Source organism: Ruegeria sp. O5, assembly GCF_056535105.1.
Genome location: NZ_JBQERN010000002.1, coordinates 282957 through 325322 on the forward strand (window position 1 = coordinate 282957; position 42366 = coordinate 325322).

Here is a 42366-nt window from a genome sequence, read left to right on the forward strand (position 1 = left end):
TGTTTCCTGTGTTCGGACGAGGCCAGCATGATCACCGGCACCGCGCTCGAGGTTGATGGCGGCCGATGCATCTGATCCGCTCTTCATCTGGCCAAAAATATCCCCGCCGGAGGCAGCGCGCGCCCGCGCGCTTCCCCGCACCAATCCCGAGCTCTAGATGATCCCTGGACCAAGAAACCTGATTACCGATGTCCCCGGCCTGAAGGTTGGAAACGCCCAGGACGATGTGCTGAAGTCCGGGACCACGGTTCTTACGGCAGATAAACCGTTTGTTGCGTCGGTCCATGTGATGGGCGGGGCACCGGGTACGCGCGAATCCGATCTGCTTGCGCCTGATAAAACCGTCACAGGGGTGGACGCGCTGGTTCTGTCCGGCGGATCGGCCTTTGGACTCGACGCCTGCTCGGGTGTTTCAGATGCGATGCGGGTCGAGGGGCGCGGATTTCCCGTCGGGTCCGCTAAGGTTCCGATCATTCCCGGCGCGATCCTGTTTGATCTGCTCAATGGCGGTGCAAAGGATTGGGTGGAAAACCCCTATCGTGCGCTGGGGCGGGCTGCTTATCTGGGCGCTTCAAAAGAATTTGATTTGGGGTCCGTCGGGGCAGGCACCGGGGCGTTGGCCGCAATGCAGAAGGGCGGGCTTGGCTCTGCCTCGTCCATTCTGCCTGATGGGGTCACGGTCGGGGCCCTCGTTGCGACGAACCCGCTGGGCAGTGTCACAACACCGGGTGACCGGCACTTTTGGGCGGCACCCTTTGAACAAGGTGCAGAATTTGGCGGGCTGGGTCCCGATATGTCGCCGGATCAAAGCCGGATCCGCCCCAGCCGCAAAGCGATGGCCATGAGGCCAGCGCAACCGGAACAAACAAACACGACCATCGCCATCGTTGCCACGGATGCCGCATTGACCAAACCCCAATGCCAAAGATTGGCCGTTGCCGCCCACGACGGAATTGCCCGGGCGATCCTTCCCGCACACACACCCGGCGACGGTGATCTGGTTTTTGGCATCAGTACCGGCGCCCGCCCCATCGCATCCGAAGCCGATCTTGCTCTGATCGGGCACGCGGCTTCGCTGTGCCTGTCCCGCGCCATCGCGCGGGCGGTTTATCTGGCGACCCCGGCGGAAGGAGACCTGTTGCCCTGCTGGACCGCTGTACATGACTTAAGTTAAGGACACACCATGTGTCGCAGTGGCACTGTAGATGCGCGCGGCAATCCGCGCGTTGACACTTTTATGCGCCGGGGGTCCATTCGGTGCAGCCAATTTGTATCGGAGCACAAGCTATGAATCGTATCCTCACTATCGCAATCGCTGGCCTGCTGGCGCTGCCCGCCCATGCCGAAGGCGATGCCGAAGCCGGTGAGAAAGCTTTCAACAAATGCAAGTCCTGCCACATGATCGCTGACCCGGCCGGAGAAGTCATTGTCAAAGGCGGAAAAACCGGTCCCAACCTCTTTGGTGTCCCCGGCCGCACTGCCGGAACCTACGAAGACTTCAAATATGGCGACAGCATCGTCGCAGCCGGTGAGAAGGGTTTGGTCTGGGATGAGGCCTCCTTTGCGGAATACACGCAGGACCCTAAGGGCTTCCTGAAATCGTATCTGGACGACACCGCTGCCAAGTCGAAAATGACCTTCAAGTTGAAAAGCGGCGGTGAAGACGTCTACGCCTATATCGTCAGTGTATCAGGCGAATAAACGCTAGCATTGTGCACCCATGCACAAGGACCAAAGGCCGCAGCCCCTGCGGCCTTTGGTGCGATTGATACCAGTGTAGAACAGCGCCACTTTGGTATCTGACGGCAAACCGCAGAGTGTGCCGCAACGCCAAGCCGACCCGGCAACAGCTAAACCCAACATCAGCGCCCGTCAGGCGGATTGGCAACAGGAGAGGACAGATGGGCATTATGATCCCGGCTTGGGTCAATGGTGAATTGACCCCGGTAGACAAACTTGAAGCTCACGAAAAGGGCCTCAAGCACAAGGCCGTGTCGGTGTTTGTCGTTAGGGGCACCGAGATTTTGTTGCAGCGTCGGGCGCTGGGCAAGTACCACACGCCCGGCCTGTGGGCGAACACTTGCTGCACACACCCCGACTGGGACGAAAGCTCGTCAACCTGCGCCGTGCGCCGTTTGAACGAAGAACTGGGGATCACAGGTCTTTATCCTGAATACCGTCACCGTTTGGAATACCACGCCGATGTTGGGAACTGCATGGTGGAAAACGAAGTGGTCGACGTTTTTCTGGCCCATGTGCGCGGACCGCTGAAAATCGCGCCTGATCCGGACGAAGTCATGGATATCCGCTGGATCGACTACCATGACCTGTTGGCCGAAGTGGCCCGCCACCCGGATCGGTTTACACCGTGGCTCAAGATCTACCTGCACAACCATGCGGACACGATTTTCGGCCCGGACCTGATCATTTCAGCTAAATCCTGAGGCACACCGAAAATCCCTGCCTTGCAAGGGCGGCCCAAGCCGCCTAAATCAACGCGTCATGGCCAAGCAGAAGACAGACCCGAATTACAAGGTAATCGCCGAAAACCGGCGCGCCCGCTTCGATTACGCAATCGAAGAGGACATTGAATGTGGCATCATCCTGCAGGGGTCCGAGGTCAAATCCCTGCGCGCGGGCGGCTCGAACATCGCCGAAAGCTATGCCACGGTCGATGACGGAGAACTGTGGCTGGTCAACAGCTATATCGCGCCGTATGAGCAGGCCAAGATGTTCAAGCATGAAGAACGTCGCCGCCGGAAACTGCTGGTGTCCCGCAAGCAGATGTCGAACCTGTGGAACGCGACGCAGCGCAAGGGCATGACGCTGGTGCCGCTGGTTCTGTATTTCAACCACAGAGGACTGGCCAAGATCAAAATCGGCATCGCCAAGGGTAAGAAAACCCACGACAAGCGCGAAACCCAGGCCAAGCGCGACTGGTCACGGCAAAAGCAGCGCTTGTTGAAAGATCACAGCTAGAACGCCATCGCCGCCTGAACCGCCCGTTGCCAGCGATCATAGGCCGCGTCGCGTTCGGCTTGCTCTTGCGTTGGCTCGAACCGGCGGTCCAGCGCCCATGTTTCGGCAAAACCGGCCTGATCCGGGTAAATCCCGGCTTTCATACCTGCCAGCCATGCGGCGCCTAGGGCGGTCGTTTCCTGCATAACCGGGCGATCCACCGGGGCACCCAGACAATCTGAAAGACCCTGCATGGTCCAGTCAGATGCACTCATCCCGCCGTCGACGCGCAGGATGACATCCGCATCGGCCCCCCAGTCGCCCTGCATGGCGTGCCACAGGTCGCGGGTCTGAAAGGCGATGCTTTCCAGCGTGGCGCGGGCAATCTCGGCCCTGCCGGAATTGCGTGTCAGCCCGAACATCGCACCGCGGCAATCCGGCTTCCAGTAAGGCGCCCCAAGGCCCGTGAACGCCGGCACCAGAATCACATGCTGGTTCGGGTCGGCCTGCGCAGCCAGATCACCGCTTTGCGGGGCCGAATCGATGATCTGCAACGCGTCGCGCAGCCATTGCACGGCGGCCCCGGCGATAAAGATCGACCCTTCCAGCGCATAGGTGCGCTGACCATCCAATTGGTAAGCGATTGTCGTCAGCAGGCGGTTTTTCGATTCAACTGGCTGCGCACCCGTGTTCAGCAGCGCGAAACAGCCCGTGCCATAGGTGGATTTCATCATACCGGGCTGGAAACAGGCCTGTCCGATGGTGGCTGCCTGCTGATCGCCTGCCACACCCAGAATGGGGATGTTCCCGCCAAGCAAGGTGGTTGCGCCGAAATCCGAGGCGCAATCCTGCACATTCGGCAACATTTGAACGGGTACATCCAGCAACTCGCAAATCTCAGCGCTCCAGGCGCCTTTGTGAATGTCGAACAGCAGGGTGCGGGCGGCGTTGGTGGCGTCAGTGGCATGGACACGACCTTCGGTCAGACGCCAGATCAGGAAACTGTCGATGGTGCCGAACAGCAACTCTCCGGCCTCAGCCCGCGCGCGTGCGCCTGAAACGGTGTCCAGCAGCCATTTGACCTTGGTGCCCGAGAAATAAGGGTCCAGCAGCAGGCCGGTCTGGGCGGTAACGTCATCTTCACACCCGGCTTGCTTGTATCGGGCGCAGATTTCGGCGGTGCGGCGGTCCTGCCAGACAATTGCGTTATGGATGGCCTTGCCGGTCTGCTTGTCCCAGACCACGGTGGTTTCACGCTGGTTGGTGATACCAATACCCGTGATCTGGTCAGCCGAAACACCGGCGTTTTCCATCACCTCGCGACACACATGCAGAACGCTGGACCAGATATCCTCGGGGTCGTGTTCAACCCAACCTTCTTGCGGGAAATACTGGGGAAACTCCTGCTGAGCGGTGCCAACACGGTTCATCTGCCCGTCGAACAGGATCGCGCGCGAGGACGTGGTGCCCTGATCAATTGCCAGAATAAAGGTCATGTCCGCTCTCCCCGGTGTCATTTGCGCGACTTTAGCGCAAACAACAGCGCCGGGGCCAGAGCAGAAATCAGACCGGATCGACGGGAATATTGTCGATCAGGCGGACGCCATCGGCCCATGCCGTGACGAACAAGCGCGCGGGTTTGCTGGCATTGGGCAGGCTTTCCAGCGTCTCGGCGCAGCGCAGATCGATATATTCCACTTCGGTAAAACCGGTGTCCAGCAATGCGGATTTTGCGTCTTGCGCCAGCCCCTCGAAATCCTTGCCCGCGGCAAGTTTTTCCGCCACTCGCCGCATGATCTCGTTCATGCGGGACGCGACCTTTACGCCCTCGGGCGACAACAGCAGATTGCGCGACGACATCGCCAGCCCTGAAGGCTCGCGCACGGTTGGGCAGCCGACAACCTTGATGGGAATGTCCAGATCGCGGGCCATGCGGCGCACCACCAGCAGCTGCTGATAGTCTTTTTCCCCGAAATAGGCTCGGTCCGCCTGCGTTTGCAGGAACAGTTTGGCCACTACAGTGGCCACGCCTTCGAAATGGCCGGGGCGAAACGGGCCTTCCATCATGTCGGTCAAACCGGTCACGGATACCGTGGTGGAAAAGCCGTCGGGATAGATTTCCTGAGGGTCCGGCACGTAGATCGCATCCACGCCATAAGGGGCCAGCTTTTGCGCGTCTTCATGTTCTGTGCGGGGATAGTTCGCCAGGTCTTCGGGGTTGTTGAACTGCTTGGGGTTCACAAAGATCGTCACGATCACCCGGTCACAGTTCTCCTCGGCGGCCTTCGCCAGCGACAAATGCCCTTCGTGCAATGCGCCCATGGTCGGAACAACGCCGATAACGTCACCTGCGCGGTGCCATTCTGTCGTCTTGGTCCGCAGTTCCGCCAGCGAGCGCAGGATCGGCGCGGTCACGTCTTTGGTCCTTTCGCCGGAGCCTGATCAGCAAACACATGTTCGTCCGCCGGAAATGTTCGCGCACGCACTTCGGCCGCGTAATCTGCGATAGCGGCTTCAGCCAACGGGCCAAGCTCGGCATAGCGTTTGACGAATTTGGGTTTGAAGGCGGTGAAAAAACCGACCATGTCATCGACGACCAGAATTTGCCCGTCACAACCGGCGGACGCTCCGATTCCGATGGTGGGGATGGCAACCTGTTCGGTGATCGTGTCGGCCAGACCTTGCGGCACTTTCTCAAGCACCACGGAAAACGCACCGGCCTCGGCCACGGCGCGGGCATCTGCCATGACGGTTTCGGCCTGTTCGTCACGCCCCTGCACCTTGTAGCCGCCCAGCGTGTTGATCGATTGCGGGGTCAGACCGATATGCGCCATCACCGGGATGCCGCGCTTGACCAGAAAGCGGATGGTTTCGGCCATCTCGGCACCGCCTTCCAGCTTGACTGCCCCCGCACCGGTTTCCGCCATCAGCCGCGCCGCGTTGCGAAACGCTTGTGCCGGGCTTTCCTCATAGCTGCCAAACGGCATGTCGATGACCATCATCGCCGTGCTCAACCCGCGTGCGACGGCCTGACCGTGCAGGATCATCATCTCCATCGTGACACCAAGGGTGGATTCCAGCCCGTGCAAAACCATTCCGACGCTGTCCCCCACAAGAACAAAGTCACAATACGTGTCCATCAGGCGCGCCATAGGCGTTGTGTATGCGGTCAGCGAGACCAGAGGCACGCCGCCTTTTCGGGCGCGAATATCTTCGGCGTTCGGGGCCTTTTTGCGGGCGGTGGCGCTCATGGTTGGCTCCTGCAGGGCTTATGTTGCAGTGCGGCATAGCAGATCGGCCGGGGCCAAAGAAACCCCGGTTGCGCGAACATTCCCTTGATTGACCTCAGGTTTAAAGGAACACTGCCGATAAAACGGCCCGGAAAACATGGGCGCAGATTTTCAGTTGGGAGAGTTCACATGACAAAACACGTGCTTCGGACATTCGCGTCGACCGTGGCGATCGGCGCCAGCCTGTTGGCGACGCAGGTTTTGGCCAAATCCGACATCACCATCGCCATGCAGCTGGAACCCCCGCATCTGGATCCGACCAGCGCCGCTGCTCAGGCCATCGATTCGGTTGTCTACACCAACATCTTCGAAGGTCTGACCCGTTTCATGGGCGACGGCTCGGTCGTGCCCGGCCTTGCGGAAAGCTGGGAGATTTCCGAAGACGGCAAAACTTATACCTTCAAACTGCGCGACGGCGTGACCTTCCATGACGGCACGACCATGGATGCCGAGGATGTTAAATTCACCCTTGACCGGGCCACGGCCGAGGACAGCGCCAACGCGCAGAAAGCTCTGTTTGCAGGGATCGAAAGCGTCGAAGCCGTGGATCCGCTGACAGTCAGGATCACCCTGGCCGATCCGAACGGCAACTTCCTGTTCAATCTTGCCTGGGGTGACGCGGTGATCGTTGCGCCTGAAAGCATCGAGAACATAAAGACAAACCCGGTTGGCACCGGCGCTTTTACCTTTGGCGACTGGGTTCAGGGCGACAGCATAACACTGAACCGCAACCCCAATTATTGGGGCGACCAACCGGCGTTAGAGACTGCGACGTTCAAATTCATCTCGGACCCGACCGCCGCATTTGCGGCCATGATGGCCGAAGATGTGGACGTGTTCGACAACTTCCCGGCACCGGAGAACCTGCCTCAGTTCGAGGCTGACCCGCGGTTTCAAGTTCTGGTTGGATCGACCGAGGGGGAAACGATCCTGTCCACCAACAACAAACAGCCGCCATTCGATGACATTCGTGTCCGGCAGGCGTTGGCCCATGCGATTGACCGACAGGCCATCATCGACGGCGCCATGTTCGGATACGGCACCCCAATCGGCACGCATTTTGCGCCACACAACCCCGCTTATGTCGATCTGACGGGCCAGTCCGCGTATGATCCCGAAAAGGCCAGGGCCTTGCTGGCAGAGGCCGGGTTTGAAAACGGGTTCGAGACAACTCTGCACTTGCCACCGCCATCTTATGCGCGCCGGGGCGGTGAAATCATCGCCGCACAGCTGGCCGAGGTCGGCATCACGGCTGAAATCATCAATGTGGAATGGGCCCAGTGGCTGGAATCGGTTTTCAAGGGCAAGGAATTTGGTCTGACCATCGTCAGCCACACCGAACCGATGGATATCGGCATCTACGCGCGGCCTGACTATTACTTCCAGTATGACAGCATCGACTTTCAGACACTGATGGAGACGCTGAACACCACCACCGACCCCGAGGAACGGACCCGTCTTCTGGGTGAGGCGCAGCGCCTCATCTCGAACGATTATGTCAACGGGTACCTGTTCCAGCTGGCCAAGCTGGGCGTCGCCAAGGCCGGTGTTCAGGGCCTGTGGGAGAACGCACCAACTGCGGCAATCGACCTGACTGCCATTTCCTGGTCTGAATGACATCAGTTGACTGGGCCTGCTTTTCAGGCCCAGTTTCACCATTGCGAAATGCGTTTCTAACGATCATGAAAAGCTTGTTTGCAGGTTTCGTTCTTTTGCTTTTCGCGTCTGTCCTTCCAGGCGCTGTTTTTGCGCAAGGTTTGTTCCAAGGGCAGCAGGATACGCTGGTGGGAACCCCGGACAACCCACTGCAGGTCGGGGTTGGTATCAAGATCGACCAGATTACCGGCGTCGATCAGCAGTCCGAAAACTATGGTGCTGTGGTTGTACTGCGGTTCGAATGGACAGACCCGGAACTGGCGTTTGATGCAGCAAGCCTTGGTCGTGATTTTCGGGTTTTTGAACCGCCCGCTTTCGTGCAATACGCCGCGGAGCTGGATGTGGTAACCCCGGCTTTTGTTATCCACAACCAACAGTCCAATCGATGGATTCATGAATCCGCAGTTGCCGTGCGTCATGACGGTCACGTGACTTTTGTCGAAAAATCCTCGCTGACCTTGCAGGCTCCGCATTTCAACTTTCGCAAATACCCGTTCGATACGCAGGAATTTCACTTTGAGGTCGTATCGGTGTTTCCGTCGCAATTCGTTCACTATCACGCGCTTGATGAATACTCCGGCCTGGGTGACATGCTGGGCGAAGAGGAATGGATACTTGGCAATGCCAGGGCTCTGACGTCAACGACGACCGGTTTGTCGGGAAACGAAAGCGACCGGGTCGAACTTGTCTTCGAAGGCACCCGGCACCTGACATATTACACCATCCGCATATTCCTGCCGATGCTAGTGCTGATCACGGTAGGATGGGCGCTTTTCTTTCTGGATGAATACCGAAAACGGATCGAGATCGCAGGCGGCAACCTGTTGGTCTTTGTGGCCTTCAACTGGGCCATTTCCGCCGACTTGCCCAAGCTTGGCTATCTGACGTTTCTGGATTTCATTCTGCAATGCATGTTCCTGATGACAGGAACGATTATCGTCTTCAGCGTGATGTTGCGTAAACTGAAAGTTTCCGGTCGGGAAGAGACGGCCAGAAAGCTCGACAATTACGCGATCAAATGGATTTACCCGTTGGGATATGCCGCCATCATCGGCTATGCCGTCGTTGTCTTTCTGATGACGTCTTAGGCGCTGAATCCCACATCTATGTGGTTCTGAAATCGCGTGTATAGCTTTGGCTACCGGCTGTTCTGACCCTTGTCGGCGCAGCAGGACGGCGTGGCGGACACCGCGCGCTGCCAGCAACAGTAAAAATCGCAAGATTAAGCATACCCTGCTGATTGTTGTGGTGTCTGATTCAACACAGCAGATGTCGGATTCAAGAGTATCCAAAACCCGCTTTTTCGCGGACTCTGAAAAAAAAGGTCCGATTCATGCGATACTCTGGTTTCAAGGTCATCAAAGAGGCTCTTACCGGGCACAAAGGGTGGACACCGGCCTGGCGCGAGCCGGAGCCCAAGCCACATTACGACATTGTCATCATCGGCGGTGGCGGTCATGGCCTTTCAACGGCGCATTACCTGTCAAAGGTATTTGGCCTCCGCAATGTGGCGGTGATTGAAAAAGGCTGGATCGGTGGCGGCAATGTCGGGCGCAATACAACCATTATCCGCTCGAATTATTTGCTGGACGGCAACGAACCTTTCTACGAGTTCTCGCTGAAACTGTGGGAAGGTCTTGAGCAGGACGTAAACTATAACGCGATGGTCAGCCAGCGCGGGATCATCAACCTGATCCATACAGACGCCCAGCGCGACGCCTTTACGCGACGTGGCAACGCCATGATCCTGAACGGCGCGGATGCCGAGCTGCTGGATGCCGAACAGGTGCGCAAGGAATACCCGTTCCTGAACTTCAACGATGCCCGGTTCCCGATCAAGGGCGGGCTGGCCCAGCGGCGTGGTGGCACGGTTCGGCACGACGCGGTGGCCTGGGGATATGCCCGTTCAGCAGACAGCCAAGGTGTCGATATCATCCAAAACTGCGAAGTGACCGGTTTCCGGATCGAAAACGGAAAATGTCTGGGGGTTGAGACGTCGAAAGGGTTCATTGGCGCAGGCAAGGTTGGCTGTGCCGTGGCCGGAAATTCGGGGCGTGTCATGGGCATGGCGGGTATGCGGTTGCCAATTGAAAGCCATGTCCTGCAAGCTTTCGTGTCAGAAGGTCTGAAGCCGGTTCTGCCCGGGGTGATCACTTTTGGCGCGGGGCATTTCTATGTCAGCCAGTCCGACAAGGGCGGACTGGTCTTTGGTGGCGATATCGACGGGTACAATTCGTACGCACAACGCGGCAACCTGCCCGTGGTCGAAGATGTCTGCGAGGGCGGCATGGCCCTGATGCCGATGATCGGTCGCGCGCGCCTGCTGCGGATGTGGGGCGGGATCATGGATATGTCCATGGATGGATCGCCCATCATCGACCGGACCGGCATCGATGGCCTCTATTTCAACGGCGGCTGGTGTTACGGCGGGTTCAAGGCAACTCCGGCGTCGGGGTATTGTTTTGCGCATCTGCTGGCAAAGGATGAACCGCACCCGACAGCCACCGCCTACCGGTTCGACCGGTTCCGCACTGGCCGCATGATCGACGAAAAAGGTATGGGCAATCAGCCCAACCTGCACTGAGGGGAGCAGCACCATGATCATCCATCATCCCTTGCTGGGCCCGCGTGACAGTTCCGAATTCGTCTATCTGGGAGACGCTTCGCTGATCAACAGGCCCGGTTGGCAGGCCGAAGATGCCGCCGAAGCGTTTTTTGACTACGCCTATTTGCGCGGCAATCCAGCTGGCGAACACCGCGAGTTGTGGTTCCACGAGGGGGGCGACCGATCCTGGCTGGTCGTGACCCGCAATACCGCGACACATGAGATTTCCAAAGTGGAACTGGCCCGTGACGTGGCCCGGGCACAGGGGCGCTCCAAATGACTCAAGACAACAGGCTGAGCGGCGGTCAGATCGACCGCACCAAAACCCTGAACTTCAAATTCGACAACCGCAGTTACACTGCGCATCCGGGCGATACGCTGGCCTCGGCCCTTCTGGCCAATGGCGTGCGCCTGATGGGCCGGTCGTTCAAATACCATCGCCCGCGTGGGGTGCTGACTGCCGGTTCGGAAGAACCCAACGCCCTTGTCGAACTGCGCACCGGCAACCGTCAGGAACCCAACACCCGTGCCACGACCGTTGAGATGTTCGAAGGGCTTGAAGCCCATTCCCAAAACCGCTGGCCCAGCCTGAAATTCGACGCCCTGGCAATCAACGACAGGTGTTCGACCTTTCTGACGGCGGGGTTCTACTACAAAACCTTCATGTGGCCTGCTGCGTTCTGGGAAAAGCTGTATGAGCCGATGATCCGCCGCGCTGCGGGACTTGGGTCGTTGTCGATGCAGGAAGACCCCGATGAGTATGACAAGGGGTTCCGGCATTGCGATCTGCTGATTATCGGCGCGGGTCCAGCCGGATTGATGGCGGCACTGACGGCAGGCCGGGCCGGTTCCGAGGTCATTCTTGCGGATGAGGATTTCGCACTTGGCGGGCGGCTCAACAGTGAAACCTTTTCGCTGAACGATGACGATTCGACCGATTGGGTTAAGCAGAGTGTCGCTGAACTGTCAGCAATGCCCAACGTCCGCCTGATGCCGCGCACGACCGTGATCGGTGCCTTTGATCACGGCATTTACGGTGCGGTTGAGCGGACGGGCGATCATCTTGCTTCTCTGCCTTCCGGTAAACCGCGCCAGATACTCTGGCGCATCTACGCCAAACGCGCCCTATTGTGCGCTGGCGCGACCGAGCGGCCCATCGCGTTTGAAAACAACGACAGACCCGGCATCATGCTGGCAAGTGCGTTGCGCACCTATGCCAATCGGTTTGCAACCACGGCGGCGCAACGTGTCGCCATCTTTACGAACAACGATGACGGCCACCGCACCGCTGCAGACCTGCACGCAAAAGGTGTCAGGATTGCTGCTGTCGTCGACGTCCGTGACGACGCCCCGACCAGCCATGACTATGAAGTTCTGCGCGGCGCGCAGGTCAGGGACACCAAAGGCCGACTGGGGCTGACCTTTGTCGAGGTTGAGCTGGCAGACGGGTCGTCGCGCACGCTGGACTGCGGGGCGCTTGGCGTTTCGGGTGGCTGGAACCCCAACGTGCATCTGACCTGCCACCAACGGGGGCGTCCCGCTTGGAACGAAGATCTGGCGGCCTTTGTGCCTGGCACGGACTTGCCGCCTGGGCTGTCCGTCGCAGGGGCGGCGAATGGTGTGATGTCCACCCATGGCGCCCTGCAATCCGGGGCAGAAGGTGCGGCGCAGGCGCTGGGCCTGAAAGGCCCGCTGCCCGATCTGCCTAAGGCCGAGGATACCCCGATCTCGCAGACACCGTTCTGGTATGTTCAGGGTTGCAGCCGCGCGTGGCTGGATCAGCAGAACGACGTGACCGTCAAGGATGTGAAGCTCAGCCATCAGGAAGGGTTCCGTTCGGTCGAGCACTTGAAACGCTATACCACCTTGGGCATGGCCACCGATCAGGGCAAGACCTCGAACATGGGCGGGCTTGCGATCATGGCCGAACTTGCAGGTAAGTCCATTCCGGAAACCGGCACAACGATCTTCCGCCCGCCCTATACGCCCGTTCCGATTGCAACCTTTGCTGGCCGGATGAAAGGCAAAGAGTTTCATCCAACTCGCCTGACCCCGTCACATTACTGGGCCAAGGAACGCGGCGCTGTGTTTGTCGAGGTCGGCAATTGGCTGCGCGCACAGTGGTTCCCGCTGCCCGGTGAAACCCATTGGCGCGAGTCCGTTGACCGTGAGGTGCGCCAGACCCGTGCCTCGGTCGGGGTGTGCGACTGCACCACGCTTGGAAAGATTGATGTTCAGGGTGCGGATGCGGCGGATTTCCTGAACAGGGTCTATTGCAACGGATTTGCTAAACTGGCCGTCGGCAAAACCCGCTATGGGCTGATGTTGCGCGAAGACGGAATTGCGATGGATGACGGTACCGCCGCGCGTCTGGCCGAAGATCATTTCGTGGTCACCACCACAACCGCGAATGCGGTCAAGGTCTACCAGCATATGGAATTTGTCCGGCAATGCCTGTTCCCGGACATGGATGTACAGCTGATCTCGACCACCGAAGCCTGGGCACAATACGCGGTAGCCGGGCCCAATTCGCGTAAACTTCTGCAAAAGATCGTGGATCCCGAGTTCGACATCTCGAACGAAGGCTTCCCGTTCATGGCTTGCGGCAACATCACCGTATGCGGCGGGTTGCGCGCGCGGTTGTTCCGGATTTCCTTCTCGGGCGAATTGGCCTTTGAAATCGCGGTGCCATCGCGATACGGCGACGCGCTGATGCGGCGTTTGATGCAGGAAGGTGAAGAGTTCGATGTCATACCCTACGGCACCGAAGCGCTGGGCGTCATGCGGATCGAAAAGGGTCACGCCGCAGGCAACGAGTTGAACGGAACCACCACCGCCCTGAACCTTGGAATGGGTCGGATGGTATCCAAGAAAAAAGACAGCATCGGTTCAATCCTGTCCGAGCGTGAAGGGCTGAACGAACCAGATGCTTTGATGATGGTTGGCATCAAGCCTGTGGACGCTGGCGACAAGGTAACCGCCGGAGGGCATCTGATGAATGCCACGGGTCCCGTGGATGCTGCCCATGATCAGGGCTATGTCACATCGGCGGCATTTTCGCCGTCGTTGGACAGCCATATCGGCCTTGGCTTCTTGAAAAACGGCGGCACACGTCAGGGTGAAAAGATGCGCCTTGTGTCGCCAGTGACCGATCTGACGGTCGAGGTTGAAATCGTCTCGGCCCATTTCGTCGACCCCGAGGGAGAACGGCTCCGTGCATGATCTTGTAGCAATAACCGCGCTGGGTGGAACCGAACCCAAGATCGACAGGGTCGGAAGCGTGACCTGTACCGAAACTCCGGGTGTGGCGCTGGCCTCGGTCGCCGCTCGGCAGGGTCGGGAAGACAAAACCCGGAATGCCGTATCCCAATTGATCGGCGCTGAAACGCCCGCCGTCGGGAAATTTACCGGCGGACCGATCATTGCCTTCTGGACCGGGCCTGATCAATGGATGATCGAAGCGCCTTTTGAAACGCATGAAGATCTGGCGCATCTGGTGAAAGAAAACACTGGGGACTCCGCATCGGTTTCCGAACAGACAGACGCATGGGTCAGGTTTGATCTGGACGGAGAGGGCGTGTTGGCAGTGCTGGAATTGCTAAGCAGTCTGGATTGCCGAAAAATGGCGGCCGGTGCCGCATCCCGCACGTCTATCCATCACCTGGGGTGTTTCGTCCTGTGCCGTGCTTCTGGTTCGTTCAGCGTCTACGGGCCAAGATCGTCTGCCGGGTCACTGCATCATGCGATTGTGGCCGCAATGAAATCGGCGCTTTGAAGGCAAGATCAGCTTGAGGGCAGCGGGGCGTTGTCCTCGACCCGAAACCGGTTGATCCGTCGCCGGTCTTCGCTGGGGCTTAAACCAAAGGCGGACCGGTAGTGTGTCACCAACGGCGTGACCGAGCTGTATCCGATGGCCGCAGCAATGTCGGCAATAGGGTCTTTGGTATAGACAACCATCTGACGGGCCGCCTTCATCCGCATGGAGCGGAAATAGTGGCTGGGGCTTTGCCCCGTGGCCTGTTTGAAGGCGCGCTCGACCTGGCGGGGTGTGACGCCCGTTTGATCCGCTATGTCCGCGATCGAGATCGGATTGCCGATACGGCTTGCGAACAGGTCGACACATCGCGCCACAAGCGGCGGCAGCTTTTCACCCGTGGCAGGTTTACTTGCACTGGGCACCTGTTGCTGAACACCTTCCCCTCGCATCATCGGATGTTGGAACCAGCAGGCCACCTCATGCGCGACTTCGCCGCCCAACCGGTCCTGAATCAGATGCAGGGCCAGATCAAACGCGGCCGCCGCCCCGGCCGCTGTATACCGCGTGGCATCCGACACGATCACTTCGCGCCGTGCATCGATCTGTGGAAACTCGGCCAGAAACGCGGCTTCGTAACACCAGTGCACCGATACCGGATGGCCGGTCATGACTCCCGACCGCACGAGCGGGAAAACGCCGCCGCTAATACCGCCCAGAATTGTCCCGTGTCGTGACAAAGCCCTCAACGCACCATTCCCCTGGGCCGGGTTTCTGAAGCCAGAGGTCGGACTGCTGAGCAGGAACAGAATATCAATCGGTTTACAGTCTGCGAGGTTGCGTTCAGCCTCAAAACGCACATGAGCGCTGGAGCTGACCTTTCCCCCGTTTTCCGCTACAAGAGACCAGCGAAATGCCTCTTGCCCGGCGATCTCATTTGCAGCGCGCAGCGGTTCGATGACCGAGGTCAGGCAAGCCATCGGAAAGCCATCGAACAGCAGAAACCCGATCTCAATTCTATTTTCTGTCAGCATGAGCGCTACACTATCAGTAAATCCTGGTTCGGCCCGGATTGCTCCTTGGCCGCTCTGGCCTGCGGAAACGGTTCGAACAAGTGTAGCAAAACACGGAACGTGCGAAATCGAAAAAACGCGCAACAAACATGGTGAAAATCGGGGTCAGGTCCTGCATTCGGATTGACAGGCTGAAAGGGACAAAGGTTGCGCAGCGCCATTTGCCGGTCTGCCGGTGCCGTAGATGCTGGACCCGTGACGGCTGAGACCCTAACGTGGCCTCAATGCTTCGCTATACCCTTAAACGACTGATCTCATTGCTTGCCAGCCTTGCCGTCGCCTCGGTGGTCATCTTCGCCGTGATCGAGGTCGCGCCGGGGGACCCGGCATCGTTCATGCTGGGTGTCAACGCGCAGGAGGATACGTTGGCCGCGCTGCGGGCTGAACTGGGTCTGGATGGATCCAGGGTGCAGCGGTATTTCAACTGGGTCGGAGGGATGGTAGCCGGAGATTTCGGCACCTCGTACACCTATCGCACACCGGTGTCGCAGATGATTGCGGACCGGCTGTGGGTATCGTTGCCCTTGGCTTTGTATGCGCTCACGCTGTCCACGCTGATCGCCTTTCCTGCCGGGATCTATGCCGCCGCGCGCCGGGGCAAGCCCGGGGATCTGGCGGTGATGGGGGCGACACAGCTTGGTATCGCTGTGCCCAATTTCTGGTTCGCGATGATGCTGGTGCTGATCTTCGCCATTAACCTGCGCTGGTTCAATGCCGGTGGGTTTGTTGGCTGGGGTGAGGGTCTTTGGGCAGGGCTGCGCTCGCTGACCTTGCCCGCCGTTGCGCTGGCCCTTCCTCAGGCCGCGATCCTGGCTCGCGTCATGCGATCCGCGCTGCTGGACATTCTGGGTGAGGATTTCATGCGCACCGCGCGGGCCAAGGGATTGTCACGTCGTCAGGCCCTGTGGCGGCACGGGGTGCGGAACGCGCTGATCCCGGTGCTGACGATCATCGGCTTGCAGTTTTCCTTCCTGCTGGCCGGGTCGATCATCATCGAGCAGGTGTTTTACCTGCCCGGCCTCGGGCGGTTGGTGTTTCAGGCCATTTCGGCCCGCGATCTGATCGTGGTTGAATCGGTGGTGATGCTGCTGGTCTTTGCCGTCATTACCGTGAATTTTCTGGTGGATCTGGCCTACGCAGCCGTTGACCCACGGTTGAGGAGCCGGTCATGAGCCGCAACCTGATTCTGGGCGCGGCGCTGTCGTCGCTGGTGGTGCTGGCGGCGCTGATCTCGTTTGTCTGGACACCCTACGACTATGCCGCGCTGGATATCCCCAACAAACTTCAGACGCCCGATGCACAACACTGGTTTGGAACAGATCACTTCGGCCGCGACATGTTCTCGATGATCATGGTCGGAGCGCGCACTTCGATTGCGGTGGCGCTGGTGGCCGTGGGGATCGGCATGGCGCTGGGCGTACCCCTTGGCCTGACAGCCGCTGCGCGCAAAGGGTCGTGGCTGGATGAGGTGATCATGCGTGGCAACGATCTGGTCTTTGCCTTTCCCTCGCTGGTCATCGCCATCCTGATCACGGCTGTGTTCGGTGCCGGTGCCATCAACGCGATCATTGCGATCGGTATTTTCAACATCCCCGTCTTTGCCCGTATCACCCGCGGGGCTGCTTTGTCGCTGTGGGAGCGCGAGTTCATCCTTGCCGCCCGTGTGTCGGGCAAAGGCGCAGCACGGATTTCAGCCGAACACATCCTGCCCAATGTCGCCAACTTGCTGATCGTTCAGGGCACCATCCAGTTTTCACTGGGTATTCTGGCCGAGGCGGGTCTGTCCTATGTCGGTCTGGGTGCGCAGCCGCCGACGCCCAGTTGGGGCCGGATGCTGGCAGACGCGCAGACAATGGTCAGTTTTGCCCCGCATTTAGCTCTGATTCCGGGCTTGGCGATTATTGTCACGGTATTGGGTTTGAACCTGCTGGGTGATGGTCTGCGCGACTGGCTGGACCCAAGGATCAGGGTGGCGCGGGCATGACGTTGCTGCAAGTCGAAAACCTGTCCCTGTCGATCCACGGGGTGCCGATCCTGAAGCGGGTCAACTTGTCCATCGACCCGGGCCAGATCGTGGCGGTGACAGGTGAAAGCGGCTCGGGCAAATCCATGACAGCACTGGCTGTGATGCAGCTTCTGCCAAACGGGGCAACGGCAGACGGCGTAATCCGGTTGGATGGCACTGACCTGCTGACCCAATCCGAGGCCGAGATGTGCGCCTTGCGTGGCGCGTCCATCGGGATGGTATTTCAGGAACCGATGACGGCACTCAACCCGGTGAAAACCATCGGTGATCAGGTGATGGAGACCATCCTGATCCACAAGGCGATTCCTCCTGCTCAGGCCCGGACCCGCGCGGCAGAGGTTTTGACCCGGGTTGGCCTGCCACCCGACAGGTTTCCTCTGTCGCGCTATCCGCATGAGCTGTCGGGCGGGCAGCGTCAGCGTGTGGTCATCGCAATGGCCATCGCATTGCGGCCCAGGCTTTTGATCGCGGATGAGTCGACCACGGCGCTGGATGTCACCACGCAGGCGCAGATCCTTGATCTGCTGAAAGGACTGGTTCGCGAATATGATATGGGCCTGCTGATGATCACCCATGATCTGGCTGTGGTCTCGGACATGGCCGATCAGATTGTCGTCATGCGTCACGGCGAGGTCGTCGAAAGTGGCGCGACGCGAAACCTGTTTCGAGATATGCAACACCCCTATACCCGCATGTTGTTCGAAGCTTCGGGTCATCAGGTCACCCTGCCTGAACCTACACAGCAACGCCCGCTTCTGGAGGTTTCGCAGGTCGTCCGGGATTACCGCCTTCCCCGCAAAGGTCTGCTGGATGCGCCGCGCCACCACCGCGCGGTGGATGGTGTCAGCTTTACCCTCAACCGAGGGGAGCGTTTGGGGCTGGTGGGCGAGTCCGGTTGCGGAAAATCGACCCTAACACGGGCTATTTTAGGGTTGGAAGAGATCCAATCTGGTCAGATTATGCTGGATGGTCAGCCGGTTTTCACCGGCCACAGGCCCAACCTTGCGGTACGTCGCAAGATGCAGGTCGTGTTTCAGGACCCCTATGGCAGCTTCAATCCCCGCCACCGTGTCGCGCGCCTGATTACAGAACCTTTTCACCTGTTGGAAACGCCACCAAAGGGGTCCGAACGCCAGGACCGGATCGCAGAGATGCTGACGGCAGTGGGCCTCGGCCCTGATGATGCGGGCAAATACATTCACGAGTTTTCGGGCGGGCAACGCCAGCGGATTGCCATTGCCCGCGCTCTGATCATTCAGCCGGAACTGATCCTGTTTGATGAGGCGGTCTCAGCCCTCGACGTATCGGTGCGCGCCCAAATCCTCGATCTGCTTGCCGAACTCTGCGAGGCTTATGATCTGACTTACCTGTTCATCAGCCACGACCTGAGTGTGGTTCGCACCATCACCGATCATGTTCTGGTGATGCAGTCTGGGCGAATTGTCGAACAAGGCAGGACTGAACAGGTATTCTCGGACCCGCAGCATTCCTACACGCAAACCCTGATCGCCGCCGCGCCCCAACTGCCTGAAATCGGGAAGCTATCGGCGTAAAACTACTTATTAGAGCCTAAATGGAGGCCAAAATGACCCAACCACTCTGGTTTGATCCCACCCTGTGCCTGATCGGTGGAAACTGGACGCCTGCGGCATCGGGCGACTCATTGCCTTTGACCAACCCGTCAGACGGAACCGAGATTTGCCGGATCCCGCGCGGCTCGGGTGTGGATATTGACGCGGCGGTCGCCGCCGCCAGAACTGCGTTAAAGGGCGACTGGGGGCGCAAGACGGCCTTGGAGCGTGGGCGCATCCTGACCCGGCTGGGCCAGCTGGTGTTGGAACGGGTGGACGATCTGGCGCGGCTTGAGGCGATGGATGTGGGCAAGCCCCTGACGCAGGCCCGCGCCGATGCCATCGCGCTGGCGCGCTATTGTGAGTTCTACGGGGGTGCAGCGGACAAGGTGATGGGTGAGACCATTCCCTATCTCGATGGCTACACCGTCTATACACTGCGCGAACCCCATGGGGTGACAGGCCACATCGTGCCCTGGAACTATCCGATGCAGATTATCGGGCGCTCGGTCGGGGCCGGGGTGGCCATGGGCAACGCCTGTGTTCTGAAACCGGCGGAAGAGGCCTGTCTGACCGCGCTGGCCTTTGCCCATCTTGCACAGCAAGCGGGTCTGCCAGCAGGTGCACTGAATGTTGTGCCCGGTCTGGGGGCCGAGGCCGGAGCCGCACTGTCCGGGCATCCGGGGGTCAACCATATCTCGTTCACTGGTTCGGTCGCCACGGGGGCCCTGGTGCAGCAGGCCGCGGGGCGCAATGTAGTGCCTGTGACGCTGGAACTGGGCGGAAAATCCCCCCAGCTGGTGTTTGATGATGCCGATCTGGATGCCGCCCTGCCGTTTCTGGTGAATGCGGGCATTCAGAACGCAGGACAGACCTGCTCGGCCTCCTCCCGCATTCTGGTACAGCGCGGTGTCTATGATCAGGTCAAATCCCGCATGGCCGAGGCCTATGAACAGCTCAGCGTTGGACCCGCGATGCAGGATCTTCGCGTTGGACCACTGATCTCGGACCGGCAAAAGCAGATCGTAAACAGCTTTCTGGACAAAGGCGCCGATCTGACCATTGCGGCAGAAGGGACGATCATAATGGATGCGCCGGAAACCGGGGCTTATGTCCGGCCCACCTTGTTTGCGGACGTGCCACCGGATCACCCGCTCGCCCGCGATGAAATCTTCGGCCCGGTCCAGGTTCTGATCCCGTTCGACACCGAAGAACAGGCTCTAAATATAGCCAATAGCACTGACTACGGTCTTGTCGCCAGCGTCTGGACACGTGACGGTGCGCGGCAGATGCGGTTGGCAAAAGGGCTGCACGCGGGTCAAGTCTTCCTCAACAACTATGGGGCAGGCGGCGGCGTTGAACTGCCTTTTGGAGGCGTGGGCAAATCCGGCCATGGCCGCGAGAAAGGCTTTGAGGCGCTTTATGGCTTTTCGCAACTCAAGACAGTGGCTGCCTATCACGGGTAACAGCGCCCCGGTCTGTCAGATCAACGTTTCTTTCGCGCATATGCGCCCCAGAACAATCTCCTTGATCTCTTTAAGGGAATGGGCAACGGACAATCCAAAGGGCGGTTGGTATCAGTGATTTGTCGTCTCAAGTCACTATTGGAGTAAAGACCGTTCGGGTCAGGACCAGAAAATCGCAATGAAGGACCCGGGTGGCGCTTGGCATTCCCGCTCTGTTCTGGATTGTCGGCCTCCTGCTTGTAAAAGCGTCGAAACCAAAAGCGGGCGTCTCAACGCCGCTATTACGCGCGCTTTTCACCAATCGAGGTTACGCCCAGAACATCCAGCACCCTGGCTTCGATCTGCTCGGCATTCATACCCGCAACGGCATACATGTCCGCGGGGCTGGCCTGATCGATGAAGATGTCAGGCAAGACCATCGAGCGGTATTTCAAGCCCCGATCAAAAACACCCTCATCCGCCAGAAGCTGTGCCACATGGCTGCCAAACCCGCCAACAGCGCCTTCTTCGATGGTGATCAACGCCTCATGATCCGCAGCCAGGTTCAGGATCAAGTCGCGATCCAGCGGCTTGGCAAAGCGGGCGTCTGCGATTGTTGGGCTAATGCCTTTGGCGGTCAGAGACTCGGCTGCTTTCTGAACTTCAGCCAGCCGCGTGCCAAAAGACAAAAGTGCGACGCGCGCGCCTTTCCGGATCAAGCGGCCTTTGCCGATCTCCAGTACCTCACCGCGTTCGGGCAAGTCCACTCCGACACCTTCGCCGCGCGGATAGCGGAAGGCAATCGGCCCTTCATCATGCGCAACAGCGGTTGCCACCATGTGCATCAATTCCGCCTCATCCGCGGCGGCCATGACGACCATGCCCGGCAGATTGGCCAAATAGGCAATATCGAACGACCCGGCATGGGTGGCACCGTCAGCCCCCACCAAACCTGCGCGGTCAATGGCAAACCGAACGGGCAAGCGCTGGATTGCAACGTCATGCACAACCTGGTCGTACCCCCGCTGCAGAAAGGTCGAATACATGGCGCAGAAAGGCTTCATCCCGCCTGCCGCCAGCGCAGCCGAGAAGGTCACGCCGTGCTGCTCGGCAATCGCCACATCGAAACAGCGCGACGGGTACCGTTCGGCAAACAGGCCCAACCCGGTGCCATCTGGCATCGCGGCAGTCACCGCAACGATCTTGTCATCGCGCGCGGCGGCATCCACCAGAGCCTTGCCAAAGACAGACGTGTAAGAAGGCGCGTTTGAAGGGGCCTTTTTCTGCTCGCCCGTAACCACATCGAATTTGGCTGTCGCGTGGCCTTTGTCGCGGGCCTGTTCGGCTGGTGCGTACCCTTTGCCCTTCTTGGTCAAGACGTGGATCAGGATCGGCCCGGTTGCCCGCGCCTTGACGGTGCGCAGAACCGGCAACAGCTGATCCAGGTCATGCCCATCAATAGGCCCGAGATAGGAAAACCCGAGCTCTTCGAACAGGGTTCCGCCCACGGCCATGCCTTTCAGCATTTCCTTGGCGCGTTTGGCCCCTTCGCGGAACGGTTCTGGCAAAAGTGAAACAGCGCCCTTTGCGGCGGCTTTCAGATCGTGGAATGGCGCCTCGGCGTAGATTCGGGACAGATAGCTGGACAGGGCACCAACAGGGGGGGCGATGCTCATCTCATTGTCATTCAGAATGACGATCAGGCGTTTCTTCAGGTGACCTGCGTTATTCATCGCCTCAAAGGCCATGCCTGCGGACATCGATCCATCACCGATCACGGCAATGGCGTCGCCCAACCCTTCAGGGGTTACACCGCCCAGATCACGCGCCACGGCAAAACCCAGTGCAGCACTGATCGAGGTGCTGGAATGCGCGGCGCCAAACGGGTCATAGGGGCTTTCACTTCGTTTGGTGAAACCGCTCAGGCCATCTTTCATGCGCAGCGTGCGAATGCGGTCGCGCCGTTCGGTCAGGATTTTGTGCGGATAGCACTGATGGCCCACATCCCAGATGATCTTGTCGCGCGGCGTGTCGAAAACAGCGTGCAGCGCGGTTGTCAGTTCCACAACACCCAGACCCGCGCCCAGATGCCCACCGGTGACAGAAACCGCCGAAATCGTCTCGGCCCGCAATTCCTGCGCAACCTGATGCAGCTGCGCGTCCGAGAACCGCTTGAGATCAGCGGGGCGGTTCACAAGGTCCAGCAGGGGCGTTTTGGGGCGGTCAGACATTTGGCGCGTTCCTGGCTTAGCTGTCCCGGGCAATAACGAAGCGAGCGGCTTCCTTCAAGGTTTCTGCCGTTGGGCCATACCCGTCCAGTGCGGCGCAGGCCTGATCAACAAGTTCACTGGCGCGGGTTCTGGCAGCATCCAAACCCAGAAGCGATACGAAAGTGGCCTTTCCCGCATCCGCATCTTTCTGAAGACGTTTGCCTGCCTTTGCAGCATCACCTTCAACATCAAGGATGTCGTCTGCAATCTGAAAAGCAAGACCAAGGGCTCGGGCATATTGGCGCAAGGGCTCTGGATCCGCTTTCGCCAGACGCGCACCCGCACAGGAGGACCATTCGATCAAAGCGCCCGTTTTGCCGCCCTGAAGCTGTGTTATCGCATTCAGCGTCAGAGGCTCAGAAGCGGTTTCCGCCGCGATATCAAGCGCCTGCCCCAAAACCATACCTTGCGCACCGCTTGCCCTGGCCAGTGTCAGTGCCAGATCAACGCGAATTTCTGCATCTCCAACCTCCGGCCGGGTACACAGCTCAAAGGCCAGTGTTTGCAGCGCGTCCCCGGCAAGTACAGCCGTGCCTTCATCCCATTTCACATGCACCGTGGGGCGTCCGCGCCGCAGATCGTCGTCATCCATGCAGGGCAGATCGTCGTGAACCAGCGAATAGGCGTGCAGGGCCTCTATCGCGGTCGCGGGCCAGATCGCGCGGGACTCGTCGATTTGGTGCAGGCGCGCACTTTCCAGAACCAGAAACCCGCGCAGCCGCTTACCGCCCCGGGTGGCGTAGGCCATTGCCCGTGTCACATCCAGATCGTCCAGCGCGCCCATTATCAGGTCAAAATGATCCTGAAGGCGCGCCGCGTCCTGCGCCAGTCTTTCCTGAAACATTTACTGACCTTCGACAGGTGTGGTCCCGGTCGGTTGGCCATTCGCGTCCAGAGTGATCGCGGCCACTTTTTCCTCGGCCCGCTTCAACTCGTCCTCGCAACGTTTTTTCAAAGCGGCCCCGCGTTCATAAAGCGCAATCGACTGATCCAGCGCCACGTCGCCGCGCTCAAGCTGACCAACCACGGTCTCAAGCTCTTTCATGGCCTGCTCGAATGTCATCTGCTCAACTGGGGTATCGGTCATCGTGCTGCCTTCATCAGTTCTTCCACATGGGCGCGTGTCGCCTCGGCCAGTGCGTTCAGATCATACCCGCCCTCCAGAGTCGAGACGATACGGCCCTGACACACCTCATCGGCTATCCCGCACAGCTCTGCCGTGATCCAGGCGAAATCGCCAGTCGACCAGTTCAGATTGGCCAGAGGGTCGTCCTGATGCGCATCGAACCCGGCAGAGATGATGATCAGCTCCGGCCGGAACGCCCGCAGGCGCGGAAAGGCCTGCGTTTCATAGGCGGAACGCATCTCAACCCCGCCGGTGCCCGGGGCCAGCGGGATATTCAGAACGTTATCGTAAGCGCCTGCCTCGTCCGGGCGGCCCGATCCGGGCCATAACGGCATTTGCTGGCTGGTGATCACAAGGGCCCGATCTTCATCCCACAGCAGATCCTGCGTGCCGTTGCCATGATGAACGTCGAAATCGACCACAGCGACCCGCTTCAGCCCGTGGTAATCCAGCGCGTGTTTCGCAGCCAGCGCCGCGTTGCCAAACAGGCAGAACCCCATGGCTTTCTCGGCTTCGGCATGGTGCCCAGGTGGGCGAATGACACAAAATGCGTTCGGTGCCTCACCGCCCAAAACCAGATCAACGGCCCGCACCGCCGCACCCGCCGCGCGATAGGCCGCATCCACGGAACCCGGCGACATGAAGGTGTCCCCGTCGATCTGCGCAAACCCGTCAGTGGGGCGCGACGATCTGATGTCGCGGATGTGGCTTTCGGGATGAACACGCAGCAAATCATCGTCTGCCGCCAGCGGAGCGGTCACGCGCTTCAGATCCAGCCCCTCCAGCGCGTGCAGGATATGCTCCAGCCGCGCCACCTGTTCCGGATGACCCTGGGGTGTGACATGTCCAAGGCAATCGGCATGTGTCAAAAGGGCGGTTTTCATCGGGATCCCATCTTCATCTGGCTAAAAATATCCTCGCCGAAGGCATTAATCGCCGCGCAGCGGCCCATTCAATCGGGCGCCAGCATATAGCCCGCGCCCCGGACTGTCTGCAGATACCGGGGCTGTTTCGGGTCCTGTTCGATCTTCCGGCGCAGGCGGGTGATCTGCACGTCCACGGCACGTTCTTGCGCCTGTCCTTTATCCCGGCCCAGATCTTCCACCAGTTTTGCACGGCTGATCGGCTCGCCCGGTTGGGCCGAGAAAATTTTCATCAGCTGGCTTTCGGTTGCGGTCAGGCGGACCGGCATTTCACCCTGCCACATCTCACCGCGTTCAATGTCATACCGGATGGGACCAAGATGCAGGATCTTCGCCGCTGTTTCCTTGGCCGGGGTTTCCGGCATTCGGCGCAGGATCGCATTGATCCGCAGCAACAGCTCTTTCGGCTCGAAAGGTTTGGCGAGATAATCATCTGCCCCGGCTTCAAGCCCTGCAATCCTATGCTCGGTCTCGCCCTTGGCGGTCAACAACAGGATCGGTGTCGTATGGGTGTCACGCAGCGATCTGGTCAGGCTGACGCCATCTTCGCCCGGCATCATCACATCCATGACGATCATGTCGAAATCCAATCCCGACAGAACCCGCCGCGCATGGGCCGCATCCCGTGCCGCTGTCACCAGAAACCCGTTTCGCATCAGGAATTTCTTGAGCAGATCGCGAATGCGTTCGTCATCATCAACAATCAGCAGATGGGCATCCATTTCGCTCATGAACTCGTATCCCGCAATTTCGTATAGGCATGACGCATATCAGCATCCATCATTGCTTCAAGTACTTTGCGAAACCCGGCCACGGCCTCGGGACCGGCATCCTTGAAGGCTGCGCGCATTCTTGTTCGTTGCGCATCTGACAACGTGGCCTCCAACGTTTCGCCCTTTTCCGTCAGAAATAGGTGCCGTTCGCGTTTATCCACGGTTCCGACCCGGCTTTCCACCAGACCATCCTCGATCAATGTCCGAAGAACCCTGTTCAGAGACTGTTTTGTAACCCCGAGGATCGCCAGCAAATTGTTCACCGTGGTGCCCGGAGCACGGTTGATAAAATGGATCGCGCGGTGATGGGCGCGGCCATAGGCCATCTCGGACAGGATACGATCAGGATCCGCGGTAAAGCCGCGATAGGCAAAGAACATGGCCTCGATCCCCTGGCGCAACTGTTCATCCGTCAAAAACAACAGGCTCTCGCCCCCATATCGCGGGGCTAGGCGGATTTCGGACATATCATGCCTCATTCGTTACTCGGGTTTGACTTTATGTCAGCGTTATTGACATTCCAAGGGCGGAGCGGTATCGAATCGCAGTTTTTGCGCAACATTGTGTCCGCATCGGACCTAAGTAGCGCAACAATCGGAAATTTAACCCGGTTCAGGAGGTTTCGCATGGCGGGGTATGATGATCGTGACGGTGTCATCTGGATGGATGGTAAGCTGGTGCCCTGGCGCGATGCCAATGTGCATATTCTGACCCACGCGATGCACTATGCCTCATCCGTGTTCGAGGGCGAACGGGCTTATAACGGCAAGATTTTCAAAAGCCGCGAACATTCCGAACGTCTTATCGCCAGCGCCGAGGCGCTGGACATGCCGATGCCTTACACCGTCGATCAGATTGAAGCGGCCAAGGAAGAGACCCTGAAAGCCAGTGGCCTTCAGGATGCCTATGTCCGCGCATTGGTCTGGCGCGGGTCTGGCGAAGACATGGGCGTGGCGTCGGCCCGCAACCCGGTACGGATGGCCATCGCGGTCTGGCCCTGGGGCGCCTATTACGGCGACGCCAAGATGCAGGGCGCAAAACTGGACATCGCCGAATGGAAACGCCCCAGCCCGGAAACCATCCCGGTCCACGCCAAGGCAGCGGGCCTTTACATGATCTGCACCATTTCCAAGCACAAGGCCGAAGCCAAGGGATGCTCGGACGCGCTGTTCATGGACTGGCGTGGTTACGTGGCCGAGGCAACAGGTGCCAACGTGTTCTTCGTCAAGGATGGAGAGGTTCACACCCCGCTGGCGGATTGCTTCCTGAACGGCATCACCCGTCAGACCGTCATTCAGATGCTGAAGGATAAAGGCATCACTGTGCATGAGCGGCGCATCAAGCCCGAAGAAATGGCTGATTTCGAACAGTGCTGGCTGACCGGAACCGCCGCCGAGGTCACTCCGGTCGGGCAAATCGGAGATTACACTTTCGAAGTCGGCGACCTGACCCGCGAAATCGCAGAAGATTACGAAAAACTGGTCCGCTCGTAATAACTTGCAAAACCCCGCTTCGGCGGGGTTTTTGTTGCAGATCGTGCAAATTGTCGTGCAAAGCGTTCCGTGATCTGGACGATCGGGTCAGTTCCCGTATCTTCACCGCATGTTGGATCTTCTCAGCGATATTCTCACCCGTCTGTCCCTGCGTGGCACGTTCTACTTCCGCACCTCGTTCACACCACCATTTGGTATTCAGGTGCCGGAATTCGAAAACGTCGCGCGGTTTCATTTTGTTCAACGGGGTGAGCTCAAGGTCCATGTCTCATCCACCGGAGAAACGTTGAGGCTGCGGCAGGGGGATCTGATCCTGATCCCTCATGGGGCGCCACATGCGTTGTTGTGTGCCGAGGTCAGGCCACCGGATGCGCTTCCTCTGGAACAGGTTCTTGAGATTGCCGGCTACAAGGGCGATGGCGTCCTTGTCTATGGCGGTGCAGACGAGGACCGGGACACGCAACTGATCTGCGGCCATTTTTCTTTCACCGGCCCAGCAGGGCGAAAAGGCACCGGGCATATGCTGATCGACCGCCTGCCACCCTACATCCTGATCGAGAATTATGGTGAAGAGGCCGGATCGTGGATGGAATCGACCCTGCGCATGATCGGATCCGAAGTGTCTGGGGCCCGTATTGGCGGCGATCTGATCGCACTGAAGCTGTCCGAAGTTCTGTTTGCGCAGGCGATCCGAACCTACTTGGAACGGCAAAGCCCGCAGGACACCGCCCTTGCGGGCTTTGCGGATACGCGCATCTCACGCGCTTTGACGGCGTTCCACCAAGCGCCAGCGCAAGACTGGAGCGTTGCAACACTGGCACGCGAATCCGGCATGTCGCGCACAGCCTTCTCTCAGTTGTTTGCCCAGAAGATGGGCACGACGCCGATGCAATACCTCACCGACTGGCGCATGCAGATTGCGTGCCATGGCCTTACAGAGGCACGATGGAACGTGGCAGATGCAGCAGCCGAAGTTGGATATGCCTCTGAGGCCGCGTTTTCCCGTGTTTTCAAGAAGCAGGTCGGCTTGTCGCCAGCCGCATACAGATCCATGCACTAATACGCCAAGAGTTCTGTACGATCTGCAAGATTTTTGAAACGATCGAGAATTCAGCGTTCGGGTCAGGCTTTCTATCTTTCTTTCATCACTGATTGAAAAGAGGAAAATCCTATGTCCCTACGTTTCGTTACCCGCTCTGTCCACGCGTATCTGGACTACCCGGTTGCCATTGCCCTGATGACACTGCCATTCCTGCTGGGATTGGGTCAGTCCAACCCGATGGCGCTGTGGCTTTCGGTTGTCACCGGCGTCGCCGCCTTTGTCCTGACAGTTCTGACCGACCACCATTTGGGAATTTGGCGCGTTCTACCCTATAAATTTCACCTGGCCGTGGACCTTATTGTCGGCATCACCTTTCTGTTTGCACCCAGTGTACTGGGGTTTTCAGGATTGGATGCGGCGTTCTACTGGCTGAACGGTGCGGCTGTGGTTCTCGTCATCTCGCTCAGCGCGCCCGAGCAGGAAGTCGCTGCCTGAGCGCTGTTCCTCAGCACTGGCAACTTTGTCCAAATACTACCGAAATAGCTGAGCCGCCCGTTTTGTAAATCGGCGGCTCAGAGCAGAGAAGCGTGTTGACCGGTCGGGCGAATTTACTTGAAAAAGCCGACTGAATTCATCAGATTTATCCCTGCGCGGGGTGAGGTCACAGATGACAGACACGCTTGACGAAATCATGGCCCGGCATGATGCGCTGGTTGCGTGCGGGTGCAATTGTTGCGAAGGCGACTATTGCGCCTATGCCGACCGCCAGAACCGGGACACAGCAACCGCTGAAGAAGCCCGCACACAAGGCACCGCGCATCAACGCAAGTCGTTGCGATATATCTTTGAAACTGTGCGAAGCGGCAGAGGATAGCAGCGCAGCAGTTTGGGCTGCGCTGTTGCAAGGTTCAGAAATCCACCCCGCGCTGGGCTTTGATTCCCGCCTGGAACGGGTGCTTTTCTTCGGTCATCTCGGTGACCAGATCTGCATAATCACGCAGCGCCTGCGGTGCGTCACGGCCTGTCAGGAACACACTCGTCTTGTCCGAACGCGCGTTCAGCCCGTCTATCACCTGCTCGACCGAGAGATATTCATAGCGAAGCGCGATGTTGATCTCGTCCAGAACCACCAGATCGTATTCGCCACTTGCCATAAGGGCGCAAGCCTTGTCGAAGGCGGCGTTGGCGGCTGCAATGTCGCGTTCGCGGTCTTGTGTATCCCAGGTAAACCCCTCACCCATCGTGTGCCAGGTGACCAGATCACGTTCTTCGAAGAAACGACGCTCGCCGGTTTTCCACTTGCCCTTGATGAACTGCACCACGGCGACCTTCTGACCCCAACCAAGCGCGCGGATGACCACGCCAAAGGCCGCTGATGACTTGCCTTTGCCCTTGCCGGTATTGATCAGAACAAGGCCGCGTTCGGGGTCGACGGCCTCGGACACTTTCTTGCGGTGCTGGGCCTGCACCTTTTGCATCTTTTCCTTGTGGTCGTGCGCGTCGCTCATTGGGGAACCTCTTTGATTGTCCGGCCCAACCTAGGGAAAGAATGCAAAAGGTAAAGTCACGCTTTGGGGTCCGTGACAGACCGCGCCTTGCCACGCTCCAGCCCCAGCTGGTGTTCGCGCCAGATCACAACAACATTGCCTGCGATCACCAATGCGGCCCCGATCAGGATCGCAACGGTGGGCAATTCATCAAACGCGAAATAACCGATCACAATCGCAAAAAGCATTGTTGCATAGTCATAAGGTGCCAGCATCGATGCCTGTCCAAACCGATACGAGGACGTGACCAAAATCTGTGCAACTCCGCCAACTAGCCCCATGGTGATCAGTATTAGAGCCTGATTCAGGGTAGGCATTGTCCATCCCCAGATCGCCGTCAGCGCCGAAAGCAGCGTCGCTGTCAGCGAGAAATAGAACACGATTGCAGCAGGGTGATCGACCTTGACCAGTTGGCGGATGTGAATCTGCACGAAGGCCCGGGCAAAGGTCGCGCCCAGTACGCATAGCGCTCCGATGGTTGCAGCCGTTTCCATCTGAGTGCTGCCAAGCCGGGGCCAGATCATGATCATCACGCCAAGCAACCCAAGTGCCACGGCACCGATGCGAATCATGCGGATGCGCTCACCCAGCATCACGGCGGCCAAAATCAGGGTGAAGATCGGCGTGGCGTAACCGATTGCGGTGACTTCGGGCAGCGGCAACAGGCTAAGGCCGGTGAATGTCAGCCCCATGGCGCTGGTCCCCAGAACACCGCGCCAGAAATGCCCCATGGGTTTCTTGACGACAAAGCCTTGCGCCAGCTCTCGGCGCGCGGTCAGCCACAGAATGATGACCGGAATAGCAAACAGGGACCGGAAGAACACCAATTGGCCCGGCGGGAAATCGTCAGATAAGGCTTTGACCAGGGCCGACATCGACGTGAAAAGGAACAGCGCGCCAAGCTTCAGCGCCACAGCCAGCAAAGGTCGATGCGATGTTAAGGGTTTTGTCATCGGCGCGACCCTGCGCCTTTGCAGAAAAAAGATCAACGGGGTGGATCAGGTGATGGTCCACGACTTCGGTATCAATGCGCCAATTTCCGCTGCAAAATCCTCAAGGAACTGAATCATTCGGCCCGCCCTTACCTGCGCAATCTGCTTGCCAGCATCCGTCAGCATGTCGTCCGGCAGGGTCAGCAGCTTAACCTTCCAGTGATCAATCGAATACCGCAGATCGTCCAGCGGGCGCGCTTCTGCGAATGGATCAGCCGGATCATAGAGAACGCGCCCCAAAGCACCTGATACAGAAAATGTGCGCGCAATCCCAATGGCCCCCAAGGCGTCAAGGCGATCCGCATCCCTCAGAATCCGGGCCTCGAGCGTTTCGGGTGGGATGTTGGCCGAGAAGCTATGGGCCTCTATCGCATGTTGCGCGGCCTGAACCTGATCGTCGGAAAAGCCCAGTTTTGCCAGAATAGGCCCTGATTCAGCAGCTGACCGGCGTGAGGCAAACAGTCGGTTCGGGTCATTCTTGGGTAGGTTGACCAGATCATGAAGATAACAGGCTGCCAACAGGACGGGGATGTCCACCTGAGCGTCTGCAATGGCCTGAGCATTGGTCCAAACACGATCCAGATGGGCCAGGTCATGGGCCGGATCAGTTTCCATGCGTTGCGCGACAATGGCACGCAAACGCGCGCGCAGATCAGCCGATCCGTCCACGGTTTTCTCCGATCTGACCACGGTGCAGCAGTAGGTGGTCCAGGATGACACAAGCCATCATCGCCTCACCGACAGGGACAGCGCGGATGCCAACACAGGGGTCATGACGGCCCTTGGTGATGATCTCGGTCTCTTCACCGGATTTTGTAATGGTTTTGCGGGTGGTCAGGATCGAAGAGGTCGGTTTTACCGCAAAGCGCACGACAATGTCCTGCCCGGTCGAGATGCCGCCCAGAATCCCACCTGCGTGGTTTGAGCTGTATTGCGGACCATTCTGACCCATGAAGATTTCGTCGGCGTTGGCTTCGCCAGTCAGTTCGGCGGCAGCCATGCCTTCGCCGATCTCGACACCTTTGACAGCGTTGATCGACATCATCGCAGCCGCAAGATCAGTGTCTAACTTGGCGTATATCGGCGCCCCAAGCCCTGCGGGGACACCGCGTGCCACAACCTCGACCACGGCCCCGACCGAGTTGCCGGATTTGCGCAGGTCATCCAGATAGGTCGCCCAATCCCCGGCCGCCTGTTCATCAGGCGCCCAGAACGGGTTCTGTTCAATCTGCGCCCAGTCGAATTTGGCGCGGTCGATCTTGTGCGGACCGATCTGGGTCATGTAGCCGGTGATCTGCACATTCGGCGCAATCTGCCGGATGGCCTCGCGCGCCAGTCCACCCGCGGCCACGCGCGACGCGGTTTCCCGGGCTGAACTGCGCCCACCCCCGCGATAATCGCGGATGCCGTATTTCTGCCAGTAGGTGATATCGGCATGGCCCGGACGGAACTTGTCCATGATGTCGCCGTAGTCTTTCGAGCGCTGATCGGTGTTTTCGATCATCAGTTGCACGGGCGTGCCTGTAGTTTGGCCTTCGAACACGCCAGAAAGGATCTTGACCTGATCCGGTTCGCGCCGCTGCGTTGTGAACTTGTTTTGCCCCGGTTTGCGCTTGTCCAGCCAGTGCTGGATCATCGCCTCGTCAATCGCAACGCCCGGCGGGCAACCGTCGACAGTGGCGCCCAAGGCGGGCCCATGGCTTTCACCCCAGGTGGTGACGCGGAAAAGATGGCCAAAGCTGTTCATCGACATGGGGCGTGCTCCTTTGCGGATCGTGATTAGCGGGCAAGGCCCCCGGCCTCAAGCGGATTTGGCCGTTGACGGTTTGAACACCGCCCGTCGGGCGGCGCATTTTTGAGTATTTTCGAAAAGATGAAGATCAGGCGGCCTGCGCGACTTTCGCACGGGTTTCCGAGATCATCAGCGCGGCCTGAGCCGCTTCGCGCCCTTTTTGTACGAAATGGTCGCGGTAGATCGCATTGTGATGATCAGTTTCCTGATATTGGTGCGGGGTCAGTGAGACCGAAAGGACAGGAACCCCTGTATCAAGCCCGGCGCGCATCAGGCCATCGACCACGGCCTGCGCAACGAAATCGTGCCTGTAGATGCCGCCATCAACGACAAAGGCAGCGCAGGCGACGGCGGCATAGCGCCCGGTCCGGGCCAGATCACGGGCCAGCAGGGGCATCTCGAACGCGCCGGGAACGTCGTAGACATCGACTTGTTCCGAGGGGACGAGTTCGAGGAAGCCGTCGAGCGCGCGGTCAACAATATCGGAATGCCAGTTGGCTTTTACAAAAGCATAGCGGGTGTGTGTCATCATGATCTCCTTTCAGTTTGGTGGCCTGCTGGCAGTCGCGAGAACCGGTTCCCACTTTTAGCTGCCAGCCCGGCATGACACGTCACCCAAGGCGATCACGAGCAGGCACGCCGGTTCACCGGCGCGGCTTGCACGTTCTCTTTCATCCGGACTTTGACCGTCGGCTCTGGCGTCTCACCAGATCTGCTGACACCCCGAAAACCGGGGCCGCTCGCGGGCTTACGGGTCGTGGCCCGCATACCGCCGGTGGGGAATTCCACCCCGCCCTGAGAACGAGGCGGACCTTGCCAAGAACTGTCCGACGCTGCAAGAGATTTGACAGGAGGACACTCATGCACCCTAACCCCGTTTTTCGCGCCGAGGATCGTGCGCGTCATGTTGAATTCGCCCGCGACCGGGCGTTTGGCGTTCTGGCACTCTCTGCGGAAGAGGGCCCGTTATTAAGTCATGTCCCGTTTTTGTTGTCCGAAGACGGATCAATGGCTGACCTGCATCTTGTGCGCTCGAACCCTATCGTGCGTGCGCTGCACGAACCGCAGCGCGCAAAGATCGCGGTGCAGGGGCCGGATGCATATATTTCGCCCGATTGGTACGGGGTCGAAGATCAGGTTCCGACATGGAATTATGTCGCCGTACACCTGATCGGAAAGCTTGAGCTACGCCCGCAGGACGAGTTGCGTGACGTACTTGACCGCCAATCTGCATTCTACGAAAAGCGGCTGCTGCCCAAGGCCCCATGGGTCACGGGAAAAATGTCCTCGGACGCGCTGAACAAGATGATGCGCATGATCGTTCCGTGCCGCATGCAGGTTGAAGATATTCAGGGCACGTGGAAGCTTGGTCAGAACAAACCCGAAGGTGCGCGAAATGCTGCCGCTGATCAGGTGTCCTCTGGCTTTGGCAGTGAAATCGCCCGGCTGGCCGCCTTGATGCACAAGGCTTAACCAGCATCAGGCGCCGGGTTTACTGGGGGCTGAAGGTAGCCAGATAAGCGGCAATATCGTCTGCACCGGTCTTGAGTTTGACGCTCATGTTCGGACGGGCAGTTTCGTCATCCAGAAATTCCTTGATGTAGCCGATCGGATCCTGCGCATAAGCAACGATGTTTTCCTCGGTCCAGACCAGACCCGCTTCGCCGGCACGGATCATGTCATCCGTGAACATGCCGATCGGCAGGCGCTCGCTGCCATAGCGATAATCGTTTTCGGACCCGGCCACGCGACCGACGACGCCATACAGATTCGGGCCGGTGATTCCACCTTTGACCAGAACTTCACCATCCTTGATGATCGCATGACACGAAGAACAACGGTTATATATCGCCTCACCTTTCGCGGGGTCGCCCGCGGCAAGGGTCTGAGAGGGCAGGGCCATTGTGCACAAGGCAGCGGCCAGAATGATCTTTGACATTGGGGTCTCCTTGCAGGAGTTCGCACGCCTTTTGCGCTGTCCTTTATTCGCGCGGAAAGTGCAACAGGTGAGGCGCGTGCAATTTGTAATTTAAATCATCTATTTAGCGAGTATGTTTTTGCTGAAAACAATCTCCGTTTCGAAGTCTTGATTATGTACCTTTTGGGCGCAAATCAGCGGCACCCAGGACAGGCTTCAAATACCCAACCCGGGTGGCGGAAGGCGGGGTGCGAAAGCGAATCAATGACGCATGAATCGAAGTTGCCGACAAAGTCGCACGCGAGATTCACCAAAAAACACTCTCCGCAGCTGCTGGAAACGACACATGCGGCGTATTGCGCGTTTATGAACGCTGGACGAACACTATTCTCCCCGATAGTAAGCGCGGTTAAGACACCGCATTCGTGCGGTGCGCGAGCTATTTGCCCGTCCGCGGGCGCCAGACAATCGGAGATAACCTCGTGTCCCACGCAGAAGACCACGAAGGCACCCGCAGAGATTTCCTGTACTACGTCGCTGGCGGCGCAGGTGTCGTTGCAACGGGTGCAGCCGTATGGCCCCTGATCAACCAAATGAACCCATCGGCAGACGTTCAGGCGCTGTCCTCGATCCGTGTGGATGTGAGCGGTGTTGAGCCGGGTACGCAGCTGACCGTCAAATGGTTGGGAAAACCCGTCTTTGTCCGTCACCGCACCGGTGCCGAGATTCAGGAAGCTCAGAAACAGGACGCCGAAGGTGTTGATGCGCTGCCCGATCCGCTGGCCCGCAACTTTAACCTGAGCGCCGATGCCCCTGCGACCGACGCAAACCGTGTGATGCCGTCGCCGGAAGGCGAAGCGCCGGGTGCATGGGTCGTCCAGATGGGTGTTTGTACCCACCTCGGCTGTGTGCCTCTGGGTGATGCAGGCGACTTTGGTGGCTGGTTCTGCCCCTGCCACGGTTCACACTACGACCTTGCTGGTCGTATCCGCAAAGGCCCCGCGCCTGAGAACCTGCCCATTCCGCCCGCAGAGTGGGTGGACAACGGCACAATCAAACTCGGCTAAGGGAGACCCAAACTTATGTCCGGAATTCCCCACGATCATTACGAGCCGAAGACAAACGGCGAGAAATGGCTGAACAGCCGCCTGCCGATTGTTGGCCTGCTGTATGACACCCTCATGATCCCGACCCCCAAGAACCTGAACTGGTGGTGGATCTGGGGCATCGTTTTGGCGTTCTGCCTGGCGCTGCAAATTGTCACCGGTATCATTCTGGTGATGCACTATACGCCGCATGTCGACATGGCATTTGCCAGCATCGAACACATCATGCGCAACGTAAATGGCGGTTACTTCATCCGCTACCTGCACATGAATGGCGCATCGCTGTTCTTTGTTGCGGTCTACATCCACATCTTCCGCGGCTTGTTCTATGGCTCATACAAAGCCCCGCGCGAGATCACGTGGATCGTCGGCATGCTGATCTACCTGATGATGATGGGCACGGCCTTCATGGGCTATGTTCTGCCATGGGGTCAGATGTCCTTCTGGGGTGCGACTGTGATCACCGGTCTGTTTGGTGCCATTCCGTTTGTGGGTGACGCGATCCAGACCTGGCTGCTGGGCGGACCCGCGGTGGATAACGCCACGCTGAACCGCTTCTTCTCGCTGCATTACCTGCTGCCGTTCATCATCGCGGCTTTGGTCGTGGTACACATCTGGGCCTTCCACACCACGGGCAACAACAACCCCACAGGTGTTGAAGTGCGTCGCGGCTCGAAGGACGAGGCGAAGAAAGACACGCTGCCGTTCTGGCCGTATTTCGTGATCAAGGACCTGTTCGCGCTGGCCGTGATCCTGGTCGTGTTCTGGGCCGTTGTCGGTTTCATGCCGAACTATCTGGGCCACCCGGACAACTATATCGAAGCCAACCCGCTGGCGACACCCGCACATATCGTGCCTGAATGGTACTTCCTGCCGTTCTACGCGATCCTGCGTGCCTTTACCGGTGAAGTCTGGGTTGTTCAGTTCGCCAGCTTCATCACCGGTGGTATCGTTGACGCCAAGTTCTTCGGTGTTCTGGCGATGTTTGGTGCGATCCTGGCCATGGCGCTGGCGCCCTGGCTGGACACGTCGAGCGTGCGTTCGGGCAAGTACCGTCCGATGTTGAAATGGTGGTTCTACCTGCTGATCATCGACTTCTTCGCCCTGATGTGGCTGGGTGCGATGCCTGCGGAAGAACCCTATGCGACCTTCTCGCTGATCGCATCGGCCTACTGGTTCGCCTATTTCTTCGTGATCCTGCCGATCCTTGGTGTGATCGAGAAACCTCTGGCCCAGCCCGAGACCATCGAAGAAGACTTCAACGCGCATTATGGCAAGGCTGACGCCGACGCCACGCCGGCCGAGTAAGAAGAGGGACCGGAAACATGTTCAAGAAACTTGCAATCGGCGCCGCGTTTGCTCTGGCCCTGACCCCTGCTGCTTCCATTGCAGCAGGTGGTGGTGAGCAGCATATCGAAGATTTCGCCTTCTCGTTCGAAGGCCCGTTCGGCACCTGGGATCAGCATCAGCTGCAACGCGGCCTGCAGATCTATACCGAGGTCTGCGCGGCTTGCCACGGTCTGCAATATGTGCCGCTGCGCGATCTGGAAGCGCTGGGTTACTCGGAAGAAGAAGTCATCGCATACGCTGCTGGCAACTTCGAAGTCTTCGACCCCGAGCTGGACGATTTCCGCCCGGCGATTCCCACCGATCACTTCCCGGCCAATACCGGCGTCGGCGCTCCGGACCTTAGCTTGATGGCAAAGGCACGTGCTGGCTTCCACGGGCCTTATGGTCTGGGCATCAACCAGCTGGTCAAAGGCATGGGTGGCCCGGAATACATCGCCTCGCTGCTACACGGCTACACTGGCCACGAAAAAGAAGAAGCGGGTGCAGTGCTCTACGAAAACACCGCCTTCCCCGGCGGCTGGATTTCGATGGCGCCTCCGCTGGCTGACGAGCAGGTCGAGTTCGCGGACGGGCACTCGAACACGGTTGAGCATATGGCCGAGGACGTTGCCGCATTCCTGATGTGGGCGGCCGAGCCAAAGCTGACAGACCGCAAGAACGCAGGCTTTGTCGGTGTCATCTTCCTGACCGTTCTGTCGGTGCTGCTGTACCTGGTCAACAAGCGCCTCTGGGCACCGCACAAGGGCAAACTCCGCAAGGAAGATTGATCCGATCCGTCCTACCGGATTTTACTAAATCAGCCCCCGCGCCGTCAGGTTGCGGGGGTTTTCTTTTTCCAAGCCTCCATCAGCGCGCGCTTATTTGACCGAAATAAGCGCCGGGTCAATGGATTGGCCAGCTTCACAGGCGCACATCAGCCACAACGGCTGATCAACTGCCGTTTGTCTGAAACACGGAGTCACGACAATGAAACTTCCTATTCTTTTTGCCTCAATTCTATTTGCAACGCCGGTATTGGCACTGGATCTCGCACCCGATGCCGAGCTTGGAAAGTCCGAAGCCGAAATTCGGCAAACGCTGACAGGCATGGGATTCGATGTCCGCAAAATCGAGGCGGAAGACGGCAAGATCGAAGCCTATGTCGTCAAGGATGGTAAACTGGCCGAGGTTTACGTTGATCCCGCAAGCGGTAAAGTCGTCAAGATTGAGGATCAGTAACCAGAATGTCCGAAACAGAATTGATGCATCGTGGGCGCACAGGCGCCCACGAAGTTCAGGTCTGGGATCCTTTGGTCCGGCTGGTTCACTGGGTCGTAGCCTTGTGCGTTCTGATCAATGCGGCGATATCCAATCCCGAGGGCGCGTTCCACGAATATGTGGGCTATGTCGTGCTGGCTTTGGTCTTGTTGCGGTTGCTTTGGGGGTTAACGGGTCCGGCTTTTGCCAGGTTTGCAGCCTTCCCTTTCAGCCCCCGTTCGGCACTCAACCACCTGCGCGACATGGGGCGGGGTGACCAAAGCGTGCACCTTTCACACAACCCTTTGGGGGCCCTAATGGTCTATAACCTCTGGGCGACACTGCTGGCTTTGTGTGTGACAGGGTTCATGATGGGGACGGTTCGGTTCTTTGGCATCGAATGGGTCGAAGAACTGCACGAACTGGCCTTCAACTGGCTGATGCTGTCTGTTCTGCTGCATGTTGCCGGGGTTGTCATTGATCAGAGGCGAACAGGTGTCGCTTTGGCAAAAGCTATGATAACAGGGCGGAAGAATATACCTGAGGATTGGTCAACCAAATGATCAAATGGATCAGCAGCCTTTGGCGGCCCGGCGATGCAGACGCTCACCGGGCTGTACTTATGTCGATAATGATCGTTGTTCAGGTACTTTGCGTGGTGTTTTACCTTGGCGACGTCGCTCTGGATTTGAAGGAAGGCGAGGGGCCTTCCCATGTAAGTCTTGAGGCTTTTGTCGCATTTGTTTTGCTTGCCGGAGTTGTTTTTTTCATGATTGAACTTCGACGCCTGCTGGCAAGGGTGGAACAGACCAAGCTTGGCCTACAGGCCGCGCAGGGTGAAATGAGCGTCGTCATCAACACGTTCTTCGACCGTTGGGGACTTACCACCGCCGAGCGTGATGTGGGTCTATTGGTTCTGAAAGGGCTGGATAACGAAAACATCGCGCGCATCCGGGGGCGGGCCGTAGGAACCGTGCGCGCGCAGACCGCCTCGATCTATGCCAAAGCCGGGGTTGACGGGCGAGCGCAGCTGATAAGCGTATTCATGGAAGAATTGCTTATCGCAGATGGCGAGGCTGCGGACCTTCAGACAACCAAACTGTGATCAATCGCCCCAATGGCTCGGGCGGTTACGATCTGGCCTTCGGGCTGAGGTGCATTGAACGTAACTTCGGTGAATTGTTCCGTCCGCCCCATATGCGGGTTCTCCATCAGGATCCGGTGGGTTTTGCCGACCTGATCTGACAGGTGTTTCCTGACCTGAACGTCCCCAGCCGCACGCAGACGGGCTGCGCGATCCTTGATTACATTGCCGTTCACCTGCTGCGGGATGCGAGCCGCTGGAGTGCCTTCGCGTTTCGAATATGGGAAAACATGCAGCCAGGTCAGATCGCAATCGGTAACCAGTTTCAGCGAGTTCTCGAAATGCGCTTCGGTCTCGGTTGGGAAACCTGCGATGATGTCGGCACCAAAGGTCATGTCGGGGCGCAGTTTCCGGGCCTCTTCGGTAAACCGAATGGCATCGTCGCGCAGGTGGCGACGTTTCATGCGCTTGAGGATCAGATCGTCGCCATGCTGAAGCGACAGGTGCAGATGCGGCATCAGGCGTGGTTCGGTTGCGATGGCCTGCATCAGATTCTCGTCCACTTCGATCGAGTCGATCGAACTGATCCTCAGGCGAGCCAAATCCGGCACCAGCTTCAGGATGCGCATCACCAGATCGCCCAGTTTGGGCTGTGCAGGCAGATCGGCCCCCCATGAGGTCAGGTCGACGCCAGTCAGCACCACCTCATGATAGCCCCGGTCCACCAGCCGCTTGATCTGATCCACCACAACACCGGCAGGCACGCTGCGGGAATTGCCCCGGCCATAGGGAATGATGCAAAAGGTACAGCGGTGATCGCAGCCGTTCTGAACCTGCACATAAGCGCGTGAGCGTGTGCCAAACCCGTCGATCAGGTGCCCGGCCGTTTCGGTGACAGACATAATGTCATCGACCTGAACGGCCTCGGTCTCGCCGATAAAGTCGGCGGCCATGCCTTTCCAGGTTTCTGGCCGCATCTTTTCCGTGTTGCCGATCACCGCATCGACCTCGGCCATCTGCGCGAAGGTGTCGGGTTCTGTCTGGGCGGCGCACCCGGTAACAATCAGCCGGGCGTTCGGATTTTCGCGACGCAGTTTCCGGATCTCCTGTCGCGCTTTGCGCACAGCCTCAGCTGTGACGGCACAGGTGTTAATCACCACGGCATCCGTCAGTCCGGCTTGTTGCGACAGCTCTTTCATCGCCTCGGTTTCATAGGCGTTCAGGCGGCAACCCAATGTGGTGAATTTAGGCGGGTTCATCCCAGCGTCCCTAAGAACTCGGGCGACAACGTGCCCGAGAAGACGTGACAGGTTGACCCGGTCATCCAGACACCATCCTCGCGCCAGTCAACCCAAAGGGTTCCCCCATCCAGATCAATCTGCACCTTTCGCCCCGTCAGCCCACGCCGCGCCGCAGCCACCGCGGTTGCACAGGATGACGACCCTGATGCCAGGGTGATGCCCACGCCCCGTTCCCACACCCGCATGCGGATGTGATCCGGACCCACAACCTGAGCCACCTGCACATTGGTGCGCTCGGGATACAAAGAATGGTGTTCATAGCGCGCGCCGAACTCGGCCAAGGGAATCGCCTCGGCGTTTTCAACAAAGAACGTGCAGTGCGGATTGCCCATACCCGTCGCTGTCGGGGTTCCCTCGATGGGCAGTTCCAGCGTGTCCATCTCTTCAGCCAGCGGAATTTCGTGCCATTCCAACTGAGGAAGACCCATATTGACCGAGGTCAGCCCATCACCTGCGTCCTGCGCAAAAAGTGTTCCACGTTCGGTTGTCAACGTCAGCTGGGTTTTGCCCGTCTCATCCATCAACATTCGTGCGATGCATCTTGTGGCGTTGCCACACGCCGCCGAAGTTGATCCATCCGAATTATAAAACACCAGATGCGCGTCCGCCGCACCGTTTTCGATTACGGCCAGCTGATCGAATCCCACACCAAAATGCCGATGCCCGATTCCTCGGGCCAGAGCCGGGGTAATCGAAACATCCTGCATGCGCGCGTCAACGACGACGAAGTCATTTCCCAGCCCATGCATCTTAACAAAGGGCAATCCGGTATCGAGTTTCTGTTGCATGGCGGCGATATAGCGTCGGTCGGAACATGAATCCACCCTGTCGCGTCGAATCGTGAAAAAAGGGGTTGACCCCCCTGCGCCACCTGCCTAAGTAGGCCGCCTATCGGGTCGCCGGAAACACAGGTTGTTTCAGCGAAACGAGGCGCAAATTAAGGGCTTGAACCCGGTTGGGAAATTGCCGTAAAGAGCGCCACGGATCGAGAAGATCCAATAAAAGAGTGGGCCGTTAGCTCAGTTGGTAGAGCAACTGACTTTTAATCAGTGGGTCGCAGGTTCGAATCCTGCACGGCTCACCACTTTTTAAATAAAATCAATAAGTTACGCAGCCACCCAAGGTGGCGCTTGATTTTGTTTAACTCGTGTCCGCCTGGTGTCCGCAAATTCAACATCCGAATTTATAGCTTCTCAATGAGGCAGGTTTCGTACGTATTGGCTCGCCTACTCAGGCAATCAAAAAGTTCCATATGCGAATTGGGCCGAGGATTGCTGTTCACTACGGTCGCAGTCCTCGTTCTCGACATTGGTGACGACAACAAAGTCCCGAAGATAAAACGTAGATTTACTGGCGATCAACGCTGCACGCTTTACCGACCACTTGATAATCCTGCGATTTCGCTGCACTCAAGTTATGCTGTTGGTTGGTGTAGGGTGTTGCGGTTATTACCGAAAATGAACTAGCGTTGGCTTAACATTGTTCGCCAAGAAAATAACTTCCTAAGGCGACAAAGGCATTGGCTTTTGACAGAAAACATACAGATAGAGTTTCGACCCCGAGCCCGCTTGCTTCAGCTTCTGGGCGATCAACTGATCCGAAGTCCACGGCTGGCGGTTTTCGAACTCGTAAAAAACTCTTATGACGCAGACGCCACAGAAGTCGAAGTCAGGATCGATGGTCTTGAAGGCAAAACTCCGTCAATAAGTGTCCGCGACAACGGCGTCGGCATGTCTTTGGAGACCGTTCGGGACATTTGGTTCGTTCCCGGGCACGATCACAAGGAAAAACAAAAGCAACGTGGGTCCCGTACTAAGCTGGGCCGAGCACCTGTGGGAGAGAAAGGTGTGGGCCGTTTTGCTGCCCACAAGCTGGGAAACACGATTAGGTTAGTTTCCCGCACTGCGGGAGCCGATGAGGTGGTTTGGACCTGTCCCGTTTTTTTGCCGCCCCAAGTGCTCGTTTAAGCCACTTTCCTTTCGAATGCGACAGGGCTTTTCCAGCCCAATGCTGAGTGCCTTCGCCGCGGATTGTA

General features: G+C 58.5%; 45 protein-coding genes, 1 tRNA gene and 1 riboswitch (1 of these 47 cut by a window edge). Of the genes, 28 read left to right on the forward strand and 18 right to left on the reverse strand.

Going from position 1 to position 42366, the window contains the following annotated elements; genetic code table 11:
• From ACR0M3_RS05890 to smpB, 5 genes are all read left to right on the forward strand, one after another.
• Positions 1-75 carry the end of an SDR family oxidoreductase gene (locus tag ACR0M3_RS05890; protein ID WP_480909962.1) on the forward strand. Its footprint begins 672 nt before the window's first position, so 75 of the gene's 747 nt are visible here — the last part of the coding sequence; its start codon lies beyond the left edge, outside the window; its stop codon occupies positions 73-75.
• Between the two features lie 82 nt (positions 76-157).
• A complete protein-coding gene (locus ACR0M3_RS05895; protein WP_480909963.1) occupies positions 158-1174 on the forward strand; it encodes a P1 family peptidase in 1017 nt (338 codons plus the stop codon).
• Positions 1175-1287: 113 nt separating this feature from the next.
• Positions 1288-1701: a c-type cytochrome gene (locus ACR0M3_RS05900; RefSeq protein WP_480909964.1), complete on the forward strand. Its 414-nt coding sequence runs from the start codon at positions 1288-1290 to the stop codon at positions 1699-1701.
• A gap of 200 nt (positions 1702-1901) precedes the next feature.
• Positions 1902-2444, forward strand: a complete 543-nt coding sequence (gene idi, locus ACR0M3_RS05905; RefSeq protein WP_480487859.1) for an isopentenyl-diphosphate Delta-isomerase — start codon at positions 1902-1904, stop codon at positions 2442-2444.
• 58 nt (positions 2445-2502) lie between these two features.
• The gene (gene smpB, locus ACR0M3_RS05910) at positions 2503-2979 is read left to right on the forward strand and encodes an SsrA-binding protein SmpB (RefSeq protein ID WP_209505165.1); all 477 of its coding nucleotides are present in this window, start codon (positions 2503-2505) and stop codon (positions 2977-2979) included.
• On the opposite strand, the gene glpK is transcribed toward smpB, so the two are convergent.
• The 3 genes from glpK to panB form a co-directional block, all read right to left on the reverse strand.
• On the reverse strand, positions 2976-4454 hold the full coding sequence (gene glpK, locus ACR0M3_RS05915; protein ID WP_480909965.1) for a glycerol kinase GlpK: 1479 nt from the start codon (positions 4452-4454) through the stop codon (positions 2976-2978). The genes smpB and glpK overlap by 4 nt on opposite strands.
• Before the next feature lie 67 nt (positions 4455-4521).
• Positions 4522-5373 carry a pantoate--beta-alanine ligase gene (gene panC, locus ACR0M3_RS05920; RefSeq protein WP_480909966.1) on the reverse strand — a complete coding sequence of 284 codons (852 nt, stop codon included), beginning with the start codon at positions 5371-5373 and terminating at the stop codon, positions 4522-4524.
• A complete protein-coding gene (gene panB / locus ACR0M3_RS05925) occupies positions 5370-6209 on the reverse strand; it encodes a 3-methyl-2-oxobutanoate hydroxymethyltransferase (protein ID WP_480909967.1) in 840 nt (279 codons plus the stop codon). The genes panC and panB overlap by 4 nt, the downstream gene beginning before the upstream one ends.
• A 168-nt stretch (positions 6210-6377) precedes the next feature.
• Between panB and ACR0M3_RS05930 the strand changes: the two genes are divergently transcribed.
• From ACR0M3_RS05930 to ACR0M3_RS05955, 6 genes are all read left to right on the forward strand, one after another.
• The gene (locus ACR0M3_RS05930; protein WP_480482725.1) at positions 6378-7865 is read left to right on the forward strand and encodes an ABC transporter substrate-binding protein; all 1488 of its coding nucleotides are present in this window, start codon (positions 6378-6380) and stop codon (positions 7863-7865) included.
• Positions 7866-8032: 167 nt separating this feature from the next.
• Positions 8033-8992 (forward strand): ligand-gated ion channel, encoded by a 960-nt coding sequence (locus ACR0M3_RS05935; protein WP_480587567.1) that lies wholly within the window; start codon positions 8033-8035, stop codon positions 8990-8992.
• Between the two features lie 245 nt (positions 8993-9237).
• Positions 9238-10488 (forward strand): sarcosine oxidase subunit beta family protein, encoded by a 1251-nt coding sequence (locus ACR0M3_RS05940; RefSeq protein ID WP_480546915.1) that lies wholly within the window; start codon positions 9238-9240, stop codon positions 10486-10488.
• 13 nt (positions 10489-10501) lie between these two features.
• Positions 10502-10789 (forward strand): sarcosine oxidase subunit delta, encoded by a 288-nt coding sequence (locus ACR0M3_RS05945; RefSeq protein ID WP_480538478.1) that lies wholly within the window; start codon positions 10502-10504, stop codon positions 10787-10789.
• Positions 10786-13731 carry a sarcosine oxidase subunit alpha family protein gene (locus ACR0M3_RS05950; protein ID WP_480909968.1) on the forward strand — a complete coding sequence of 982 codons (2946 nt, stop codon included), beginning with the start codon at positions 10786-10788 and terminating at the stop codon, positions 13729-13731. The genes ACR0M3_RS05945 and ACR0M3_RS05950 overlap by 4 nt, the downstream gene beginning before the upstream one ends.
• Positions 13724-14284, forward strand: a complete 561-nt coding sequence (locus ACR0M3_RS05955) for a sarcosine oxidase subunit gamma (protein ID WP_480494958.1) — start codon at positions 13724-13726, stop codon at positions 14282-14284. Before ACR0M3_RS05950 ends, ACR0M3_RS05955 begins: the two co-directional genes overlap by 8 nt.
• A gap of 8 nt (positions 14285-14292) precedes the next feature.
• On the opposite strand, the gene ACR0M3_RS05960 is transcribed toward ACR0M3_RS05955, so the two are convergent.
• Entirely contained in the window at positions 14293-15297 is a 1005-nt protein-coding gene (locus ACR0M3_RS05960) for a GlxA family transcriptional regulator (protein WP_480909969.1), read from the reverse strand.
• Between the two features lie 263 nt (positions 15298-15560).
• Here ACR0M3_RS05960 and ACR0M3_RS05965 point away from each other — a divergent pair, with 263 nt between their 5' ends.
• Genes ACR0M3_RS05965 through ACR0M3_RS05980 form a run of 4 tightly spaced genes read left to right on the forward strand, consistent with a single transcriptional unit; the run spans position 15561 to position 20399 of the window.
• Complete coding sequence (locus tag ACR0M3_RS05965; RefSeq protein WP_480555103.1) at positions 15561-16508, forward strand: ABC transporter permease; 948 nt, start codon at positions 15561-15563, stop codon at positions 16506-16508.
• Positions 16505-17320 (forward strand): ABC transporter permease, encoded by an 816-nt coding sequence (locus ACR0M3_RS05970; RefSeq protein WP_480487846.1) that lies wholly within the window; start codon positions 16505-16507, stop codon positions 17318-17320. Before ACR0M3_RS05965 ends, ACR0M3_RS05970 begins: the two co-directional genes overlap by 4 nt.
• Complete coding sequence (locus ACR0M3_RS05975) at positions 17317-18915, forward strand: ABC transporter ATP-binding protein (RefSeq protein WP_480909970.1); 1599 nt, start codon at positions 17317-17319, stop codon at positions 18913-18915. The genes ACR0M3_RS05970 and ACR0M3_RS05975 overlap by 4 nt, the downstream gene beginning before the upstream one ends.
• A 32-nt stretch (positions 18916-18947) precedes the next feature.
• Positions 18948-20399: an aldehyde dehydrogenase family protein gene (locus ACR0M3_RS05980; protein ID WP_480909971.1), complete on the forward strand. Its 1452-nt coding sequence runs from the start codon at positions 18948-18950 to the stop codon at positions 20397-20399.
• 281 nt (positions 20400-20680) lie between these two features.
• Here ACR0M3_RS05980 and dxs read toward each other — a convergent pair whose 3' ends face one another.
• The 6 genes from dxs to ACR0M3_RS06010 all read right to left on the reverse strand — a co-directional run bounded on the left by dxs (position 20681) and on the right by ACR0M3_RS06010 (position 25937).
• Positions 20681-22609 carry a 1-deoxy-D-xylulose-5-phosphate synthase gene (dxs, locus tag ACR0M3_RS05985; protein WP_480871030.1) on the reverse strand — a complete coding sequence of 643 codons (1929 nt, stop codon included), beginning with the start codon at positions 22607-22609 and terminating at the stop codon, positions 20681-20683.
• Between the two features lie 16 nt (positions 22610-22625).
• On the reverse strand, positions 22626-23492 hold the full coding sequence (locus ACR0M3_RS05990) for a polyprenyl synthetase family protein (protein ID WP_480546923.1): 867 nt from the start codon (positions 23490-23492) through the stop codon (positions 22626-22628).
• Positions 23493-23735, reverse strand: a complete 243-nt coding sequence (locus ACR0M3_RS05995; RefSeq protein WP_267363166.1) for an exodeoxyribonuclease VII small subunit — start codon at positions 23733-23735, stop codon at positions 23493-23495. It lies immediately after the preceding gene.
• Positions 23732-24658 carry a histone deacetylase family protein gene (locus tag ACR0M3_RS06000; protein WP_480772969.1) on the reverse strand — a complete coding sequence of 309 codons (927 nt, stop codon included), beginning with the start codon at positions 24656-24658 and terminating at the stop codon, positions 23732-23734. Before ACR0M3_RS06000 ends, ACR0M3_RS05995 begins: the two co-directional genes overlap by 4 nt.
• Positions 24659-24726: 68 nt before the next feature.
• Complete coding sequence (locus ACR0M3_RS06005; RefSeq protein ID WP_480909972.1) at positions 24727-25428, reverse strand: response regulator; 702 nt, start codon at positions 25426-25428, stop codon at positions 24727-24729.
• The gene (locus tag ACR0M3_RS06010; RefSeq protein ID WP_480909973.1) at positions 25425-25937 is read right to left on the reverse strand and encodes a MarR family winged helix-turn-helix transcriptional regulator; all 513 of its coding nucleotides are present in this window, start codon (positions 25935-25937) and stop codon (positions 25425-25427) included. The genes ACR0M3_RS06005 and ACR0M3_RS06010 overlap by 4 nt, the downstream gene beginning before the upstream one ends.
• A gap of 159 nt (positions 25938-26096) precedes the next feature.
• On the opposite strand from ACR0M3_RS06010, the gene ACR0M3_RS06015 reads away from it, so the two are divergent.
• The 4 genes from ACR0M3_RS06015 (at position 26097) to ACR0M3_RS06030 (ending at position 28879) form a co-directional block, all read left to right on the forward strand.
• Positions 26097-26963 (forward strand): branched-chain amino acid aminotransferase, encoded by an 867-nt coding sequence (locus ACR0M3_RS06015; protein WP_480506925.1) that lies wholly within the window; start codon positions 26097-26099, stop codon positions 26961-26963.
• A 109-nt stretch (positions 26964-27072) separates the two neighbouring features.
• A complete protein-coding gene (locus ACR0M3_RS06020) occupies positions 27073-28023 on the forward strand; it encodes an AraC family transcriptional regulator (RefSeq protein ID WP_480538489.1) in 951 nt (316 codons plus the stop codon).
• 111 nt (positions 28024-28134) lie between these two features.
• Positions 28135-28500 carry an SPW repeat domain-containing protein gene (locus ACR0M3_RS06025; protein ID WP_480772966.1) on the forward strand — a complete coding sequence of 122 codons (366 nt, stop codon included), beginning with the start codon at positions 28135-28137 and terminating at the stop codon, positions 28498-28500.
• Positions 28501-28672: 172 nt separating this feature from the next.
• A complete protein-coding gene (locus tag ACR0M3_RS06030) occupies positions 28673-28879 on the forward strand; it encodes a hypothetical protein (protein WP_267363171.1) in 207 nt (68 codons plus the stop codon).
• Between the two features lie 34 nt (positions 28880-28913).
• Here the strand turns inward: ACR0M3_RS06030 and cobO are convergent, their stop codons facing one another.
• The 5 genes from cobO to ACR0M3_RS06055 all read right to left on the reverse strand — a co-directional run bounded on the left by cobO (position 28914) and on the right by ACR0M3_RS06055 (position 32865).
• Positions 28914-29513, reverse strand: a complete 600-nt coding sequence (cobO, locus tag ACR0M3_RS06035; protein WP_480909974.1) for a cob(I)yrinic acid a,c-diamide adenosyltransferase — start codon at positions 29511-29513, stop codon at positions 28914-28916.
• A 56-nt stretch (positions 29514-29569) separates the two neighbouring features.
• The gene (locus ACR0M3_RS06040) at positions 29570-30505 is read right to left on the reverse strand and encodes a DMT family transporter (RefSeq protein ID WP_480909975.1); all 936 of its coding nucleotides are present in this window, start codon (positions 30503-30505) and stop codon (positions 29570-29572) included.
• Positions 30506-30550: 45 nt separating this feature from the next.
• A complete protein-coding gene (locus tag ACR0M3_RS06045; RefSeq protein WP_480909976.1) occupies positions 30551-31213 on the reverse strand; it encodes an HD domain-containing protein in 663 nt (220 codons plus the stop codon).
• The gene (aroC, locus tag ACR0M3_RS06050; protein WP_480482762.1) at positions 31197-32297 is read right to left on the reverse strand and encodes a chorismate synthase; all 1101 of its coding nucleotides are present in this window, start codon (positions 32295-32297) and stop codon (positions 31197-31199) included. Before aroC ends, ACR0M3_RS06045 begins: the two co-directional genes overlap by 17 nt.
• Before the next feature lie 127 nt (positions 32298-32424).
• Positions 32425-32865, reverse strand: a complete 441-nt coding sequence (locus ACR0M3_RS06055; RefSeq protein WP_480494934.1) for a 6,7-dimethyl-8-ribityllumazine synthase — start codon at positions 32863-32865, stop codon at positions 32425-32427.
• 130 nt (positions 32866-32995) lie between these two features.
• A riboswitch (FMN riboswitch) is annotated at positions 32996-33143 on the reverse strand.
• 54 nt (positions 33144-33197) lie between these two features.
• Between ACR0M3_RS06055 and ACR0M3_RS06060 the strand changes: the two genes are divergently transcribed.
• Positions 33198-33809 (forward strand): FMN-binding negative transcriptional regulator, encoded by a 612-nt coding sequence (locus ACR0M3_RS06060; protein ID WP_480487825.1) that lies wholly within the window; start codon positions 33198-33200, stop codon positions 33807-33809.
• A gap of 19 nt (positions 33810-33828) precedes the next feature.
• Here the strand turns inward: ACR0M3_RS06060 and ACR0M3_RS06065 are convergent, their stop codons facing one another.
• Positions 33829-34275 (reverse strand): c-type cytochrome, encoded by a 447-nt coding sequence (locus ACR0M3_RS06065; RefSeq protein WP_480909977.1) that lies wholly within the window; start codon positions 34273-34275, stop codon positions 33829-33831.
• Between the two features lie 461 nt (positions 34276-34736).
• Here ACR0M3_RS06065 and petA point away from each other — a divergent pair, with 461 nt between their 5' ends.
• The 6 genes from petA (at position 34737) to ACR0M3_RS06095 (ending at position 39051) form a co-directional block, all read left to right on the forward strand.
• The gene (petA, locus tag ACR0M3_RS06070) at positions 34737-35321 is read left to right on the forward strand and encodes a ubiquinol-cytochrome c reductase iron-sulfur subunit (protein WP_267363183.1); all 585 of its coding nucleotides are present in this window, start codon (positions 34737-34739) and stop codon (positions 35319-35321) included.
• Between the two features lie 15 nt (positions 35322-35336).
• Complete coding sequence (petB, locus tag ACR0M3_RS06075; protein ID WP_267363184.1) at positions 35337-36668, forward strand: cytochrome b; 1332 nt, start codon at positions 35337-35339, stop codon at positions 36666-36668.
• A gap of 17 nt (positions 36669-36685) precedes the next feature.
• A complete protein-coding gene (locus ACR0M3_RS06080; RefSeq protein WP_480482771.1) occupies positions 36686-37477 on the forward strand; it encodes a cytochrome c1 in 792 nt (263 codons plus the stop codon).
• Between the two features lie 199 nt (positions 37478-37676).
• Positions 37677-37928, forward strand: a complete 252-nt coding sequence (locus ACR0M3_RS06085) for a PepSY domain-containing protein (protein WP_480832147.1) — start codon at positions 37677-37679, stop codon at positions 37926-37928.
• 5 nt (positions 37929-37933) lie between these two features.
• The gene (locus ACR0M3_RS06090) at positions 37934-38509 is read left to right on the forward strand and encodes a cytochrome b/b6 domain-containing protein (RefSeq protein WP_480909978.1); all 576 of its coding nucleotides are present in this window, start codon (positions 37934-37936) and stop codon (positions 38507-38509) included.
• Positions 38506-39051, forward strand: coding sequence for a helix-turn-helix transcriptional regulator (locus ACR0M3_RS06095; protein WP_480909979.1), 546 nt, complete (start codon positions 38506-38508; stop codon positions 39049-39051). The genes ACR0M3_RS06090 and ACR0M3_RS06095 overlap by 4 nt, the downstream gene beginning before the upstream one ends.
• Here the strand turns inward: ACR0M3_RS06095 and mtaB are convergent.
• A complete protein-coding gene (mtaB, locus tag ACR0M3_RS06100; RefSeq protein WP_480482779.1) occupies positions 39033-40289 on the reverse strand; it encodes a tRNA (N(6)-L-threonylcarbamoyladenosine(37)-C(2))-methylthiotransferase MtaB in 1257 nt (418 codons plus the stop codon). The genes ACR0M3_RS06095 and mtaB overlap by 19 nt on opposite strands.
• Entirely contained in the window at positions 40286-41119 is an 834-nt protein-coding gene (gene dapF, locus ACR0M3_RS06105; protein WP_480909980.1) for a diaminopimelate epimerase, read from the reverse strand. Before dapF ends, mtaB begins: the two co-directional genes overlap by 4 nt.
• A gap of 220 nt (positions 41120-41339) precedes the next feature.
• Here dapF and ACR0M3_RS06110 point away from each other — a divergent pair.
• A tRNA-Lys gene (locus ACR0M3_RS06110) sits at positions 41340-41415 on the forward strand.
• 484 nt (positions 41416-41899) lie between these two features.
• Complete coding sequence (locus ACR0M3_RS06115; RefSeq protein ID WP_480909981.1) at positions 41900-42298, forward strand: ATP-binding protein; 399 nt, start codon at positions 41900-41902, stop codon at positions 42296-42298.
• The last annotated feature ends 68 nt before the right edge of the window (positions 42299-42366 follow it).

What these genes read in the sequence shown, in the direction of transcription:
- ACR0M3_RS05895 (WP_480909963.1), top strand. Translation starts at nt 158, where the DNA reads ATGATCCCTGGACCAAGAAACCTGATTACCGATGTCCCCGGCCTGAAG.
- ACR0M3_RS05900 (WP_480909964.1), top strand. Translation starts at nt 1,288, where the DNA reads ATGAATCGTATCCTCACTATCGCAATCGCTGGCCTGCTGGCGCTGCCC.
- idi (WP_480487859.1), top strand. Translation starts at nt 1,902, where the DNA reads ATGGGCATTATGATCCCGGCTTGGGTCAATGGTGAATTGACCCCGGTA.
- smpB (WP_209505165.1), top strand. Translation starts at nt 2,503, where the DNA reads ATGGCCAAGCAGAAGACAGACCCGAATTACAAGGTAATCGCCGAAAAC.
- glpK (WP_480909965.1), bottom strand. Translation starts at nt 4,454, where the DNA reads ATGACCTTTATTCTGGCAATTGATCAGGGCACCACGTCCTCGCGCGCG.
- panB (WP_480909967.1), bottom strand. Translation starts at nt 6,209, where the DNA reads ATGAGCGCCACCGCCCGCAAAAAGGCCCCGAACGCCGAAGATATTCGC.
- ACR0M3_RS05930 (WP_480482725.1), top strand. Translation starts at nt 6,378, where the DNA reads ATGACAAAACACGTGCTTCGGACATTCGCGTCGACCGTGGCGATCGGC.
- ACR0M3_RS05940 (WP_480546915.1), top strand. Translation starts at nt 9,238, where the DNA reads ATGCGATACTCTGGTTTCAAGGTCATCAAAGAGGCTCTTACCGGGCAC.
- ACR0M3_RS05945 (WP_480538478.1), top strand. Translation starts at nt 10,502, where the DNA reads ATGATCATCCATCATCCCTTGCTGGGCCCGCGTGACAGTTCCGAATTC.
- ACR0M3_RS05950 (WP_480909968.1), top strand. Translation starts at nt 10,786, where the DNA reads ATGACTCAAGACAACAGGCTGAGCGGCGGTCAGATCGACCGCACCAAA.
- ACR0M3_RS05960 (WP_480909969.1), bottom strand. Translation starts at nt 15,297, where the DNA reads ATGCTGACAGAAAATAGAATTGAGATCGGGTTTCTGCTGTTCGATGGC.
- ACR0M3_RS05965 (WP_480555103.1), top strand. Translation starts at nt 15,561, where the DNA reads ATGCTTCGCTATACCCTTAAACGACTGATCTCATTGCTTGCCAGCCTT.
- ACR0M3_RS05970 (WP_480487846.1), top strand. Translation starts at nt 16,505, where the DNA reads ATGAGCCGCAACCTGATTCTGGGCGCGGCGCTGTCGTCGCTGGTGGTG.
- ACR0M3_RS05975 (WP_480909970.1), top strand. Translation starts at nt 17,317, where the DNA reads ATGACGTTGCTGCAAGTCGAAAACCTGTCCCTGTCGATCCACGGGGTG.
- ACR0M3_RS05980 (WP_480909971.1), top strand. Translation starts at nt 18,948, where the DNA reads ATGACCCAACCACTCTGGTTTGATCCCACCCTGTGCCTGATCGGTGGA.
- dxs (WP_480871030.1), bottom strand. Translation starts at nt 22,609, where the DNA reads ATGTCTGACCGCCCCAAAACGCCCCTGCTGGACCTTGTGAACCGCCCC.
- ACR0M3_RS05990 (WP_480546923.1), bottom strand. Translation starts at nt 23,492, where the DNA reads ATGTTTCAGGAAAGACTGGCGCAGGACGCGGCGCGCCTTCAGGATCAT.
- ACR0M3_RS05995 (WP_267363166.1), bottom strand. Translation starts at nt 23,735, where the DNA reads ATGACCGATACCCCAGTTGAGCAGATGACATTCGAGCAGGCCATGAAA.
- ACR0M3_RS06000 (WP_480772969.1), bottom strand. Translation starts at nt 24,658, where the DNA reads ATGAAAACCGCCCTTTTGACACATGCCGATTGCCTTGGACATGTCACA.
- ACR0M3_RS06005 (WP_480909972.1), bottom strand. Translation starts at nt 25,428, where the DNA reads ATGAGCGAAATGGATGCCCATCTGCTGATTGTTGATGATGACGAACGC.
- ACR0M3_RS06010 (WP_480909973.1), bottom strand. Translation starts at nt 25,937, where the DNA reads ATGTCCGAAATCCGCCTAGCCCCGCGATATGGGGGCGAGAGCCTGTTG.
- ACR0M3_RS06015 (WP_480506925.1), top strand. Translation starts at nt 26,097, where the DNA reads ATGGCGGGGTATGATGATCGTGACGGTGTCATCTGGATGGATGGTAAG.
- ACR0M3_RS06020 (WP_480538489.1), top strand. Translation starts at nt 27,073, where the DNA reads ATGTTGGATCTTCTCAGCGATATTCTCACCCGTCTGTCCCTGCGTGGC.
- ACR0M3_RS06025 (WP_480772966.1), top strand. Translation starts at nt 28,135, where the DNA reads ATGTCCCTACGTTTCGTTACCCGCTCTGTCCACGCGTATCTGGACTAC.
- ACR0M3_RS06030 (WP_267363171.1), top strand. Translation starts at nt 28,673, where the DNA reads ATGACAGACACGCTTGACGAAATCATGGCCCGGCATGATGCGCTGGTT.
- cobO (WP_480909974.1), bottom strand. Translation starts at nt 29,513, where the DNA reads ATGAGCGACGCGCACGACCACAAGGAAAAGATGCAAAAGGTGCAGGCC.
- ACR0M3_RS06040 (WP_480909975.1), bottom strand. Translation starts at nt 30,505, where the DNA reads ATGACAAAACCCTTAACATCGCATCGACCTTTGCTGGCTGTGGCGCTG.
- aroC (WP_480482762.1), bottom strand. Translation starts at nt 32,297, where the DNA reads ATGTCGATGAACAGCTTTGGCCATCTTTTCCGCGTCACCACCTGGGGT.
- ACR0M3_RS06055 (WP_480494934.1), bottom strand. Translation starts at nt 32,865, where the DNA reads ATGACACACACCCGCTATGCTTTTGTAAAAGCCAACTGGCATTCCGAT.
- ACR0M3_RS06060 (WP_480487825.1), top strand. Translation starts at nt 33,198, where the DNA reads ATGCACCCTAACCCCGTTTTTCGCGCCGAGGATCGTGCGCGTCATGTT.
- ACR0M3_RS06065 (WP_480909977.1), bottom strand. Translation starts at nt 34,275, where the DNA reads ATGTCAAAGATCATTCTGGCCGCTGCCTTGTGCACAATGGCCCTGCCC.
- petB (WP_267363184.1), top strand. Translation starts at nt 35,337, where the DNA reads ATGTCCGGAATTCCCCACGATCATTACGAGCCGAAGACAAACGGCGAG.
- ACR0M3_RS06080 (WP_480482771.1), top strand. Translation starts at nt 36,686, where the DNA reads ATGTTCAAGAAACTTGCAATCGGCGCCGCGTTTGCTCTGGCCCTGACC.
- ACR0M3_RS06085 (WP_480832147.1), top strand. Translation starts at nt 37,677, where the DNA reads ATGAAACTTCCTATTCTTTTTGCCTCAATTCTATTTGCAACGCCGGTA.
- ACR0M3_RS06090 (WP_480909978.1), top strand. Translation starts at nt 37,934, where the DNA reads ATGTCCGAAACAGAATTGATGCATCGTGGGCGCACAGGCGCCCACGAA.
- ACR0M3_RS06095 (WP_480909979.1), top strand. Translation starts at nt 38,506, where the DNA reads ATGATCAAATGGATCAGCAGCCTTTGGCGGCCCGGCGATGCAGACGCT.
- mtaB (WP_480482779.1), bottom strand. Translation starts at nt 40,289, where the DNA reads ATGAACCCGCCTAAATTCACCACATTGGGTTGCCGCCTGAACGCCTAT.
- dapF (WP_480909980.1), bottom strand. Translation starts at nt 41,119, where the DNA reads ATGCAACAGAAACTCGATACCGGATTGCCCTTTGTTAAGATGCATGGG.